The sequence below is a fragment of the Methylocystis sp. genome (genome assembly GCF_051061225.1).
GTDB lineage: Bacteria > Pseudomonadota > Alphaproteobacteria > Rhizobiales > Beijerinckiaceae > Methylocystis.
In genome coordinates, this window is the sequence record NZ_JBPFEB010000028.1 from 1 (window position 1) to 56,040 (window position 56,040).

51 protein-coding genes (1 of these 51 only partly in view) are annotated in these 56,040 nt (G+C 66.1%); 19 read left to right on the forward strand and 32 right to left on the reverse strand.

Annotated elements, in window-relative coordinates:
- The 12 genes from rpoB to ACR652_RS05735 all read right to left on the reverse strand — a co-directional run.
- A partial coding sequence (gene rpoB, locus ACR652_RS05680; RefSeq protein WP_434505550.1) for a DNA-directed RNA polymerase subunit beta occupies window positions 1-3,419 on the reverse strand: 3,419 nt, incomplete at its 3' end.
- A gap of 168 nt (window positions 3,420-3,587) precedes the next feature.
- Window positions 3,588-3,965 (reverse strand): 50S ribosomal protein L7/L12, encoded by a 378-nt coding sequence (gene rplL, locus ACR652_RS05685; RefSeq protein WP_434505551.1) that lies wholly within the window; start codon window positions 3,963-3,965, stop codon window positions 3,588-3,590.
- Between the two features lie 45 nt (window positions 3,966-4,010).
- Window positions 4,011-4,526 carry a 50S ribosomal protein L10 gene (gene rplJ / locus ACR652_RS05690; RefSeq protein ID WP_434505552.1) on the reverse strand — a complete coding sequence of 172 codons (516 nt, stop codon included), beginning with the start codon at window positions 4,524-4,526 and terminating at the stop codon, window positions 4,011-4,013.
- A 567-nt stretch (window positions 4,527-5,093) separates the two neighbouring features.
- Window positions 5,094-5,378, reverse strand: a complete 285-nt coding sequence (locus tag ACR652_RS05695) for a hypothetical protein (RefSeq protein WP_434505553.1) — start codon at window positions 5,376-5,378, stop codon at window positions 5,094-5,096.
- Window positions 5,379-5,548: 170 nt separating this feature from the next.
- The gene (gene pheT, locus ACR652_RS05700; RefSeq protein ID WP_434505554.1) at window positions 5,549-7,960 is read right to left on the reverse strand and encodes a phenylalanine--tRNA ligase subunit beta; all 2,412 of its coding nucleotides are present in this window, start codon (window positions 7,958-7,960) and stop codon (window positions 5,549-5,551) included.
- 7 nt (window positions 7,961-7,967) lie between these two features.
- Window positions 7,968-8,423, reverse strand: a complete 456-nt coding sequence (locus ACR652_RS05705) for a hypothetical protein (protein ID WP_434505555.1) — start codon at window positions 8,421-8,423, stop codon at window positions 7,968-7,970.
- The gene (locus tag ACR652_RS05710; RefSeq protein WP_434505556.1) at window positions 8,420-8,731 is read right to left on the reverse strand and encodes a hypothetical protein; all 312 of its coding nucleotides are present in this window, start codon (window positions 8,729-8,731) and stop codon (window positions 8,420-8,422) included. The genes ACR652_RS05705 and ACR652_RS05710 overlap by 4 nt, the downstream gene beginning before the upstream one ends.
- 40 nt (window positions 8,732-8,771) lie before the next feature.
- Complete coding sequence (gene pheS, locus ACR652_RS05715; protein ID WP_434505557.1) at window positions 8,772-9,851, reverse strand: phenylalanine--tRNA ligase subunit alpha; 1,080 nt, start codon at window positions 9,849-9,851, stop codon at window positions 8,772-8,774.
- Window positions 9,852-9,978: 127 nt separating this feature from the next.
- Complete coding sequence (locus tag ACR652_RS05720) at window positions 9,979-10,956, reverse strand: bifunctional enoyl-CoA hydratase/phosphate acetyltransferase (RefSeq protein WP_434505558.1); 978 nt, start codon at window positions 10,954-10,956, stop codon at window positions 9,979-9,981.
- A gap of 10 nt (window positions 10,957-10,966) precedes the next feature.
- The gene (locus tag ACR652_RS05725) at window positions 10,967-11,500 is read right to left on the reverse strand and encodes a DUF3280 domain-containing protein (RefSeq protein ID WP_434505559.1); all 534 of its coding nucleotides are present in this window, start codon (window positions 11,498-11,500) and stop codon (window positions 10,967-10,969) included.
- Window positions 11,497-12,258, reverse strand: coding sequence for a M48 family metallopeptidase (locus tag ACR652_RS05730; RefSeq protein ID WP_434505560.1), 762 nt, complete (start codon window positions 12,256-12,258; stop codon window positions 11,497-11,499). The genes ACR652_RS05725 and ACR652_RS05730 overlap by 4 nt, the downstream gene beginning before the upstream one ends.
- Before the next feature lie 200 nt (window positions 12,259-12,458).
- On the reverse strand, window positions 12,459-13,106 hold the full coding sequence (locus ACR652_RS05735) for an SCO family protein (RefSeq protein WP_434505561.1): 648 nt from the start codon (window positions 13,104-13,106) through the stop codon (window positions 12,459-12,461).
- A gap of 288 nt (window positions 13,107-13,394) precedes the next feature.
- On the opposite strand from ACR652_RS05735, the gene ACR652_RS05740 reads away from it, so the two are divergent.
- From ACR652_RS05740 to ACR652_RS05755, 4 genes are all read left to right on the forward strand, one after another.
- A complete protein-coding gene (locus tag ACR652_RS05740) occupies window positions 13,395-14,933 on the forward strand; it encodes a helicase HerA-like domain-containing protein (protein ID WP_434505562.1) in 1,539 nt (512 codons plus the stop codon).
- Between the two features lie 319 nt (window positions 14,934-15,252).
- Complete coding sequence (rpoH, locus tag ACR652_RS05745) at window positions 15,253-16,137, forward strand: RNA polymerase sigma factor RpoH (RefSeq protein WP_434505563.1); 885 nt, start codon at window positions 15,253-15,255, stop codon at window positions 16,135-16,137.
- A gap of 74 nt (window positions 16,138-16,211) precedes the next feature.
- Window positions 16,212-16,901, forward strand: coding sequence for an SDR family oxidoreductase (locus ACR652_RS05750; protein WP_434505564.1), 690 nt, complete (start codon window positions 16,212-16,214; stop codon window positions 16,899-16,901).
- 66 nt (window positions 16,902-16,967) lie between these two features.
- Window positions 16,968-17,294, forward strand: coding sequence for a hypothetical protein (locus ACR652_RS05755; RefSeq protein WP_434505565.1), 327 nt, complete (start codon window positions 16,968-16,970; stop codon window positions 17,292-17,294).
- Here ACR652_RS05755 and ACR652_RS05760 read toward each other — a convergent pair.
- From ACR652_RS05760 to ACR652_RS05785, 6 genes are all read right to left on the reverse strand, one after another.
- Window positions 17,288-18,040: an ABC transporter ATP-binding protein gene (locus ACR652_RS05760; protein WP_434505566.1), complete on the reverse strand. Its 753-nt coding sequence runs from the start codon at window positions 18,038-18,040 to the stop codon at window positions 17,288-17,290. The genes ACR652_RS05755 and ACR652_RS05760 overlap by 7 nt on opposite strands.
- The gene (locus ACR652_RS05765; RefSeq protein ID WP_434505567.1) at window positions 17,982-18,737 is read right to left on the reverse strand and encodes an ABC transporter permease; all 756 of its coding nucleotides are present in this window, start codon (window positions 18,735-18,737) and stop codon (window positions 17,982-17,984) included. Before ACR652_RS05765 ends, ACR652_RS05760 begins: the two co-directional genes overlap by 59 nt.
- Complete coding sequence (locus ACR652_RS05770) at window positions 18,734-19,714, reverse strand: ABC transporter substrate-binding protein (RefSeq protein WP_434505568.1); 981 nt, start codon at window positions 19,712-19,714, stop codon at window positions 18,734-18,736. Before ACR652_RS05770 ends, ACR652_RS05765 begins: the two co-directional genes overlap by 4 nt.
- A 142-nt stretch (window positions 19,715-19,856) precedes the next feature.
- On the reverse strand, window positions 19,857-20,321 hold the full coding sequence (locus ACR652_RS05775) for a type III secretion system chaperone (protein WP_434505569.1): 465 nt from the start codon (window positions 20,319-20,321) through the stop codon (window positions 19,857-19,859).
- A gap of 155 nt (window positions 20,322-20,476) precedes the next feature.
- Complete coding sequence (locus tag ACR652_RS05780) at window positions 20,477-22,051, reverse strand: hypothetical protein (protein ID WP_434505570.1); 1,575 nt, start codon at window positions 22,049-22,051, stop codon at window positions 20,477-20,479.
- A 399-nt stretch (window positions 22,052-22,450) separates the two neighbouring features.
- Window positions 22,451-23,674: a glycosyltransferase family 4 protein gene (locus ACR652_RS05785; protein WP_434505571.1), complete on the reverse strand. Its 1,224-nt coding sequence runs from the start codon at window positions 23,672-23,674 to the stop codon at window positions 22,451-22,453.
- Window positions 23,675-23,925: 251 nt separating this feature from the next.
- Between ACR652_RS05785 and parE the strand changes: the two genes are divergently transcribed.
- From parE to ACR652_RS05800, 3 genes are all read left to right on the forward strand, one after another.
- Window positions 23,926-25,941, forward strand: a complete 2,016-nt coding sequence (parE, locus tag ACR652_RS05790; protein WP_434505572.1) for a DNA topoisomerase IV subunit B — start codon at window positions 23,926-23,928, stop codon at window positions 25,939-25,941.
- Window positions 25,942-26,219: 278 nt separating this feature from the next.
- Window positions 26,220-29,216: a hypothetical protein gene (locus ACR652_RS05795; protein WP_434505573.1), complete on the forward strand. Its 2,997-nt coding sequence runs from the start codon at window positions 26,220-26,222 to the stop codon at window positions 29,214-29,216.
- Window positions 29,217-29,330: 114 nt separating this feature from the next.
- Window positions 29,331-30,392, forward strand: a complete 1,062-nt coding sequence (locus ACR652_RS05800; RefSeq protein WP_434505574.1) for a sensor histidine kinase — start codon at window positions 29,331-29,333, stop codon at window positions 30,390-30,392.
- Here ACR652_RS05800 and ACR652_RS05805 read toward each other — a convergent pair.
- From ACR652_RS05805 to ACR652_RS05830, 6 genes are all read right to left on the reverse strand, one after another.
- Window positions 30,389-31,771, reverse strand: coding sequence for a DUF2252 domain-containing protein (locus tag ACR652_RS05805; protein ID WP_434505575.1), 1,383 nt, complete (start codon window positions 31,769-31,771; stop codon window positions 30,389-30,391). The two genes, ACR652_RS05800 and ACR652_RS05805, sit on opposite strands and share 4 nt — an antisense overlap.
- Before the next feature lie 44 nt (window positions 31,772-31,815).
- Window positions 31,816-32,217 (reverse strand): 8-oxo-dGTP diphosphatase MutT, encoded by a 402-nt coding sequence (gene mutT, locus ACR652_RS05810; protein WP_434505576.1) that lies wholly within the window; start codon window positions 32,215-32,217, stop codon window positions 31,816-31,818.
- Window positions 32,218-32,226: 9 nt separating this feature from the next.
- Window positions 32,227-32,739 carry a carboxypeptidase regulatory-like domain-containing protein gene (locus ACR652_RS05815; RefSeq protein WP_434505577.1) on the reverse strand — a complete coding sequence of 171 codons (513 nt, stop codon included), beginning with the start codon at window positions 32,737-32,739 and terminating at the stop codon, window positions 32,227-32,229.
- Between the two features lie 323 nt (window positions 32,740-33,062).
- Entirely contained in the window at window positions 33,063-34,310 is a 1,248-nt protein-coding gene (gene argJ / locus ACR652_RS05820; RefSeq protein ID WP_434505578.1) for a bifunctional glutamate N-acetyltransferase/amino-acid acetyltransferase ArgJ, read from the reverse strand.
- Between the two features lie 108 nt (window positions 34,311-34,418).
- A complete protein-coding gene (locus ACR652_RS05825) occupies window positions 34,419-35,282 on the reverse strand; it encodes a peptidylprolyl isomerase (protein ID WP_434505579.1) in 864 nt (287 codons plus the stop codon).
- A gap of 89 nt (window positions 35,283-35,371) precedes the next feature.
- Complete coding sequence (locus ACR652_RS05830; RefSeq protein WP_434505580.1) at window positions 35,372-38,353, reverse strand: bifunctional [glutamine synthetase] adenylyltransferase/[glutamine synthetase]-adenylyl-L-tyrosine phosphorylase; 2,982 nt, start codon at window positions 38,351-38,353, stop codon at window positions 35,372-35,374.
- A gap of 171 nt (window positions 38,354-38,524) precedes the next feature.
- On the opposite strand from ACR652_RS05830, the gene ACR652_RS05835 reads away from it, so the two are divergent.
- Window positions 38,525-39,373, forward strand: a complete 849-nt coding sequence (locus tag ACR652_RS05835; RefSeq protein ID WP_434505581.1) for an ATP-binding protein — start codon at window positions 38,525-38,527, stop codon at window positions 39,371-39,373.
- Window positions 39,374-39,385: 12 nt separating this feature from the next.
- Window positions 39,386-39,697: a hypothetical protein gene (locus tag ACR652_RS05840; protein ID WP_434505582.1), complete on the forward strand. Its 312-nt coding sequence runs from the start codon at window positions 39,386-39,388 to the stop codon at window positions 39,695-39,697.
- Window positions 39,698-39,883: 186 nt separating this feature from the next.
- On the opposite strand, the gene ACR652_RS05845 is transcribed toward ACR652_RS05840, so the two are convergent.
- Window positions 39,884-40,342: a cupin domain-containing protein gene (locus tag ACR652_RS05845; RefSeq protein WP_434505583.1), complete on the reverse strand. Its 459-nt coding sequence runs from the start codon at window positions 40,340-40,342 to the stop codon at window positions 39,884-39,886.
- Between the two features lie 154 nt (window positions 40,343-40,496).
- On the opposite strand from ACR652_RS05845, the gene ACR652_RS05850 reads away from it, so the two are divergent.
- The 5 genes from ACR652_RS05850 to ACR652_RS05870 all read left to right on the forward strand — a co-directional run bounded on the left by ACR652_RS05850 (window position 40,497) and on the right by ACR652_RS05870 (window position 44,669).
- Window positions 40,497-41,372 (forward strand): chorismate mutase, encoded by an 876-nt coding sequence (locus tag ACR652_RS05850; RefSeq protein WP_434505584.1) that lies wholly within the window; start codon window positions 40,497-40,499, stop codon window positions 41,370-41,372.
- Between the two features lie 5 nt (window positions 41,373-41,377).
- Complete coding sequence (hisC, locus tag ACR652_RS05855) at window positions 41,378-42,490, forward strand: histidinol-phosphate transaminase (protein WP_434505585.1); 1,113 nt, start codon at window positions 41,378-41,380, stop codon at window positions 42,488-42,490.
- Window positions 42,483-43,403: a prephenate/arogenate dehydrogenase family protein gene (locus ACR652_RS05860; RefSeq protein ID WP_434505586.1), complete on the forward strand. Its 921-nt coding sequence runs from the start codon at window positions 42,483-42,485 to the stop codon at window positions 43,401-43,403. Before hisC ends, ACR652_RS05860 begins: the two co-directional genes overlap by 8 nt.
- A gap of 91 nt (window positions 43,404-43,494) precedes the next feature.
- Window positions 43,495-44,106: a response regulator transcription factor gene (locus ACR652_RS05865; protein WP_434505587.1), complete on the forward strand. Its 612-nt coding sequence runs from the start codon at window positions 43,495-43,497 to the stop codon at window positions 44,104-44,106.
- Between the two features lie 161 nt (window positions 44,107-44,267).
- Window positions 44,268-44,669, forward strand: a complete 402-nt coding sequence (locus tag ACR652_RS05870) for a hypothetical protein (RefSeq protein WP_434505588.1) — start codon at window positions 44,268-44,270, stop codon at window positions 44,667-44,669.
- 6 nt (window positions 44,670-44,675) lie between these two features.
- Here the strand turns inward: ACR652_RS05870 and ACR652_RS05875 are convergent, their stop codons facing one another.
- The 4 genes from ACR652_RS05875 to sseA form a co-directional block, all read right to left on the reverse strand.
- Window positions 44,676-44,993, reverse strand: a complete 318-nt coding sequence (locus ACR652_RS05875; RefSeq protein WP_434505589.1) for a polyhydroxyalkanoic acid system family protein — start codon at window positions 44,991-44,993, stop codon at window positions 44,676-44,678.
- A gap of 316 nt (window positions 44,994-45,309) precedes the next feature.
- Window positions 45,310-46,719: a type I glutamate--ammonia ligase gene (gene glnA / locus ACR652_RS05880; RefSeq protein WP_434505590.1), complete on the reverse strand. Its 1,410-nt coding sequence runs from the start codon at window positions 46,717-46,719 to the stop codon at window positions 45,310-45,312.
- A 104-nt stretch (window positions 46,720-46,823) separates the two neighbouring features.
- Window positions 46,824-47,162, reverse strand: coding sequence for a P-II family nitrogen regulator (locus ACR652_RS05885; protein WP_016921979.1), 339 nt, complete (start codon window positions 47,160-47,162; stop codon window positions 46,824-46,826).
- A 186-nt stretch (window positions 47,163-47,348) separates the two neighbouring features.
- Window positions 47,349-48,209 (reverse strand): 3-mercaptopyruvate sulfurtransferase, encoded by an 861-nt coding sequence (gene sseA / locus ACR652_RS05890; RefSeq protein ID WP_434505591.1) that lies wholly within the window; start codon window positions 48,207-48,209, stop codon window positions 47,349-47,351.
- Window positions 48,210-48,367: 158 nt separating this feature from the next.
- Here sseA and ACR652_RS05895 point away from each other — a divergent pair, with 158 nt between their 5' ends.
- Both ACR652_RS05895 and ACR652_RS05900 read left to right on the forward strand, forming a co-directional pair.
- Complete coding sequence (locus ACR652_RS05895) at window positions 48,368-48,784, forward strand: hypothetical protein (RefSeq protein ID WP_434505592.1); 417 nt, start codon at window positions 48,368-48,370, stop codon at window positions 48,782-48,784.
- A 47-nt stretch (window positions 48,785-48,831) separates the two neighbouring features.
- On the forward strand, window positions 48,832-49,647 hold the full coding sequence (locus ACR652_RS05900) for a DUF3108 domain-containing protein (protein ID WP_434505593.1): 816 nt from the start codon (window positions 48,832-48,834) through the stop codon (window positions 49,645-49,647).
- A 75-nt stretch (window positions 49,648-49,722) separates the two neighbouring features.
- Here ACR652_RS05900 and ACR652_RS05905 read toward each other — a convergent pair whose 3' ends face one another.
- The gene (locus tag ACR652_RS05905) at window positions 49,723-50,121 is read right to left on the reverse strand and encodes a DUF1190 domain-containing protein (protein WP_434505594.1); all 399 of its coding nucleotides are present in this window, start codon (window positions 50,119-50,121) and stop codon (window positions 49,723-49,725) included.
- A 791-nt stretch (window positions 50,122-50,912) separates the two neighbouring features.
- Here ACR652_RS05905 and ACR652_RS05910 point away from each other — a divergent pair.
- The gene (locus ACR652_RS05910) at window positions 50,913-51,725 is read left to right on the forward strand and encodes a LuxR C-terminal-related transcriptional regulator (protein ID WP_434505595.1); all 813 of its coding nucleotides are present in this window, start codon (window positions 50,913-50,915) and stop codon (window positions 51,723-51,725) included.
- 84 nt (window positions 51,726-51,809) lie between these two features.
- Here the strand turns inward: ACR652_RS05910 and ACR652_RS05915 are convergent, their stop codons facing one another.
- Together ACR652_RS05915 and ACR652_RS05920 are read right to left on the reverse strand one after the other, a co-directional pair.
- Window positions 51,810-52,604 (reverse strand): YdcF family protein, encoded by a 795-nt coding sequence (locus ACR652_RS05915; RefSeq protein WP_434505596.1) that lies wholly within the window; start codon window positions 52,602-52,604, stop codon window positions 51,810-51,812.
- 128 nt (window positions 52,605-52,732) lie between these two features.
- A complete protein-coding gene (locus ACR652_RS05920; protein WP_434505597.1) occupies window positions 52,733-54,412 on the reverse strand; it encodes an electron transfer flavoprotein-ubiquinone oxidoreductase in 1,680 nt (559 codons plus the stop codon).
- 132 nt (window positions 54,413-54,544) lie between these two features.
- On the opposite strand from ACR652_RS05920, the gene ACR652_RS05925 reads away from it, so the two are divergent.
- Window positions 54,545-55,525, forward strand: a complete 981-nt coding sequence (locus ACR652_RS05925) for an HlyD family secretion protein (RefSeq protein ID WP_434505598.1) — start codon at window positions 54,545-54,547, stop codon at window positions 55,523-55,525.
- Between the two features lie 20 nt (window positions 55,526-55,545).
- Window positions 55,546-56,040: the 5' portion of an ABC transporter ATP-binding protein gene (locus tag ACR652_RS05930; RefSeq protein ID WP_434505599.1), read on the forward strand. The gene runs 453 nt beyond the window's last position; 495 of the gene's 948 nt are visible here — the first part of the coding sequence; the start codon lies at window positions 55,546-55,548; the stop codon falls past the right edge of the window.

Below are 56,040 nucleotides of genomic sequence, written 5' to 3' on the forward strand. Positions count from 1 at the left end.
TGCGTCTCCAGAATTTGTCCGACATTCATACGGCTCGGCACCCCGAGCGGATTGAGCACGATGTCCACCGGCTGGCCATCACCCAAGAACGGCATGTCTTCCTGTGGCACGATACGCGACACCACGCCCTTGTTGCCGTGACGTCCGGCCATCTTGTCGCCGGGCTGGATCTTGCGCTTTACCGCAACGAAGACCTTGACCATCTTCATCACGCCGGGCGGCAGCTCGTCGCCGCGCTGCAGCTTCTCGACCTTGTCGAGGAAGCGGTTCTCGAGACCCTTCTTCGACTCGTCATATTGCTTGCGCACGGCCTCGATGCCCGACATCAGCGTGTCGTCCTCGACGACGAAGGTCCACCACTGCGAGCGGGGATATTCGTCGAGGATCGCCTGGGTCAGCGGCTGATCCTTCTTGAAGCTCTTCGGCCCCGCGATCGCGACCTTGCCGATGAGCATCTCGAAGAGACGGGCGTAGGTGTTGCGGTCGAGGATGGCGAGCTCGTCGTCGCGGTCCTTCGCGAGACGCTCGATCTCCTCTCGCTCGATCGCCTGGGCGCGCTCGTCCTTCTCGACGCCGTGGCGGTTGAAGACGCGCACTTCGACGATGGTGCCCTGAACGCCCGGCGGCACGCGCAGCGACGTGTCGCGAACGTCGGAAGCCTTTTCGCCGAAGATGGCGCGCAGAAGCTTTTCTTCCGGCGTCATCGGGCTCTCGCCCTTCGGCGTGATCTTGCCGACGAGAATGTCGCCCGCCTGCACCTCGGCGCCGATATAGACGATGCCGGCCTCGTCGAGATTCTTCAGCGTCTCCTCCGAGACGTTGGGAATGTCGCGGGTGATTTCCTCGGGGCCGAGCTTGGTGTCGCGCGCCATCACCTCGAATTCGTCGATGTGGATCGACGTGAACACGTCCTCCTTCACGATGCGCTCGTTGAGAAGGATCGAATCTTCGAAGTTGTAGCCGTTCCAGGGCATGAAGGCGACGAGCACGTTGCGGCCGAGCGCCAGATCGCCGAGATCCGTCGAGGGGCCGTCGGCGATGATGTCGCCCTTCTTGACCAGATCGCCGACGCGCACCAGCGGCTTCTGGTTGATGCAGGTCGACTGGTTCGAGCGCTGGAACTTCATCAGCCGGTAGATGTCGACGCCGGGCTTGGCCGGGTCGAGTTCTTCCGTGGCGCGGATGACGATACGGGTCGCGTCGATCTGATCGACAATGCCGGTGCGGCGGGCGGAGATGGCGGCGCCGGAGTCGGCGGCGACGACCGCCTCCATGCCCGTGCCGACGAGCGGCGCGTCGGCCTTCACCAGCGGCACCGCCTGACGCTGCATGTTCGAGCCCATCAGCGCGCGGTTGGCGTCGTCGTTCTCGAGGAACGGGATGAGCGCCGCGGCGACCGAGACGAGCTGCTTGGGCGACACGTCCATCGCGTCGACCTTCTCGCGCGGGACGAGCATCACGTCGCCGGCGTGGCGGCAGAGCACGAGGTCTTCCGTCAGATTGCCTTCGGCGTCGATGGGCGCATTGGCCTGCGCGACGTGATATTTCGACTCTTCCATCGCCGAGAGATAGGCGACCTCATTCGTCACCTTGCCATCGCGGACGCGACGATAGGGCGCTTCGATGAAGCCATATTTGTTCACCCGGGCGAAGGTCGCGAGCGAATTGATCAGGCCGATGTTCGGGCCTTCCGGCGTCTCGATCGGGCAGATGCGGCCGTAATGCGTCGGATGCACGTCGCGCACCTCGAAGCCGGCGCGCTCGCGCGTCAGACCGCCCGGACCCAGCGCCGAGAGACGACGCTTGTGCGTGATCTCGGAGAGCGGGTTGGTCTGGTCCATGAACTGCGAGAGCTGCGAGGAGCCGAAGAACTCGCGCACGGCGGCGGCCGCCGGCTTGGCGTTGATCAGGTCCTGCGGCATGACCGTGTCGATGTCGACCGAGGACATGCGCTCCTTGATGGCGCGCTCCATGCGCAGCAGGCCGAGGCGATACTGATTTTCCATCAGTTCGCCGACCGAGCGCACGCGGCGGTTGCCGAGATGGTCGATGTCGTCGATCTCGCCGCGGCCGTCGCGCAGATCGACGAGCGCCTTCACCACGGCGAGAATGTCCTCGCGACGCAGCGTGCGCACCGTGTCCGGCGCGTCGAGGTCGAGGCGCATGTTCATCTTCACGCGGCCGACGGCCGAGAGGTCGTAGCGCTCCGCGTCGAAGAACAGCGAATGGAACATGGCTTCCGCCGTGTCCATGGTCGGCGGTTCGCCCGGACGCATGACGCGATAGATGTCGAACAGCGCTTCCTCGCGGTTCGAGTTCTTGTCGACCGCGAGCGTGTTGCGAATGTAGGGACCGATGTTGATATGGTCGATGTCGAGGATCGGCAGCTCGTCGAAGCCCTTTTCGAGCAGCGTCGGCAGCGTCTTGGCGGTGATCTCGTCGCCGGCTTCCGCAAAGATCTCGCCCGTCGCCGGGTCGAAGAGATCCTGCGCGAGATACTGGCCGTAAAGGTCTTCCGACGAGACGCGGATCGCCTTCACGCCCTTCTCGGCGAGCTGGCGCGCGGCGCGGACGGCGAGCTTCTTGCCCGCTTCGAGAATGACCTGGCCGCTGTCGGCGTCGATCATGTCGGCGACGGCCTTCACGCCCTTCATGCGGTCGGCGTCGAACGGCATGCGCCAGTTTTCGCCATCCGCCTTGTAGGTGATGGTCTTGTAGAAGGTCGACAGAATCTCTTCGCCGTCGAGGCCGAGCGCGAAGAGCAGCGACGTCACCGGAATCTTGCGGCGGCGGTCGATGCGCGCATAGACGATGTCCTTGGCGTCGAATTCGATATCGAGCCAGGAGCCGCGATAGGGAATGATGCGGGCCGCGAACAGCAGCTTGCCCGAGGAGTGGCTCTTGCCCTTGTCGTGGTCGAAGAACACGCCCGGCGAGCGGTGCATCTGCGAGACGATGACGCGCTCGGTGCCGTTGACGATGAAGGTGCCGTTCGACGTCATGAAGGGCATGTCGCCCATGTAGACGTCCTGCTCCTTGATGTCCTTGACCGACTTGGCCTGCGTGTCGGGATCGACGTCGAACACGATGAGGCGCAGCGTCACCTTCAGCGGCGCGGCGAAGGTCATGCCGCGCTGGCGGCACTCGTCGACGTCATATTTCGGCTGTTCGAATTCGTAGCGGACGAATTCGAGCAGGGCGACCTGCGAGAAGTCGGAAATCGGGAAGACGGATTTGAAGACGGACTGGAGACCTTCGTCGGGGCGGCCGCCCTTTGGCTCGTCGACAAGCAGGAACTGATCGTAAGAGGCCTTCTGCACTTCAATGAGATTGGGCATCGCCGCCGCTTCGCGGATGTGTCCGAAAAACTTGCGGGTGCGCTTGCGACCGGTGAACTTGCGGGCCGACGTCTGAGCCATGTCGCTTTTCGAGCCTCTTCTCCTAAGGGCCGGGCCGGCTCGCTGCGAGCGGCTCTCTCGCCCTGTCGGGCGCCCCTCATGGCGCCCCTTTACAACCGCGCGCGGCCCCGGCCTGAGCCGGGACCGCGAATCTCGTCACGCCGCCGCTCGCAGGGAGCGGCCGCGATCTTACTTGAGCTCGATCTTGGCGCCGACCTTCTCGAGGGTCGCCTTGATCTTCTCGGCCTCTTCCTTCGAAGCGCCTTCCTTCAGCGGCTTCGGAGCGCCTTCGACCAGGTCCTTGGCTTCCTTCAGGCCGAGGCCGGTGATCGCGCGGACCTCCTTGATGACCTCGATCTTCTTGTCGCCAGCCGAAGCCAGGATCACGTTGAACTCGGTCTTCTCTTCAGCAGCCGGAGCGGCGGCGCCAGCGGCCGGAGCGGCGGCGACGGCCACGGCGGCAGCCGCGGAAACGCCCCACTTCTCTTCGAGCATCTTGGCGAGCTCGGCCGCCTCGAGGACGGTGAGAGCCGAGAGGTCGTCGACGATCTTTTCGAGATTAGCCATTTGTAGCGTCCTTTGAATTTGGTTCGTTCTTGGTGTGCGAGCCTCTTAGGCCGCGTCCTTCTTGGCGTAGGCGCCGAACACGCGCGCGAGCTTGGCGGCAGGCGCGGTCGAGAGCTGGGCGATCTTGGTCGCGGGCGCATTGATGAGGCCCACGATCGTCGCACGCAGTTCGTCGAGAGACGGCATGGTCGCAAGCGACTTGACGCCGTCAGAGTTCAGCAGCGTGGGGCCCATGGCGCCGCCCAGAATCACGAACTTGTCGTGATCCTTGGCGAAGGCCACAGCCACCTTCGGCGCCGCCACCGGATCGTCCGAATAGGCGATCAGGGTCGGTCCCTTGAGCAGGGAACCGAAATCGGCGACGCTCGCGCCATCCAGAGCGATCTTGGCGAGGCGGTTTTTGGCGACCTGAACAGTGGCGCCCTCGGCGCGGGCCCGCTTCCGCAGGGCCTGCATCTGGGCGACCGTCAAGCCGGAGTAGTGCGCAACGACGATCGCCCCGGCCTGATTAAAGACCTGGTGCAACGCCGCGACGGCTTCTTTTTTCTCCGCTCTATCCACGGTTGCTCTCTTCATAACTGGCGGGAGTGAGGTCCCGCCGGTTGCGACTAGCCGGCCGCGGATGCGGTCGGCTCCGTAGATCCTGTCCCCAGAGCGCCTCGCCGGATGACGAAAGCCCTGGTTGAAGGGGCGTGAACCAAATTCAAAACACGCCGGCGTTGGGCCGGCGGCCAGAAATTCCGGTTTCCCCGTCTGTGCAGGCCGCTTTCGGACGACAGATTTCTCTGACGGCCTCCAGCCGATTGAGCCGCTCGGGGTTGTGGAAAACCCCTCGGCGGCGCCGGCAGTCTCGGACAGGACATGGCCGGACGGGACACGAGGGCTGAGCCCCGAGTCCGCCGGCCTATCCACCGCCTGTCTCCCAAGCCATTGACAAAGCCTGAGTTCGGGCGGAAGCTCAAAACTGAAATTGGGGTTGGGGATCTAGGTCAACCCCGGAACGGCCTATTTAAAGGGCCTGCGTCCGTTTGCCAAGAGGTAAATTCAGGGTTTATCCTCATTCCTGTGAAGGCGCCGCTGGCGCCCCCACGCCTCGTTCCCCGCGGGCGGGCCGACGAGGCTTCTGCATCAGGGCGTGAACTCCATCCTGATCCGCCCATTGCCGCCCCTGCTGATGCGCGCCCCTCGCGGCTGCGCAGAAGCGGCCTGGCGGGGCGTCGCCCGTTTGCTCCAGCCCGAGCCGCCGCCGCGCTTGTCTCCTTCGCTCGCCGCGCCCGGATAGGTCGCGCCATGCTGGCCGCGCATCGGGCCGAAGGAGGCGAGGCAGAGATTATAGGCGTTGGGGTCCTTGATCGCCTCGCAGTCGTCGATGGAACGGGGGCCGGCGACGGCGGGCGTCATGAGAAACAGCAAAGCGAGCGCGGCGGCTCCGCAACGCAGGTGTTTTAACGCGGCTCGCCCCTCACCCCAACCCTCTCCCCGCCTTCGCGGGGAGAGGGAGATGCGCCGCAATTCCCTCTCCCCGTTTACGGGGAGAGGGTCAGGGTGAGGGGCGGGGCCGCTCAACGCGACTCGGGGCTGGCTCACCGCAGGGTGGCCCCGGTCTTCTTGCCCGCCTCGGCGACGATCTTCTGCGCCACGGCCTCGATCTCCGCGTCGGTGAGCGTCTTCTCGCGTGGCTGCAACGTCACGGCGACGCCGACGGATTTCTTGCCCTCCGGCACGCCGACGCCCTCATAGACGTCGAAGACGCTGACATCGGTGATGAGCGCCTTGTCGGCGCCCGCCACGGCCTTCACCAGATCGCCGGCCGGGGCGGCGCGGTCGAGGATGAAGGCGAAATCGCGCGACAGCGGCTGGAGGTCGGACAGTTCGAGTTTCGGCTTGATCTTCGTGGGCTTCGCCTTGGGGGCGGGCAGCATGTCGAGGATGATTTCGAAGGCGGCGATCGGCCCTTCCACATCCAGCGCCTTCAGCGCGCGCGGATGCAATTCGCCGAAATGGCCGACGACCGCCTTGGGCCCGAATTGCAGCGTCGCCGAGCGGCCGGGGTGGAACCATGACGGCCCGCCGGGAACCACCTGGAGCCCGCCCGTGGCGACGCCAAGCGCACCGAGCAGCGCCATGACGTCGGCCTTGGCGTCGAAAGCGCCGGCGCGCTGGGCAGGCGCCGACCAGTGACGCCCCGCGCCCGACAGGCCGCGGCGGATGCCGGCGGCCGCGAGGCGCTGGCCCTTGTCGCTGGGATCGAGAAAAATCTGCCCCACTTCGAACAGGTCCTGATCGCCAAGCCCGCGCGCGGCGTTGCGATGGGCGGCGGCGACGAGGCCCGGCAGGAGGCTCGGGCGCATGTCGGAGAGGTCGCTGGCGATCGGATTGGCGAGCGCGAGGCCCGCCGCGCCGCCGCCAAAGGCTTCCGCCTGTTCCTTCGAGATGAAGGACCAGGTGACAGCTTCGACCAGTCCTTGCGAGGCCAGCGCGCGGCGGGCGTTGCGGGCGCGCTTCTGCATCGGCGTCAGCACCGCTGGCGCCACGCCCTCGGCGCGCGGCAGCGGCGTGGACGGCACATTGTCGACGCCGAGAATGCGGACGATCTCTTCGACGATGTCCGCCTTGGCCTCGATATCCGGGCGCCAACTCGGCGCGATGACCCTTGCGCCATCCTCGCCGGTCTTTTCAACCGTGAAGCCGAGGCGCTCGAGGATCGCTTCAGCTTCGGCCTGAGACACATCCATGCCGGCGAGCCGCTGCGTCTCGGACCAGGGGAAATCCACGGTCCGGCGCTCGCGCGGCGCGGCGCCGGCGATGACCAGTTCGGAGGGCTCGCCGCCGCAGAGATCGAGCACGAGCTGCGTCGCGAGTTCGAGTCCGGGCAGGGCGAAGTCGGGATCGACGCCGCGCTCGAAGCGGTAGCGCGCGTCGGTGACGATGCCGAGCTTGCGGCCCGTATGGGCGATGTTCTGTGGGTCCCACAGCGCGCTCTCGATCAGCACGTCGGTGGTGTCGTCGTTGCAGCCGGAAACCTCGCCGCCCATGACGCCGGCGATCGACTCGACGCCGTTGTCGTCGCAGATGACGACCATGGCGTCGTCCAGCTCGTGCGTCCTGCCGTCCAGCGCGAGCAGAGTCTCGCCCTGCCGCGCTCGCCGCAGGACGAGATCGCCTTTCACTTTCTTCGCGTCGAAGACATGCAGCGGCCTCGCGCGGTCGAAGGTCATGAAATTGGTGATGTCGACGAGCGCGTTGATCGGGCGCAGGCCGATCTCGCGCAGGCGCTTTTGCAGCCAGACCGGGCTCGGACCGTTCTTCACGCCGCGCACGAGACGCAGGGCGAAGAAGGGCGCGAGATGCTCCTCGCTGGCGGCGAGATCGCGTCTGACGGCGACAGGGCAGGGATACTTGCCCGCGACGGGCAGGATTTCCCTGTCCTTCAGAACGCCGAGCCCGGCGGCCGCGAGATCGCGGGCGACGCCATGCACGCCGGCGGCGTCGGCGCGGTTCGGCGTCAGATTGATTTCGATGACCGGATCATCGAGCCCGGCCCATTGCGCATAGACCTCGCCGACGGGCGCGTCCTCGGGCAGCTCGATGACGCCTTCGCTCTCCGTCGCAAGCTCCAGCTCCTCGAAGGAGCACATCATGCCGAGCGACTCGACGCCGCGAATGACGCCCTTGCCGAGCGTGATCTTCTTGCCGGGGATGTAGGTTCCCGGAGCCGAGAAGACGCTCTTCAGACCCGTGCGCGCATTGGGCGCGCCGCAGACGACCTGCACCAGATCGCCGGCGCCGGTATCGACCTTGCAGACGCGCAGGCGATCCGCGTTGGGGTGCTGCGTCGCCTCGACGATGCGCGCGATCTTGAAGTCTTTCAACTGCGCGGCAGGGTCGTGCACATGTTCGACCTCGAGGCCGATGCGCGTGAGCGTCTCGACGATCTCGGCGAGCGTGGCGGATGTATCGAGATGCTCTTTGAGCCAGGAGAGGGTGAGTTTCATTTTTTGCTCAGCGGGTCTTGGTGATGAGTTGCACCGCAAGGCGCAGCTTCGTGTCTGGCTCCAGAGCGTCCAACGCCGTGATGGCGCCGCGCGCTTCCTGAATGAGATCGATGATTTCTTTTCTGGAATAACCCAAGGGCGCTGGCATGTAGTCGGCCGCGATGCGCTTGTCGTGCAACTCGAGAAAAGCCGGCCCGATTGCCGCGATCGGCTGACCCGCCGCATGGCTTCTTGCTTCTCTCAAAACCTTGCGCGCGACGGCGTGATCAACAGACCGATAGACGGGGGTATAGACATCCCAGGGCTTCGACTTTCCGACCAATTGGTCCGCGCACATTTTCGCAAGCGCGTGAAAGAGAGCGTAGTAGGTGGTCGCAACCGCCCGTCGAAGGGAGGCCTGCCTCGGCCTCCCCGTGTCCCGGTTCGCGAGTTCATCGGCAAGAGCCAGAAGGTCTTCGATCACGCGTGGCCTCTGAAGGGCTTCAGAGCGACTTCTTCCGGGCGATCGTTATCGCCGAGGCGTTTTGTCTGAAGATACGGAAAGCGCTCCTCGCCTTTTTCCAAGAGCGCGTCGCTGAGAGCGAGATGGGCATTCATCAGCGTATCGGGCTCCAGCGACGGCGCGCCTTCCCCCAGCACGGCGTCAACATAGACGGCCGGATCATTGCTGTAGTCGACCCCGCTTCGCACCTCGGCCCGCTGAAATCCGAACCGGCCGAGCCGCGTCCGCAGCACACTGTCCGCCAGTGCCTGAATCTCGCTGTCGTTCATCCTGCGTCTCCATCACCCCGCGGCAAATGGGCTCATGGTCCTAGCTGCTCAACCCGCCGGCCAGCGTGGGGAAATCCAGCGGCCGGAAGCCGTAGTGCTCCAGCCAGCGCGTGTCGGCGTCGAAGAAGGCGCGCAGGTCCGACATGCCGTATTTCAGCATGGCCAGGCGGTCGATGCCGACGCCGAAGGCGAAGCCCTGGTAGACGTCCGGATCGTGGCCGCAATTGCGCAGCACGTTCGGATGCACCATGCCGCAACCCAGAATCTCCATCCAGTCGTCGCCCTCGCCGAAGCGGATTTCGCCGCCCTGGCGCCGGCACTGCACGTCGACCTCCATCGACGGCTCGGTGAAGGGGAAGAAGGATGGCCGCATGCGCAGCTTCACGCCCTTGACCTCGAAGAAGCTCTTGAGAAACTCCTCCAGCACCCATTTGAGATGGCCCATATGCGTCGACTGGTCGATGACGAGCCCCTCGACCTGATGGAACATCGGCGTATGGGTCTGGTCGAAGTCGCAGCGGTAGACGCGGCCGGGGCAGATGACGCGGATCGGCGGCTTTTGCGAGAGCATGGTGCGCACCTGCACCGGGCTCGTATGGGTGCGCAAAAGCTTCTTCTCGCCCGCTTCCGGCGACAGGAAGAAGGTGTCCTGCATCTCGCGGGCCGGGTGGCCCTCCGGGAAGTTCAGCCTGGTGAAATTATAGTCGTCGCTCTCGATGTCCGGCCCTTCGGCCACGGCGAAGCCCATGTCGGCGAAGATGACCGAGAGCTCGTCCATGACCTGCGAGATCGGATGGATGCGGCCGCGCTCCAGCGGGCTGATCGCGGCGGGAAGCGTCACGTCGAGCGTCTCCGCCTTCAGCCGCGCCTCCAGCGCCGCCTCCGCCAGCGCCGCGCGGCGGGCCGCGAGGGCTTCGGTCGCCTTGTCCTTGAGCGCGTTGATCTTCGCGCCCTCGGTCTTGCGCTCCTCCGGCGACATCTTGCCCAGCGTCGAGAGCAGCGCCGAAATCGCGCCTTTCTTGCCCAGCGCGGCGACGCGCACGGCCTCCAGCGCCGGCTCGTCGGCGGCTTCCGCGATCTGGCGCAGCGTATCTTCTTCGAGTTTGGCGATATCGGTCATCGTGCTTGCCTTGCGGGTGAGGACGGGACGGCCCGTCGTCGCGAGCAAAGCCCGAACCTCGCCCCGCTGCCTCCAAAAGCTGAATTCCCGCGCCTTCTGCCATGCGCGGGGGCTTCTGTCGAGGCGGCTACGGCGCCGGCCGGGGACGATGGGTGAAGAGCTGGGCCAGCGCCGAGGAGGCGACGCGCGAGGCGACGTCGTCGGCGCGGCTGGTCAGGACGATGGGAACGCGCGCGCCGAGCACGATCCCGGCCGTGTCGGCCCCGGCGAGAAAGACGAGCTGCTTGGCGAGGATGTTCCCGGCCTCGAGATCGGGCGCCACCAGAATGTCCGGGTCTCCGGCCACCTCGGAGTCGATGTGCTTGGCTTCGGCGGCCTCGCGCGAGATGGCGTTGTCGAAAGCGAGCGGACCGTCGAGGACGGCCCCGGCGATCTGGCCGCGATCCGCCATCTTGCACAGGGCGGCGGCCTCCACCGTCGAGGGAATCTTGGCCTCGACCGTCTCCACCGCCGAGAGGATGGCCACTTTCGGCCTCATGAGGCCGATGGCGTGGGCGAGATCGACGGCGTTGCGGATGATGTCCCGCTTGATGTCCAGCGTCGGCGCGATGTTGATCGCGGCGTCGGTGACGAGCAGAAGCTTGTGATAGGTCGGCGCGTCGATGACGAAGACGTGGCTGATCCGCCGGTCGGTGCGCAGGCCCGTGCCCTCGCGCACCACGGCCGCCATGAGTTCGTCCGTATGGAGCGCGCCCTTCATAATGGCGTGCAGCTTGCCGCGCCGCACCATCTCGACCGCCTGATCCGCCGCCGCATGACTGTGGGGCGCCTCGATCACGTCGACGTCCTCCAGCGAGACGCCGGCCTCCCGCGCGGCGGCCTCCATCTTCGCGCAGGGGCCGATGAGCGTGGGCACGACCAGCCCGGCGTCGCGCGCCGCCAGCGCGCCTTCCAGCGACGGCCGGTCGCAGGGGTGGACAACCCCCATGCGGATGGGCGGCAGGGTCTGCGCCCGCTTGATCAGCTCCGCGAGCAGCGCGCCGTGAGGGCGAGGGAAGACGGAAACCGACGGCGAAGAGACATTGCCGCTTTTGCGCTCGCTCATGAAATCCTGCTCAGTTCACCGGATCGCGCGCGATCCGCTCCGTGAAAAATTTCGTCGCCCGCGCCCACGACGCGTCATTATCGCCGCGGAAATCGAAGCCTTGATGATAGACGAGTTCGCCGGAGGAGACACGCGCGATCGACACGCCCATGCTCAGAATGAGCGTGCTCACCTTGTTGACGACTCCGGTCATGACGAGGTCGGCGCCGACTTTGCGGGCGAGCGCGATCTCGCAGCCGTTGCAGGTGCGGAAATAGGTTTTCCGGAGAATCTCGTCGATCTCGGCCTGGATCGGCGCGCGCTCGGCGATCTCATAGGTTCCCCGCGCCGCGAGGCCGGCGGCGATGGCGTTGCGCGCGTCGAGCAGCCGCCGGGCGTGGTCCGCGCGCTGATCGACGGGCTCGCCCGAAGTGTCGATGATCTCGAAGTCGAGCAGCAGGAGCCGTTTCCCGGTCCTTGCGCCGGTTTCGGCGGCCATGGCGGCGCGTTGGCCGCACGCCAGCAGCAGAGCGGCGGCCAGCAGACGGCGCCGGTCGAGCGTCATTCCTTCGCTCCATATTTGTGCAGATGGGCGCCATTGGCCGAGAGCCACGCTTCGGCGCGGTCGGTGTCCGCGCACAAGCGTCGCGCCAGCGACCAGAACCGCGGCGAATGGTCGAGGTGCGCGAGATGCGCGACCTCATGCGCGGCGAGATAATCCAGCACGAAGGGCGGCGCCATGATCAGCCGCCAGGAAAAATTCAGTGAGCCCGACGACGAGCACGAGCCCCAGCGGCTCACCGGATCACGCAGGCCGACGCCGCGCGGCGGCAGGCCGAGCGTCGCGGTGTGGCGCGCCACGGCGCTCTCCAGATCGCGGCGGGCCTCGCGCTTGAAGTGGTCCTGCACGCGGCGGTGCATGTGTTCGGCCTGGCCGGCGACGCAAAGCGCGACGCCGGTGACGACGTCGTCGCGCGTCTCCGCCCATACGGCGCCGCGTCGCTCCGGCGTGTGGAGCAGGGCGTGGTCGACTCCGCGCAGCGGCACGACCGATCCATGCGCAAAGGGAATCGTCGCGGGCAGGCGATTGAGCCGCGCGGCGATCCACGCGGCATGCCGTTCGGCGAAGGCGCGCGCCTCGCGCAACGACGCGCGCTTCGGCATGGTCAGGACGGCGTCGCGGGCCGCGAAGCGGACGCGCAGCGTGAAACGACGCGCGGTCGTCGCGCGACGCAGGGCGACGACAATCGTCTCGCCGGCGTGCTCGAGAGTAATGAGAGACGAACCATCCTGGGAGGGCCCGTCGGGCAGAAGTCGAAGCATGTGCGTATGCTAGCCAAACGCCGCGTGAGTCGCGAGTTCCAAAAACGTCGCCGCCTTTGAAATTTGCATGGGCCTGTCCCGTCGTCGCAAGGGAAGCCAAGCAAGCTGAGCGCCACGTCGGGGCCGCGGCTGCTTCGCGAGCTGATCTCCCTCCTAACTAGGGTGCGGCGTCGAGGGCGAACAGCGCCCGGACGCGCGCGCTAGAGGTAACGCTGGAGATCCCTGGCCGCCTCTTCCGGCTTGCGGCCGACATTGAAGGCCGTGACGAAATGGCCGTTCTTGTCCATCAGATAGACAGCGGAAGAATGATCGACGGAATAATCTTCTTCCTTGCCGGGCGCGCGTTTCGCGTAGATGCGATAATTGCGCAGGACGGCGTCGATCTGCGCGCGATCGCCCGTCAGGCCGATGATGCGCGGGTCGAAATTGGCGAGATATTCCTTCAGCACGTCGGGCGTGTCCCTTTCGGGGTCAGTCGTCACGAACAGCGCGCCGATATTTGCGGCGGGACCTAGGGCGCGCAGGATTTCCGACATTTCGAACAGTGTCGTGTGGCACACATCCGGACAATGGGTGTAGCCGAAGAAGACGAGATGCGGCTTGCCGAGCAACGCCGTCTCGGTGACCGGCTGGCCGGCTTGCGACGTGAGCTGGAAGGCGCCGCCGATCGCCGAGGCCGGGGGCGCCGGCGCCGTAGTGTTGGTCACGGCGACAAAGGCGCCGAAAATCAGCGCGAAAACGGCGCCGGCGCCAATGAGCAGCGTCTTCGAAACCGCTGGGCCGCTTTCCGCGGTCTTGTCGCCGCGCTTTCCGGCTTTGCCGTTGCCCTTGACCGAACCCTTGGCCATTCTGCGTTCCCTGCTTGTTTTTCGCCGCTTTCAGGCGCGGCTTTGTTGGACGGCGTTTTTCAGGCGACGAGGAGGACGCCTCCTCCGCCGCGCCGATCCGCGTTCCCGGCGTTGGCGCGGGCGCGGCCTCCCGGACCTCCGCCACGACAATTTCCGAGCGCCCACGGTCCGGGAACTTATCCCGGCTCGCGGCATTCGCCAAGCCGTCGGCGCCGGTCCGATGCGGGCTGCGCGAGAATGATGTAGCTTCGACGACGCGCTGATTCACCTTAGGAAAGCCCGAGCGCCATGAGCGACAAGACGAACGAGAGCCCGAACGGCGTCCCTGGAAAGATTCTTGTCGGCGCGACGGATGGAACGCGCGCACGGGGGGCGGGCGCGCGGGCCTATCGCTATCTCACGCTCGCGCTCGGCAATCGGCACGGGCTGATCGCGGGCGCCACGGGCGGCGGCAAGACGGTGTCGTTGCAGGTGCTGGCGGAAGGCTTCTCCAACGCGGGAACCGCCGTCTTTCTCGCGGACGTCAAGGGCGATCTCGCGGGGCTGTCGCAACCGGGCGACGCCAAGCCGGCCTTTGTCCAGCGCGCCGCCGACATTGGCGTCGATTATGCGCCGGACCGCTTTCCGGTTGTCTTCTGGGACGTGTTCGGCGAGCAGGGCCACAGGGTGCGGGCGACGGTGTCGGAAATGGGGCCGCTGCTCGTGTCGCGGCTTCTCAATCTCAACGACACGCAGGAAGGCGTTCTCAATATCGTCTTCAAGGTCGCCGACGAGCAAGGGCTTCTGCTGCTCGATCTCAAGGATCTGCGCGCCGCCCTCGCGCATGTCGCCGAGAACGCCAGCGAATTCAAGACAAAATATGGCAATATCGCCCCCGCGAGCGTTGGCGCGATTCAGCGCCAGCTTCTCGTGCTGGAGACTCAGGGCGGCGACTCATTCTTCGGCGAGCCGGCGCTGGCGATCGACGATTTCATTCGCAAGGATCGCGACGGGCGCGGCGTCGTCAACATTCTTGCGGCTGACAGGCTGATGCGGTCGCCGCGCCTCTACGCGACTTTCCTTCTGTGGATGCTGTCCCAGCTTTTCGAGACGCTTCCCGAAGTCGGCGATCTGGACAGGCCGAAACTCGTCTTCTTCTTCGACGAGGCGCATCTTCTCTTCGAAGACGCGCCGAAGGCGCTTCTCCAGGCGATCGAACAGGTGGTGCGGCTCATTCGCTCGAAGGGCGTCGGCGTTTACTTTGTCACGCAGAACCCGCTCGACGTGCCCGACACGGTTCTCGGCCAGCTCGGCAACCGCATCCAGCATGCGCTGCGCGCCTTCACCCCGCGCGATCAGAAAGCCGTGCGCGCCGCGGCGGAGACGTTTCGCAAGAATCCGTCCTTCGACACCGCCGACGCCATCATGCATCTCGGCGTCGGCGAGGCGCTGGTCTCGATGCTCGGCGACAAGGGCGCGCCGGAGATTGTCGACCGCGTGCTGATCGCGCCGCCCGCCGCGCGGGTCGGGCCGATCACCCCGGAGGAGCGGGCGGACGTCATGCGCGCCAGCTCGTTCGGAGGCAAATATGACACGCCGGTCGACCGGGAGTCGGCCTATGAGACGCTCCAGGGTCGCGCCGTCGGCAAGGATGGCGCGGCGGGCGGCGGCTGGATGGGCACGATTGTCGGCGGCGTTCTGGGAACCCTGTTCGGCTCGAAGAAGGGCAAGCGCCTGTCGCCGGCCGAAATCGCCCTGCGCTCAGCCATGCAGAGCGCGGCGCGTTCGGCCGGGACGCAGATCGCCAAGCAGATCCTGAGGGGCGTGCTCGGGGGGATCAGCAAGTAATCGACCTCCCTCTCCCCGGCAGGCGCGGAGAGGGCTGGGGTGAGGGGCAAGCCGCGTTCACGACTGTCGAAACGGGTTCCTTCACCCGCAACTCAGGCGATTTGCGGCCTGCCCCTCACCCCAGCCCTCTCCTGATGACCGCGCCCTGCTGCACGCGAATGTTACAGAATCTTAATCCCGACTTTAGCGAGTTGTCACACAAGCCCGATTTTCCCGGCTGCCTATTCCGGCCTATACTATCTTTGTTGCGGTCGGCGACTGTGCGACCGCCCATTGCGGGTTTGCCGTCGCCCCGGGAGCCCGCCAGGAGGGACGAGATATGGCGAATTCCTTGCCCATCGTCGCGGAAGGCGGCCTCGCCCGCTACCTCGCCGAAATCCGTCGTTTCCCCATGCTGGAGCCCCAGCAGGAATATATGCTCGCCAAGCGCTGGCGTGAGCACGAAGACCCCAAGGCCGCGCATGAACTCGTCACCTCGCATCTGCGCCTCGTCGCCAAGATCGCGATGGGCTACCGCGGCTACGGCCTGCCGATCGGGGAAATCATCTCGGAGGGCAATGTCGGCCTGATGCAGGCCGTCAAGCGCTTCGAGCCCGACCGTGGCTTCCGGCTCGCCACATATGCGATGTGGTGGATCCGCGCCTCGATTCAAGAATACATCCTGCGCTCATGGTCGCTCGTGAAAATGGGCACCACCGCGAGCCAGAAGAAGCTGTTCTTCAACCTCCGCAAGGCGAAGAGTCGCATCTCGGCGTTCGAGGAAGGCGATATGAGGCCCGAGAACGTCGAGAAGATCGCGACGCGCCTCGGCGTCTCGAAGCAGGACGTGATCGAGATGAATCGCCGCATGGGCGGCGACGCCTCGCTCAACGCGCCGCTGCGCGAGGAGGGCGAGGGGGAATGGCAGGATTGGCTCGTCGACGACAGCGAGGATCAGGAGCGCATTCTGGCCGCGCAGGAGGAGAGCAACAACCGCATGAAGGCGCTGCGCGGGGCTCTCGACGTGCTCAATCCGCGTGAGCGGCGCATCTTCGAGGCGCGTCGCCTCGCCGACGATCCGGTGACGCTCGAGCAGCTTTCCGAGGAGTTCGGCGTCTCCCGCGAGCGCGTGCGCCAGATCGAGGTGCGCGCGTTCGAGAAGGTGCAGGCGGCGGTGAAGACCGGCGTCGCCCGCATGGAGGAAGCGCATCACGCGGCGATGTAAATTCCGTAAGCAGGGGCGGCGCTCCAAAAGGGCCGCCCTATATGCCGACATGGCTGAAACGGGAGTTTTCGCCCATGTCGCATTGGATGATCACCGGCGCGAGCCGGGGAATCGGGCTTGAACTTGCCAGGCAACTGGCGATCGCCGGCGAGCAGGTGACCGCCAGCCGGCGCGCCGGGAGCCGGCATGAGCCCCTGGAGGCGGCGCTGGCGCCGGCCGGGAGCAGGGGCCGCAGCCTCGTCTTCGACACGCGCAACGAGGCGCAGATTCGTATCGCGGCGACGCAGGTCCACGACCCCGTCGACGTGCTGATCGCCAATGCCGGCGCCTATGGCCCGGAGCGTCAGTCCGCGCTGGACATGGACTTTCCCGGCGTTCTCGATCTTCTGGACACAAATGCGCTCGGGCCGCTGCGCGTGGCGCAAGCCTTCTTGCCGCTCATCCGGCGGGGAGCGCGTCCGCGCATCGTGTTCATGTCGAGCGTGCTCGGATCGATGGCGCTGGGCGGGACGTTCAATGTCGGCTACCGCGCCTCCAAGGCCGCCCTCAACAAGATCGCCCAGTGCCTCGCCGACGAGTTGAAGCCGGAGGGGATCAGCGTGGTCTCCATGCATCCCGGCTGGGTGCGCACGGACATGGGCGGGCCGAACGCCACGCTCAGCGTCGAGGAAAGCGCCTATAGCCTGATCCGCGTGATCGAGGGTCTGACGATCTCGGACACGCGCCGCTATCTCGATTATCGCGGCTCTGACATCGACTGGTAGCCATCCTCACCAAAAATTTGGACTCCGGCGCTACGCTCCGCCCGATTGTCATCGGGGAGAAAAAAAATGGCGGGCGTTGATCTGGCGTCGGAGGACATTGTCAGACGTCTGGGCGGCGATGCGGCGCTGGGGGAGATCGGCGGGGCGATCAGCGCGGATGATCCCGGCCATTTCGACCTGCGGTTCAGACATCCCAGCCCGCGCGGCGTCCGCTCCGTCGTCATTACGGTGGAGCCCAACGGCCTCTTCGGCATGACCTGTTACGGACCGCTGCGCGCCGGCGCCTTTCAGGCCGAGCGTCTGGGCAAGGCGACGGGAATCCTGCCGGAAAATCTCGCCACCGTGCTCGGCCAGCTCACAGGCATCGAAACCCTGCATCACCGCCACTATTGAAAGGCGCGTCGGGAGGCCTCCAGCGCCGCGCGCGCGCGCGTCTCCAGCGCATCGGCGGCGGCCCGGGTGAGCCGACCGCGCGGCGCCTCCACATCCAGCGTCGCGATCACATGCGCGGGGCGCGGCGAGAGCAGGAAAATCCTGTCCGCCAGGGCGATGGCCTCGGGAAGGTCATGCGTCACGATCAGCGTGGTGATGCGCTTTTCGTCGATCAGCGCGGCGATCCTCTCCCGCAATTCGCGCGCGAGCGCGGCGTCGAGCGACACGAGCGGCTCGTCCAGCAGCAGCAGATCGGGTTTGACGGCGAGCGCGCGGGCCAGCGCCACGCGCCGGGCGAGGCCGAGCGACAATTCGCCGGGAAAATGATCCGCATGGTCGCGCAGGCCAAGCTCCGCGAGCAGCGCGGCGATCCCGGCCTCGTCGGCTTCCGGCGCGGCGATGCGGAGATTGTCGGCGACGCTGCGCCAGGGCAGGAGACGCGGCTCCTGAAACACCATGCCGAGCCGCCCATGGGCGGGCAGCACGATCTGACCAGTAAAATCGCGATCGAGGCCGGCGATGAGCCGCAGCAGGGTCGTCTTGCCGCAGCCGGACGGGCCGACGACCGCGCCCGCCTGGCCGAGCGGCAGGGTGAGGCGCAAGCCTTCGAGCGCGCGCAGGGCGGGGCCGCCCGCGCGCTGGTGGTCTTTAGAGGCGATCGCGACGCTGAGCGCCGCCGCGCCGCCATCGGGCGACAGATCGTTCAAGGGGCTGCACCAGAAGCGTTTCGACGCCGAGCATCAGCGCCACGAAGGGAAGAGCGTAGGCGAGCAGCAGCTTCATGTCGAAGAGCTGGAACGCCATGTTGATTTCGAAGCCCACGCCGTTCGAGCGGCCGAGCAGTTCGACCACAAGCACGATCTTCCACACGAGCGAAAGACCCGAGCGCGTCGCCGCGGCCAGATAGGGCGCGAGCTGCGGCAGGACGAGATGCTTCAGCCGCGCCGCGCGCGAGAAGCGGAACGCCTGCGCCATTTCGTCGAGCTGCGGATCGAGCGCGCGGGCGCCTTCGCGAATGACGACGATGGCGTTGGGCAGCTTGTTGAGCGCCACGGCGCCGATGGCGGCCGCTTCCGTCAGCCCGGCCCAGACATAGGCCAGCACGATCACGACCAGCGCCGGCAGATTGAGCAGCACGACGAGCCAGGGATCGAGCAGCCGGTCGACGAGCCGGCGCCGGCCCATGAGATAGCCGATCGCCGCGCCGAGGCTCATGGCGATGAGAAAGGATGCGATGACCCGCGCGAGCGTGATGGCGAGATTGGAGCCCAGCGCGCCGGATTGCGCCTCGGCCACGACCGTCTCGAAGACGGCGGCGGGACCCGGCAGGCGCCGCGGATCGGAGACCCAGGCGCCGATCTGCCACAATGCAATCAGCGCCGCGAGCGAGAGCAGCCGGATCAATTCCCGCCAGCCTCGCCGCCCTTGTAGAAGGTTCCGGGCGCGAGGGTCTTGCCGGGGCCGACGAGCTTCTCCCCGCCGGTCTCCGCGAGCACGCGATAGAGCGCGGCGGCGTCGGCCTCCTCCTGCGCGACGCTGCGCCTGGGAATCCCCGCGACATAGCGCTTGCGGTAGATGTCGAGCGTCGCGGCGTCCCGGGGGCCGATGCGCTGCGCGGCGGCGGCCCAGGCCGTGTCATCCGTAGCGATGATCGCCTTCGCTTTCGCCGTCATCGCGAAGAAGCGCGCCAGCGCGTCCCGGTTCTTCGCGGCGAAGCTGTCGTCGAAGACATAGCCGGTGATGACCACCTCGCCCTTGGCGCCGAGCGCCTTTTCCACATCGGTGATGTCGATGGCGCGGGCGAATCCCTTGCCTTCGAGATCGGCCGCGAAATTCCAGAATTCGAGCGCCGCGTCGATTTCGCCCTGAAGCGCCTTTTCGGCGATGAGCGGCGGCGCGCCGTAAAGGATCGTCGCCGACTTCTCCAGATCGACGCCCTCCCTGAGCGCCTGGGCCTTCAGCAACAGCCAGCTCTTGTCGAGCGGCCCGCCCGCGACGCCGAGCTTCTTGCCGGCGAGGTCCTTCACGTTGCGGATGGCGGGGTCTTTCGTCATCACCGCGCCGACGCCGGTGGAGTAGGGATAGAGCGTGAGCCCGGCGCCCCCGGCGCGCTCGCGCGCCACCCACAGCCAGTCCGAGACGATGATATCGGCGCCGCCGCCCTGAATGGCGATCTTGCCGGCTTCGGGCGAGGCGAGTTCGGTGACGTCGAGTTCGAGCCCCGCCGCCTTGTCGAGGCCGAAGGCGCGCACGACCGCCAGCTCCCAGCCGGTGGTGCCGGTCTTTTGCAGCGCGAGCCGCAGCTTTTCGGCCTGCGCGGGGGAGAGTGTCAGGAGTCCGGCGGCGACGCCGGCGGCGAGGCGCGTGAGGGGGCGATTCATGTCATTGTCCCGTGCTTTCCCGCGCCTTCTAGCGCAGGATCAGCCGCGCGTCGAATGGGCTCGGGGAGCGGAGCGGGGCGGCGAAACGTCGACCCGCGCAACAACGACTTGCGCCTGTGGCTCCGTGAGACCGTCTCGCCGGTCAGACTCGAATGAATGCGCTCAAATCCCCGTTCCGAACCGATGTTTCGCCCGGATGATCGTCTGGCTTTGCGGCGACGATCCCGGCCCAGTCCTCGGCGACATTGGCAAAGCTGTCCAGACGGGCCGCGAAGGTCTCCGCCGTCTCTCCCCGCCAGGGAGCCGCCTGAGCCAGAATGACATGGGGCGGGTCATCCCCCGACAGACTGAGCGTCGCGCCGAAAGTGAGCCGCCAGAATAGATTCCCCCGGAGCAGGTCGCCGTAGACGTCCGGACCGGCCGCCGGCGCGCCCAGATCCGCATACAAGTGAAACTCCTCGGCCTCCGCGCGGTATTGCAGGTTGATTTGCGGGGCGTCGCCGAGGCGAATGGCCAGGCTTCCCCTTTCGTTGAAGGCGATCGCCCCGACTCCGAGGCGGTCGCCAAGCTCATTCATGAGGCTCTTCAAGGCTGGATCCAGTTGCATAGGCCGCCCTCCAACAAGCGCACCGGCTGTTTTGCATCACGTGGAAAGATGACAGACCAGCTGGAGAGGTTTTCCCCGTCAATGATGGCGGCGAGCGCCGCCGCCACCTCACGCGGTGCGTTTGGCGTCGACCTCCAGTGACCTTGCTTCCGTGATCACGCCTCGTCTTCGGAACGTAAAACGCGTTCGTAACTTTGGCGACTCGGATCATCACGAACGAAATAGCTGGCGCTGGCCTCGTTCGCTATCCAATCAATCTGTTCGGAACCCCATTGCTCGGGATCGATCACCCGGCCATTCTCGGTGAGATCTTGCAGATGGAGCTTGATCTTGTCGAGCCGGCTTTGGGCAGCTTCGATTTCCTGCGGCGTGAGCATGTCCGACAGAGTGTCCGCGAGAGTTGCGGGCGTAAGATTCGCGAAAGCGGCAATCATATCGGTATCCACCACCTTCGGCAGATAGACTCCAACCAAATCCAGTTCTCCCTTGCTTATGCCGTAGGCGACATCGCTCGGATCCTTCGTCGTTCCCCAGCACCTTCCATTGTCGATGCCAGCGACAATCACGACATCGTTATAGGGGTCTACTGCAATGAAGTAATTCTCGGCGCACCTGCCGCCTACACCGGCCAAGGCGTCGAGCAACTGGAGTTCTGTCAGCTTTTTTCGCACTTCGGGTATTTTGAAAATTTCAGGGGGCGAATCGTCGCCACTCGCGCCCATCGCCCCGCCTGTGACGACGCCGAGCTCCACCCTGCCGGTCGGCAATTTATGGATGCCCAGCTCTGTGGGCGGGATCACGTAGAAACCGAGCTTGCGCGCTATGTCATAGGTGGCAAGACAGCGCATCGCAGTGTTGGGATTGGTAAGATCGATTCCGATCAGTTTTGCGACATCGCTCCGCTCCACCTTGTCGCCAGTGATGTCTGGCAAAACCTTGAAGACGCCAACAAAGGGCCCGTGCGGCGTTTGGTAATGAGCATCGAATAGTTGAGGAGGTCTGCCTTTGTATGCGGTCCTTTCTTCCCTGGGTATCGTCAAGGTCAGAGGGCGGGTCAGGTTGCTGTCCCTCATGCCTCCGATGATCGTGTCGGCTGTGATGGGCAGACGCTTGGCTCGATAAATTTTACCCTCGGCGACGCTCAGACCGGCGTCCGAAAGAAGCTTGGCCTCGACGGGATGGAATCCTTCGTTCGCCAGACGTTTCAGCACAAATTGGCCGCGGGCCTCTTCGAATGTAAGCGATTTCGCCTCGGGCGTGGTCAGGAACTCACGGAAATCGTAAGCTTCCGTGAGCGACAGACCAGCGTATTTCGCATCTGCGATCAGGTCGCGCGCATCCGCCAAGGAGAGCTTCAAGTCCCTCGCGGCCTCGATATCCGTCAAGGAGAGGCCCAATTCGTGAAAATCGAGAACCTGCTGGAGCGACATGCCAGACGGCGTCTCGGCGGGACGTCGCAATCCGACAGCCATTTCCAGATCTCGAAGACGACTGATTTCCGCGCCGAGCTGATCTGCTACATTTCCAAACCGTTTGTCCTTCTTTGCGAGGTCCTGTGCGGTTTTCTGCATAGGAACAAGGTGGCTCAACACAGCACCAAAGGTCTGATGTTTAATGGGGGTGTCGGAATTCTGTTTTAGACCATGATATTTTCTTAAGAACTCCCCGCAGTCCGAATTGCGGGGGGGATAGGAGTACCCTGTGAGCGAAACACCCGTGGCTTTTTTCATCTCGCCGCCCGTCATGAGCTTGGGGGCGTTTGAGAAAGGGGGCGCGAGTCTGGCCTGACGAATGATCGGTATGCGCGGCCGTCCGGGAGGCATTCCGCCATTCTGTGGGGTCTTGATCTCTTGAGTCGGAGCGAGCGAAACGCTCCGGTTCTGATATGTGCCGCTGGTCTCCAAATTATTTCTTGGCCCTTCGCCAGAAACACCGGTTTGTGTGACCTGGCCGGTCCTGGACGTGGATATAAAAGACATAGGCGCTGAACTCCAAAGAGCTTCGCTTTAAAGGCTCTGCGAACATGCGATTAATGTCAAGAATAAGCCAGGTTGTAATATCGCGGTCAGCGGCCGGCTCGCGCGTGTTGTCCGCGCTGCCGTGCGGTGACCAAGTTGCTCTTCGGCCTCTTACAGTGGTCGCGCGAGCATTCCTTCGTAAACCGCGAGCGTCTCCGCGACATGGCGTTCGCGCGAGGCGGGCGCGGCCCAATAGGCGTCATAGGCGCGCCGCGACATGTCGGCGATCACCGCGTTATTCATCAGTTCGCGGATGGCCGACGCGAGCGCATTCGCGTCGCCGCTCCTGAACCAGCGGCCGGTGGCGCCATCCGCCACCGCTTCCCGCGCCGCGCAGGCGTCGGCGACGATGGCCGGCGTGCCCATGGCCTTGGCTTCGAGCGCCGTCAGCCCGAAGGTTTCATGCCACAATGACGGAAACACGAGCGCGCGGGCGGCGCGCATCGCCGCGCGCACCTCTGGCGGCGAGCGCCAGCCCAGAAGCCGCGCCTGCGGAAATCGCGACGCAAGCTCGCCGGCGATGGGGCCGTCGCCGGTGAAGACCGGCGTGACGCCTGCGCGCCGCGCCGCCTCGGCGAAGAGAAAGGCGCCTTTCTCCGGCGAGAGGCGGCCGACGAAGAGGAAGTCGCCGCTTGTCGGATCGCCCTTTGGGCCGAGCGGCTCGGCTTCGACCGGATTCGTCACGCGATGAATCGCCGCGTTCTTCCGCAGGCAATTTTGCAGGACCTTCTCCTGCAGATCGGACAACAGGATGATGTCCGTGAACGTCTCTTCAAGCCGCGCCACATGCTGCGCCACGAACAGCCTCGTGTTGCGCCAAAGCTTGAAGGGATAATTGCGGGAGTCGCAATGGGTCGACCAGCAGGCGGCCGACATCGGGATCAGCGGGCAGACCGCGTCCTTCTGGAAATCGTAAAAGCCGCCATTGGGACAGTGCAGGAAATATTCGTGCATCGTATAGGCGGCCGGCAGGCCGGAGGCCCGGATCGGGCCGGCGATGGCGGGCGACAGCGCCTTGGCCCAGCCATGGACATGGACGATCGTTTTCTCGCGCGGCAGTCGCGCCAGCGTCTCGCCGAGCGCTCTCGCGGCGGCGCCGTTCCAGAGACCCTGCCGGGCGGCGGCGAGGCGGGAGGGGTTGGCGAGCAGGTCGGTCTGGCCAAGACAGACCGTCTCGATCCCCGCCGCCGCCAGCCTCGGATCAACCGGCCCGCAGGCGGCGAAGACGATCACCCGCGCCCCCGCCGCCGCGAGCCCCAGCGCGCTGTCCAGCGCGACCTTGGCCTGTCCCCCGGTGACATGGGCGTGGTCGGCGCAAATGAGGACGGTCAGCATGGCGACAAGTTAGGCGCTCGGGCTTGCAGGTGGGTTAAAGGCGGGCAGCCCCAGGCGTCACTTTTACAATCTGCTGTTTTTGAATGATAAACTGTCGGCGTCTCCTCCCTCTCCCTTGCGGGGAGGTGGCCCCGCGAAGCGGGGTCGGGTGGGGGGCATCGACCATAACGCGGCCGATGAGGACATGAGTCCCCATCCGCGCCCCGCCGAGCGCCCATGCCCTCCGCTTCCGAATCGCGCTAAGATGGAACATGGCCACCAAACCCGATCTCTTCGGCGGCGCGCCGCGCAAGGCGCCCGCGCCCAAAGCCGCCGCCAAATCCGCCCCCGTGGAATATTCCGCCGCCTCCATCGAGGTGCTCGAGGGGCTCGAACCCGTGCGCCGGCGTCCCGGCATGTATATCGGCGGCACCGACGAAGCCGCGATGCACCACCTCTTCGCCGAGGTGCTCGACAACGCCATGGACGAGGCCGTCGCCGGCCACGCGACCTTCATCGAGGTGACGCTGGAGGCGGCGGGCTGGCTCACCGTCACCGACAATGGCCGCGGCATTCCGGTCGGCCCGCACCCGAAGATGAAGGACAAATCGGCGCTCGAAGTCGTGATGACCGTGCTGCACGCGGGCGGCAAGTTCGACTCCGGGGCCTATCAGACCTCGGGCGGCCTGCATGGCGTGGGCGTCTCTGTGGTCAACGCGCTCTCCGAGAAGCTCGAGGTCGAGGTGGCCATCGGCGGCCAGCTCTACCGCCAGGAGTTTTCGCGGGGACTGCCGCTGGGCAAGCTCAAGGAGATGGGCAAGATCTCCAACCGCCGTGGCACGCGCGTGCGCTTCAGGCCCGATCCGCAGATCTTCGGCGAGAACGCGCACTGGAAGCCGGCGCGGCTGTTCCGCATGTCGCGCTCCAAGGCCTATCTCTTCGGCGGCGTCGAAATCCGCTGGCGCTGCGACTCCGCGCTGATCGAGCCCGGCAGCGACACGCCCGCCGAAGCCGTGCTGCGCTTCCCCGGCGGCCTGAAGGATTATCTCGGCCGCGAGACGCAGGGCAAGGAGCTCGTCACCGATCAGCCCTTCGTCGGCAAGGTGACCCGCGAGGGCGGCCATGGCTCGCTGGAATGGGCGGTGTCCTGGCTCGCGGAAGACGACGGCTTCGTTCATTCCTATTGCAACACCATCCCCACGCCCGACGGCGGCACGCATGAGGCGGGCTTTCGCAGCGCGCTGCTGAAGGCGCTCAAGGATCACGCCGAGCGCGTCAATCAGGCCAAGCGCGCCAAGGACGTCACCGCCGACGATCTGATGGGTCAGGCGGCGGCGATGATTTCGGTCTTCATCCGCGAGCCCGAGTTCCAGGGTCAGAACAAGAGCCGCCTGATGACGGTCGAGGCCGCCCGCATCGTCGAAGGCACGGTGCGCGACGCCTTCGATCACTGGCTCGCCGCCGCGCCGACGCAAGCCAACAAATTGCTCGATTTCGCGGTGACGCGCGCCGAGGAGCGTCTGCGCCGGCGCGCCGAGAAGGACATCGCCCGCAAGACGGCGACGCGCAAATTGCGCCTGCCGGGCAAGCTCGTCGACTGCACCAACAATTCGGCGCAAGGGTCCGAACTGTTCATCGTCGAAGGCGATTCCGCTGGCGGCTCGGCGAAGGAAGCGCGCAATCGCACGACGCAGGCGGTGCTGCCCCTGCGCGGCAAGATTCTCAACGTCGCCTCCGCGACGAAAGACAAGCTCCTCGCCAATCAGCAGCTCGCCGATCTCACCCAGGCGCTGGGTTGCGGTCTCGGCGCGCATTATCGAGACGAGGAGCTGCGCTACGAGAAAGTCATCGTGATGACGGACGCCGACGTCGACGGGGCGCATATCGCGTCGCTGCTCATCACCTTCTTCTACCGGCAGATGCCGCGCCTCATCGAGAACGGCCATCTCTATCTCGCGCAGCCGCCGCTTTACAAGCTCACGCAGGGCGCAAGGACGGTTTACGCGCGCGACGACGCGCATCGCGACGAGCTGATCCGCACGGTGCTCACCGGCAAGGGCAAGGTGGAGACGAACCGCTTCAAGGGCCTCGGCGAGATGAGCGCCGCGCAACTCAAGGAGACGACCATGGACCCGACGAAGCGCACGCTTCTGAAGGTCATGCTCGTCAACGAGGAGCGCGAGGAAGTCGCCGATTGCGTCGAGCGGCTGATGGGCAACAAGCCGGAGGCGCGCTTCGCCTTCATTCAGGAGAAGGCGGCCTTTGTGTCGGAGCTGGTCGACGTGTAGGGGAGCGGCCTTCGCCCTCTGTCATATCAGGCCTCGGCGATACGCCGAGGCCTTTTTCGTCTGTGACGGAACCAAACAAATTCTCCGCGGTGATATGAGCATTGATTGTAAACGGCTTGCGAACGCCGCGCGCCCGGCGGCGCCCAACGCAAGGAACGACTGCTTATCGCCTTATCTGCATTAGCGAAGTGACTTCATTCACGTTCTCATCCGCTGATTTGTTGCTTCAGAGACGAAACACTCTTAAGCTTAGCCGCATGCTTTTGGGGAGTCGCCCATTGTCCGTTCTGCGCTTCTCCAAAACATCGGCGCGCGTCGCGCTCTCGATGGCGGCGTCTGTCGTCCTGGCGACGACGACGCGCGCGTGGGCGATCTGCACGCCCGATCCTGCCGTCGCGATCGGATATATTTGCAGCGGGGCCACGGCCGGCTTCAATCTCGCCGTGTCCCTCAACATTGACACGGCGAGCGTCACCTTCCTGCCCGGCGCCTCGATCACCGCCGATGGCGTGGCTTTGAGCGGGAGGCGCATCACCAACATCTATTATCAGGAACTCGGCCCCGTCTCCGTGACCGGCTCGAATTTTGGCGTCTCCGCCACGACGACCGGCGAAGGCGCGATATCCATCGGCACGTCCCGAGGAAGCTTCCTCAAAGGCGGCAACGGTCCCGGCGTCTACGCCGCGATCAACGAGCCCAGCGTCGCCGAACTCCTGCCGAATTTCATCGCGGACATTTCCATCGTCTCGAACGGCGCCGTCGCGGCGGCGACAAACGGCGTCGAGGCGCATCACTATATGTCAGATTCAATTACGTGGTCTCCTGCCGCGGGGTTCCTCGGCGGCGCGGTGCGAATCACCAACAATGGGACCATCGGAGCCGCCGGCGCGCCCGTCGGCGGGCGGGGCGTTTACGCCGAGACGTTTTACATCAACAACGGAGCTGGCAGCGGCTCGATCGGCATCGTCAATAACGGAGCCATCCATGCGACGTCGAGCGGCGTGGAGGCTTACGCGCGCGCGAGCGGCGACGTCACGGTCGCCAATACGCAAACGATCGTCGGGTCCGCGGGCGTCATTGCGCAAAGTCTTCTCACCTATGGCGGCGCGGGCGGCAATGTCACTGTCGACAACAGTGGCTCGATTCTGGCCGGCAACGGCGATGGCGTTGTGGCCATTGCGTCGGGAATCGGGAATGTCGCTGTCAATAACACGTGGTCGATCGCGGCGACCGGCGGCGGCGTTCATGCGTCGGCTCGGGACGGCGCGCTCGCGATCGCCAATTTTGGATGGATTGTCGCCGCCGGCGGCGCCGCCATCGCCATAGACCATTTTCCGGCGGGCGCGCGTCAGTCGCAGATCGTGAACGCAGGTCTGGCGCAGGGCTCCGGGCAGAGCGCCGCTTCTGCGGTGATCTCCATTGATCCGCTCGGCGCTGGCTTCGCGGCGTCGGCCAACATCGTCAATTCGGGCGTGATCCGTTCCACTGACGTCTCGCCGAATGCCTTCGCCATTGCCGCGGGCGCGCGCGGCGATGGGGCAATTTCGCTCGCAAACAGCGGCGCGATCATCGGCCGCATGGCGATGACGGACGCCAGCGACCTTTTCCAGAACGTCGCTGGCGGCCTGTGGCGGACATCGGGGCAAAGCAATTTCTACGGCGGCGCCGACAGCATCGCCAATGCGGGGCGGATCATCGCGGTCGGCGACACGCTGGTCGACATGGGCGCTGGCGCCAACGCCGTGTCGAACAGCGGCGCGATTCAGGTTGTCAATGGCGCCGCGATCGGTCGGGCGGCGTTCTCCGCGACAGGCGGGTCGCTCATTTTCGACAACAGCGGGCTGATCGATCTGCAAAACGACGGCGCGCACAGCGTAGCGAATACGGCGACGATCAACGGCGCGTTCAACGCCTTCGCCGGCAGTTCCTTGATGGTCGACGCGCAGCTCGGCCCGCCAGGCTCGGTCGCCGACCGACTGATCGTGAATGGCCCCGCGACGGGCGCGACGACGCCGGTGCTGGTGCGCGATGCGCTGGGCATGGGCGGCGCGCTGAACAGGCTCGGCGTCACGGTGGTGAAGATCACCGGCGCCGACACGAGCGGCGGTTTCGTGCTGAACCCTGCGTCGCCGGGCTTCACGATGGTGAACGGCGCGCCAGTGATCGACACGGGGCTTTTTTACTTCGTGCTGGCGAGGGGGCCGGGCGTCGGCTGCGACGGGGCGGCGTCCTGCTATTCGCTCTACAGCGACGCGTCGCCCAAGGCGCGCATCCTCCCGGTCGCCACGACGACCATGCAGGCGCTGTGGCAGGAAACGGCTCTGATGTGGGAGGACCGCCAGACCGAATTGCGCGACTCGCATTTTCGCGCCGCGGCGCGGCCGGTCGAGAGCCTCCCGTCGCGCAAGGCGCCGCCGTCCGCGCCAGAGGCGACGACGGGACGGCTGATCTCCGCCTGGGTCAAACCGCTGGGCGCGTGGACGACCCGCTCGAATGTCGTCTCGACGGCCATCGGGCCGCGCCTGTTCTCCTTCGATCTGAGCTATCGCCAGAACAGCTTCGGGCTTCTCGGCGGGGCCGATTATGCGCTCCCGCTCTGGGGCGGCGAGGCGAATATCGGCGTCCTCGGCGGTTTCGTGGAAACGGATGTCAATTTCCACGCCGGCCACTTCTTCCGCGCGCGGGGCGGCAGCGTCGGCGCCACGGCGACGTTCATGAAGAACGGCTTTTTCCTGGACGGTCTGTTCAAGGCGGATCTGCTGAGCCTGCAACTGGGCGTGCCGCTGGGTCGATTTGAGTCGCTCTGGACGACGGCGAACACGCTGGGCGGCGTGTGGAACGTCGGCTATCGCTACGATTGGGAGCGCGTTTTTCTGGAGCCCATTGCGACGTTCACCTATTCCGCGACCCGGATGGGCGATCTGCGCGAGCTTGCCGCGATGGGCGCGCAGGCGCGGTTCGGCGTGGGCGAGGATTTCCGTGGCGGCTTCGGCGGGCGCGTGGGCGCGACGCTTCCGCTCGCCGGCCAATTGCTGGAGGCGTCGGTGACGGGCCGCCTGTGGGATCAGTTCGCGAGCAATCGCGGCCGCGCGGTGGAGCTGATGGGCGGCTCGCTGCGGGATGATGCGCTGGCCCGTGTCTACGGCGAGGTCAAGGGCAATCTGGCGATGCTGGCGGTCGGTCCGGGGCTGGGCGCCTATATCAGCGGCGGCGCGAAATTCAACGACCAGTTCAGGACATGGATCGCGCGCGGCGGCGTCGCCTATCGGTGGTGAGCGCGCCGCTGCCCAGCGCGCGGGCAGGCGTGGGCCTGGCGCGCGCTCGATAGCGCTTCTCAGGGGGCGCGCGGGCGTCTATTCTCCGGGCGCGAGACGATCCGGGGCGAAGCCGTGACAGACGCCGATCTCCTGCGCGACAGGGGAGTTTCAGAGACAAAGCGCGCCTGTGAGGCGATCAGCGATCAGGCGCTTGCGCTCGAGCGCATGCGGCTCGCGCTCGACGCCGGCCGCACGGGCGTCTGGGACTGGAACCTCGTCACGGGCGAAGTCCACCTCGATTCGCGGGTGCGGCAGCTCTGGGGGCTTGCGGAAGACGACCCCGCGAGCTTCGAGGTCTTTCGCGGGGCGCTGCATCCGCAGGACCGGTCGCGCAGCAAGGAGACGGTCGGTCTCGCGCTCGATCCGGGCCATGACGGCCATTACGAGATCGAGTACCGCGTCATCGGCGTGAACGACAAGATCGAACGCTGGGTGTCGATCCGCGGCCGCACATTCTTTGAAGACGGCCGCGCCGTTCGCATTCTCGGCACGGCGCGGGACATCACCGAACGCAAGACGCGCGAGCAGCATGTTCGCGTGCTGCTGCGCGAACTGGTCCACCGCTCCAAGAATCTGCTGGCCGTGGTGCAGGCCATGTCGCGGCAGACCGCTGCGCAGGCCGTGTCCGTGGAGGAATTCCAGCGCAAGTTCAGCGCGCGGTTGCAGGCCCTCTCGATGGCGTACGATCTGCTGGTCTCGCAGGACTGGCGCGGCGCCTCCATGCATGATCTGGTGCGCGCGCAAATGGCCTATTGTCTCGACGTCGACAAGGACAGCGTCGGCGAGCATGCGAAGATCGAGGGGCCGAAGATCATGCTGAAGCCGGAGGCCGCGCAGAACATCGGCCTCGCCTTGCATGAGCTCGCCACCAATGCGTTGAGCTATGGCGCGTTGTCCCGGCCGGAGGGGCGCATCTCGCTGAAATGGGGGCTGGCGGACGGCCGCCTCACCATCGAGTGGCGCGAAAGCGGCGGGCCCGCCCTCGCGACGCCGCCGCGCGAGGGGTTCGGCCACAAGGTGATCAAGCGGCTTGTGGCCATGGCGCTCGAAGGGGAGGCGACGCTCAGCTTTCCGCCGGACGGTCTCATCTGGTCGCTGTCCATTCCGGCGAGCTACGCCATGCTCCGCGACTAGACCGCCGCTGTCTTGTCGGAGGTCGCGGCGCCCTGCGCCAGCCGGAACGTCTCGAAATCAGACTCGATCTGCCGTGCGTAAAGCATCGCGAAAGAGGCGAGCGCGTCGTCGACCGCCTCGCCTTTCCCCAGATAGCCGGCGAGAATCGCCGGTTGCGAGGAGCGCGCATGGGCGCGGGCGAGCGTTCCGCCGCACAGTTCGACGTAGCTCGGGAACGCCTTGTCCTTCAGCAGTTCGGAGATCGAGCCGAGCCGGCGCGTCTTGAGCTGACGCATGTAAAAACGCCTGGCGGCGTCGGAGGAGTCGGCGCTGGCGAGGAAAATGTCGGAAGCCGCCTGCATCACCCGCTGCCCCGCGATCACCCGCTTGCCCTGAGAGCCGTCCCAGCGTCCGAAGCCGAAGCGCTCCAGAACGGACGGTTTGGCTTCCTTGATCTGCATCGCCAGCGGCTGCTCGTCGTCGGACATGAACAGGCCGATGGCGCAGAAGACGCCGACGCTGCCGACGCCGACCGCCTTGAAGACGCAGTCGCACAGGCTGTAGCGGCGAAACAGCGTCGCGACCGGCTCCTGAAGCCCTTGCCGGATCAACTGTTCGAAGAGAGCCGGAATATCCATGTCGGCTTCGCCGTCGCTCATCCGCTCGAAGCGGGAGAGTTTCGGCGGCTTTTCGACGATGCGCCAACCCTTGTCCGTCTTCTCGATCCTGGGGAGGCCGTCGATGCGGTTTTCCGGCCCTTTGCCGGTGTAGATCGCCGTGCTCAGCCTGTCGTGCAGCACGCGATCGCGCAGCGTCCCGACCATGTCGCGCAGGGGAACCCGCACGTTCCACACTTCCAGCGGCGACATGACGGCAAGCTGGAAGATGCGCTCCCGGTAGCATTTGACGGCGCGGCGCGCGAAGTCGCGCGCCTGTGAACGGGAATAGCCCATGTCGTCAGCGGCGACGACGACGCTCGTCGCCAGACGCCGCAGGTCATGCACAATGTCGACGTCGGGAAGCGTCTCGTCGAAGTCGTTGACGTCGAACAGCACGTTTCCTTCGGGTGAGAGGAAGGCGCCGAAATTCATCAGATGGCAATCGCCGCCGGCCTGCGCGCGGACTCCCGGAGCGCGCTGATGGACCAGGTCGAAGGCCATGACATCCGCCGTGCCGCGCAGAAAGGCGAAAGCCGATTCCGACATCAGATCACGACGCAACGGCCGGAGCGACGGGAGCCGATCGGCGAGGGTCGTCTCGATGATCGCGAGCGGGTCGCGCGAGGGCGGCGGATCGTAATCCGCGAGGGCGTCTCGCGGGACGCCGTCTCGCAGCGATTTGCCGAGCTTGTAGAGCTCGCGCCGGCCTCGTTCGATTCGGTGCGCTTCTGCGTTTGCCATGACGCGACGCTAGGCCGCTCACATGGCGAGACGATGTCGGCGCTCTATCCCAGAAGATCGACCAGCGGCGCGATCAGCGGCGAGTCGGCGGGCGGCATGTCGTAGTTGCGCAAATCGCGCGCGCGGACCCATTTCACCGCCTGGCCTTCGGCGGGCGCGACGAAGCCCTCCCATTTGCGGCACACGTACAGCGGCATGAGGAGGTGAAAATCCTCATAGGCGTGACTCGCGAAGGTCAGCGGCGCGAGGCAGGGCGCCTTGACGGCGATGCCCAGCTCCTCGGCCAGCTCCCGGATCAGCGCGTCTTCCGGACGCTCGCCGGGATCGAGCTTGCCGCCGGGAAACTCCCACAGCCCGGCAAGCTGCTTGCCCTCGGGTCGCTGCGCGATGAGCACGCGATTGTCGGCGTCGACGAGCGCGGCGGCGACGACGAGAAGAAGTTTCATGGCGAGCCTTTATTTGCCGGAGACGATGACCCGCACGGGCTCCGTCTCCGCGCCGGTCACGGTGACCGTCTCATATATCAGCCCGCCCTCCGAGAGCCAGGCGCCGTCCGGCTTCCAGACGACTTGCGTCGAAATGAAATACTCCCCCGGCGGCACGCCTTCGAAGGAAAAGCGCCCGGTCACGCTCGCCTTGGTCGTGCGCGTATGAGCGACGTAATCTGGGTCGGGATCGTTTTTCGGGATCGAGAAGGCCGGGGCGAATTTGGCCCCGCGGAAATAATAGTCCAGCCGCGCCCGCGCATAGCTGGTGGCGGGGATCAGGCGGATCGTTTCGCCCGCGGCATAGCGGACATTCATATGGCCGGTCTTGTCGGGGAGAAAGGCCTGCCCGACGATGGTTGTCCGGCCAGGCTTGTCGATGAAAGCGGCCTCTGCGGCGTCGAAGCGGATGTCCGGGGGCGGGGCGGAATTGCAGGCGGACAGGGCAAGGAACAGGGCGGGAAACAGACGCGTGACGAGCATACGCAATAACTCCCACTGAAAGCGGGCGCATTATTGCACAGCTCAAGATTGATTGTCATCGGGGCTGTGCGAAGGGGTGAAACGAACGCTGGGCGTGATCTCTCCCTCCCCCTTGCGGGGAGGGTGGCGCCGCGAAGCGGCGTCGGGTGGGGATCAGCAGCAACAGCGCCGGAGCGGCGAGACCCCCACCCGGCGGTCTTCGACCGCCGGCCTCCCCGCGAGGGGGAGGTATGGGGCTCGCCGGCCAGCTACCCTCTTCCCGCGCAAGCCGAGCGGCGAGGGAGCGAAACGAACGTCGGGCGTGATCTCCGGGGTTCGCGCGGTCAGCTCCGGTAATCGCCGTTGATCGCGACATATTCTTTCGTCAGGTCGCAGGTCCACACGGTCGCGGACCCCGAGCCGACGCCGATGTCGACATTGATGACGATCTCCTGCCGCTGCATGATCCGCGACGCTTCCTGCTCGTCGTAAGCGGGATCGCGCAGGCCCTTGTGCGCGACGCGCACGCCGCCGAACCAGATGGCGAGCTTGTCGCGTTCGGCGCGCTCGCCCGATTTGCCCACCGCCATGACCACGCGGCCCCAATTGGCGTCCTCGCCCGCGATCGCGGTCTTGACCAGCGGTGAATTGGCGATGGAGAGCGCGATGCGCTTTGCGGCTTTGGCGCTTTCCGCGCCCGTCACCGTCACTTCGACGAATTTGCGCGCGCCTTCGCCGTCCTTCACCACCTGATGGGCGAGGTCGAGCAGCACCTCGTCGAGCGCCCGCTTGAAGGCGGCGAGGCGCCGATCGCTGGCCTTCTCGATCTTGGGCGCCCCCCGCTTCTTCGCAGCGCCGGTGGCGAAGAGAAGCAGCGTGTCGGAGGTCGAGGTGTCGCTGTCGACGGTAATCGAATTGAACGACCCCTGCACGGACTTGGAAAGCATGGCCTGAAGGGCCTCGGCCGCGATGGGGGCGTCGGTGAAGACGAAGGAGAGCATGGTCGCCATGTCGGGGGCGATCATGCCGGCGCCCTTGGCCATGCCGCTGATCGTCACCTCCACGTCGCCGATCTTCGCCGTGCGGGTCGCGAGCTTGGGGAAGGTGTCCGTCGTCATGATGGCTTTGGCTGCGTCGAGCCAGGCGTCGGGCCGCGCCTGTTTCGCGAGCTTGTCCAGCACGCCGTCGAATTTCTTCGCGTCGAGGGGTTCGCCGATGACGCCGGTGGAGGCGATGAAAATCTGCCGCTCGCTGGCGCCGGTGGCGGCGGCGGCGATCTTGGCGGACAGCTTGACGGCGTCGGCGCCGGCCTTGCCGGTAAAGGCGTTGGCGTTGCCGGAGTTGACCAGAAGCGCCCTGGCCTTGCCGCCCTTCAGCTTCGCGCGGCACCAGTCGACAGGGGCCGACGGACATTTGGATTTGGTGAAGACGCCCGCGACCGCCGCGCCCTCGTCCAGGATGGCCAGCATTACGTCCGTGCGCCCGGCGTAGCGGACGCCAGCGGCGCCGGCGGCGAAGCGCACGCCGTCGAGCGGGGGGACGTCTGGCGTCGTCTTGGGCGCCAGCGGCGAGAGGGGAGCGTCGTGAGCCATCGAATCACCGGTGCAAGAGGGAGGATTGCGCCGGGTGTGGCGTCGCCGTGCGGCGACGTCAAGATCAATGTCGAGGGGCGCGCCCGCGTCGCCGCGGGCGCGCGCTCGTTACTTCTTGGCGGCGGGCGCGGCCGGAGCCTTGGCGTCCTTGGCGGCGTCGGCCGGCTGGTCGGTGCGCTCGATCTTGGCGCCCTCGCGCAGCTTCATGACGAGGTCGCTCTGGGCCTTCTGCACGACATAGCGCTCGACCTGCTCGCGGATCTGATCCAGCGGCGGGAAGGTCTTCGGGCGCGTCTCGTCGAGCTTGATGACGTGCCAGCCGAACTGGCTCTTCACCGGCTCGGAGAGTTCGCCCGGCTTCATCTTGGCGACCGCGTCGCCGAATTCCGGCACCATGCGGTCCTTGGTGAACCAGCCGAGATCGCCGCCCTTGGAGCCCGGGTCCTTGGAGAGTTCGGCCGCGACCTTGCCGAAGTCCTCGCCGCTCTTGAGACGGGCGAGCGCCTTCTTGGCGTCGTCCTCGTTGGCGACGAGGATGTGGTGGGCGTGATATTCGGTCTCGGGCTTCTGGGCCTTCGCGGCCTCGTCATAGGTCGCCTTGATCGCCGCGTCGGTGGCGGCCTGTTTGGCGACGTCGCCGAGCAGGGTCTCCATCAGCGCCTTGTCGCGCAGATAGGCGAGCTTCTTGGCGAAGTCCGGCGTTTCGGCGAGCTTGTCAGCCTGCGCCTTCTGCACGACGAGCTGCTCGTCGATCAGAAAATCAAGCAGATAGCTGTCGCGGGCCTTGCCCTCGAGCTGACGCGGAATGCCGGGGCCAAGGTCTTCGAGAGCGATCTTGAGATCGTCGTCGGTAATTTCGACGCCATTGACCTTGGCGAGAACCTTCGCCTGCGCGGGCTGAACGGCGGCCGCCAGGAGGGCGACGCCGATCGCGCCCAGCGCGACGCGGGCAAACTTGCGGGCGTTAGACATGACTTGCTCCAAATAATGAGGCGAGAGCCCCGGAAAAGCCGGCCGCCACGGCGGGCGCGCAAGGATCCTGCGTGACGCGTTGGCCGTATCTATGCCGGGGGCGCCTTGTCTGACAACTCCCCGTTTCCGATTTTCGCCCCGGCAACCGGGCCCACGATCGCGGAAAACGCCTCTCGCACCGTTTTTTCGGTCTCGGCCAGCAGCGCCTCCAGATGCGACAGATCGGGGGAGTCGCCGATCCGCAGCAGCAGGTCGGTCAGACCACGCGGCGAGTCGGCCGGGCGGAACACGCCATCGACGGCGAGGCGGAGAATCTGCGTCAGACCCTGATAAAGGCTGGAAGCCGCTTCGAGCGTCTCGGCCGCGCCGGCGTCGAGAAGGCCCGCGTCGCGCAGGTTCCGCAGGGCGAGCGGGGTCGTCGGCGAGAAAATCTCCGGATGCGCCGCCCCGTGCAGCAGCATCAGATATTGCGCGATGAATTCGATGTCGATCAGCCCGCCCGGCGCCTGTTTGACCTCCCAGGGATTATCCGAGCCCTTGGCCTCCTCGAGGCGCCTGCGCATGGAGAGGACGTCGTCCCTCAGCTTGCCCGCGTCGCAGGGCGCGACGAGCGCCTCGCGGATTGTCGTCTCCACGCGGCCCGCGAAACCGGCCGGTCCCGCGATCACGCGGGCGCGGGTGAGCGCCATGTGCTCCCATGTCCAGGCTTCTTCCGCCTGGTAATGAACGAAGGACGCGAGGCTCACGGCGATCGGCCCCTTGTTGCCCGAGGGCCGCAGGCGGAAGTCGGTTTCGTAGAGCAGGCCCTCGGCCGTGGGCGCCGACAGCGCGGTGATGAGGCGTTGCGTCAGCCGCGCGTAATATTGCGGCGTATAGAGCGCGCGCGCGCCGCCAACGGATTCGGCCAGCGGGTCGCCATCGTAGAGCAGCATGAGATCGAGGTCCGAGGCGGCGGTCATTTCGCGGCCGCCGAGCTTGCCCATGGCGACCACCGCCGCCGCGCCGTCCTCGATGCGGCCATGCGCCTTTTCGAATTCCTTGCAGACCTCCGCGAAGAGGCCATGGATGAGCGCTTCCGCGAGACGCGTATAGGCGGCGCCGGCTTCCGCCACCGAGACCGAGCCGGTCAGCACGCGCACGCCGATGAGGAATTTCTGCTCCTGGCCGAAGATGCGGGCGCGATCGAGCGCGTCCTCATAGGAACGCGCCTCCGTAAATTGCAGCGCGAGGCGCTCGCGCAGATCGGCCTCCGTCGGCACAGTCTGAAAAAAGGCCGGCTCCATCAGCGCGTCGAGCACGCGCGGCCGCCTCGAAATCGTGGCCGAGAGCTTCGGCGCCGATCCTGTGATCGCGGCGATGAGATGGAGCAGGCGCGGCTGCGAGGCGAGGAGCGAGAACAGTTGCACGCCTGCCGGCAGCTTCTGAATCAGCTTGTCGAAGGCGAGAAAAGCCTGATCCGCGTTTTCCGTCGCCGCGAGCGCTTCGAGCAGGATGGGGGTCAGCTCGGTGAGACGTTCGCGCGCCACCGTCGAGCGCGTCGCGGCGTAGCGGCCGAAGTGCCAGCCGCGAATGGTCGCGGTCACCATCCTCGGGTCGGCGTAGCCCATTCCGGAAAGCGTCTCGATCGTGCCCGGATCGTCGTCGTCGCCGGTAAAGACCAGATTGCCCTCCGTCGAGGACAATTCGGGCGCGCTCTCGAAGAGCCGCGCATAATGGCCCTGCACGACGTCGAGACGTTTCAGCAGCGCCTCGGCGAAGGCCTCGTAGCCGGCAAACCCCATCATCCGCGCGATGTTCTCGACGCCTTCCCGCGTGTCGGGCAGCGTGTGCTTCTGCTCGTCGGCGACCATCTGGATGCGATGTTCCACGTCGCGCAGGAACAGATAGGCCTCGCGAAGATCGTCGCGCGCCTGCGGCTCCACCCAGCCGCTGTCGACGAGCTGATCGAGCATCGGCAGAGTGGCGCGGCCGCGCAGCCGCTTGTCACGTCCGCCGGTGATGAGCTGCTGCGTTTGCGTGAAGAATTCGATTTCGCGAATGCCGCCGCGGCCCAGTTTGATGTTGTGGCCGATGACGGCGATCTTGCCATGGCCCTTGTGCGCGTGAATTTGCCGCTTGATCGAATGCACGTCCGCGATGGCGGCGAAGTCGAAATATTTGCGCCAGACGAAGGGCGCGAGTTCTTTCAGAAATTCCTCGCCCGCGTAGAGATCGCCAGCGACCGGCCGCGCCTTGATATAGGCGGCGCGCTCCCAGTTCTGACCCATGCTCTCGTAATAGGAGAGGGCGGCTTCCAGCGGAATGGCGATGGGCGTCGCGCCGGGATCGGGCCGCAGCCGCAGATCGGTGCGGAACACATAGCCCTCCGGCGTGCGGTCGCTCATGATCTTCACGATGCGCTTGGTCAGCTTCACGAAGAGATCGACGTCTTCCAGCGGATCGGCGACGTGGGCGCGGGCGCGGTCGAAGAAGACGATGAGATCGATGTCGGAGGAATAATTCAGCTCATAGGCGCCGCCCTTGCCCATGCCGAGGAAGATCCATCCCGAGCCGCGTTCGGGATCGCGCGGGTCGGCGAGCTCCAGCTTGCCGGAAAGATGCGCCTGTCGCAGCGTGAAGCGGATGGCGGCGGAGAGCGTCGCGTCGGCGATGCGGGTGAGGGCCTCCGTGGCCTGAAGCGTTTCCCAGGCCTTGGAGAGGTCCGCGACGGCGATGATCAGCGCCGCCTCCTGCTTGATCAGGCGCAGGCGGCGCATGATCTCGGCTTCGTCGTCGGTCTCCAGCGCGCGCGCCTCCTCGATCAGCGCGTCGACGCGGGTCTTGGGATCGGCCGCGAGCGCGGCGGCGAGGCGGGCGGGGCCGCGCGCGGCGAGATCGGTCAGATAGGGCGAGGAGCCGAAGACGCCGGAGAGAAGATCGCGCGCCTTCGGATGCGTCGCGAGGACGGCCGCGAGCGCGCCGTCGGCGTCCTTTTCGAGCACGCGGTCGAGGCCCTTCTGGGCGCGCTCGGCGTCGAAGGGGGTGATGATGATCTTTGCCCGTCCGATGAGGGCGTCAGCATCCAGCGTCAAAGGCGTTTCCTCAACCAGGCGCCGACCGGCCACGCCCCCTCTCCCCGCAGGCGGGAAGAGGGGGCGTGGCGCGGCGCCGCGCAGCGGGCCGTCTGATGCGGCCTTTGTGACAGGGTATAATCCGGCTATGCCGTAAAATCAGCCTCAATGGTCAGGGAACGCGCAAGGCTCATGTCGACGAACGAAATCGCCGCCCACCTCTCCCGCATCGCCGAGGCGCTGGAGCGCCTCGCGCCGCCGCCGCCCGAAAAGCCGGATTTTTCCAGCGCCGACGCCTTCGTCTGGAGGGCGGCCGGGTCGACCTTTCACCCGGTCGGGAAGATCAACCGCGTGGATCTCGCCCTGCTGGAGGGGATCAGTCTCCAGCGCGACATTCTCTTTTCCAACACCGAGCGCTTCGCTCGGGGGCTTCCCGCCAACAATGCGCTGCTGTGGGGCGCGCGCGGCATGGGAAAATCCTCTCTCGTCAAGGCCGTGCATGGGGCGCTGGCGGGCGCCGGGCGGTTGAAGCTCGTCGAAATCCATCGCGAGGACATCGAGGCGCTGCCCGATCTTCTCGGCGCGCTGGCGGGGGCTCCCTTCCAGTTCATCGTCTTTTGCGACGATCTCTCCTTCGACGGTCCCGAGACAAGCTACAAGGCGCTGAAGACGGCGCTGGAAGGCGGCGTGGAGGGGCGGCCGGCCAATGTGCTCTTCTACGCCACCTCGAACCGGCGGCATCTGATGCCGCGCGACATGGTGGAAAACGAAAGCGCCCACGCCATCCACGGCAAGGAGGCGGTCGAGGAGAAGGTCTCGCTCTCCGACCGTTTCGGCCTGTGGATCGGTTTCCACACTTGCAGCCAGGATGATTATCTCGCCATGGTCTCCGGCTATGTCCGCCATTTCGGCCTCGACGCCCCGCCGGACGAGATCCGGGCGCAGGCGCTGGAATGGGCCATGACGCGCGGCGCGCGCTCGGGCCGGGTCGCCTGGCAATTCGTCACCGACCTCGCCGGGCGGCTGGGCAAGACCCTGTAGGGAGCAGGCGGCATGTGGCGGCTTTGGGTGGCGGCGGGCGCTCTGGCGCTGATGGCATTGTGGTTTTTCCTGCCGTGGGGCGGCGAGGAGACGGCCGTCCGCATCGCGCGCCGGGCGGGGCTGGACCTCGTCGAAGCGTGCAACAAGGCCGCCGAGGCGGCCGGGGCGCCCGAGCGCTTCTCCGCCGCCGACGTGCTGCCGGCCCGGCTGGCGGAAGGGCAGGGGGGCGTCGTCGCGATGGTGTCCGCCCTGGAAGCGCGACGCGACGGGCTCACATGCCGCTGGGACGGCGTCGAGCCGGCGGCGCTGGCGCGGCGCAGATAGAGGCCGCCAGCCCCCTCCCCAACCCTCCCCCGCCATAGGGCGTCTTTGGAGACGCCCGTCCAACAGACGGGCTATGGCGGGAGAGGGGTGGATTCGGGCCTTCATCCAGAAAGCTGTTCGTGAGCGTCCCCTCTCCCGCGAAGCGGGGGAGGGACAGGGAGGGGGCCTCGCCGCCGGCGCGAACCGCTACGGATGCTCATGATGATGCTCGTCTTCGGACGGCGCTGGAATGATCGAGCCCTTGCCATCGGGGATCGACGCCGGCAGCAGTTCGAAATTCAGCAACACGACCGGGCCCGCGCCGACGTTGCTCGATTCGTGGGTCGTCGCGCCGGTCTCGGTGAAGCAATCGCCGGCCTTGTAGATGGTCGCCGTGCCGTTGATCTCATATTTCATTTCACCGGACTGGATGCAGCGCAGGCCCGGGCCGAGATGGTGATGGGCGTGCATGTAGCCGCCGGGGTCCATGGTCACTTCCGTGACGCGCAGGCGGTATTTGCCGTTGAGCTCCGAGAGATGGCCGAGGTCCGAAAGCTCGGCTTTGATATTGCCGTGAAAACCCTTGAGATCGACCCCATCGGCGCGGGCGGCGGGCGCGGCGACGAGACAGAGCAGGGCGAGGCCCGCGACGAATTTGGACTGCATGTCTTCACCTCCAGTTTTGCGGCCAGCTTAAAGAGCCTGTCCGGGGCCGCAAGCGACCTTGTCACCTGGAAGCTCGAGCGGGGGAGCGGACAAGAGGCGACGGGCGCGCGGCGCCCTCTTCACTCTCGCCGTCCGCTGGCCTAAGAGAAACGCCATGCGCGACACGCCCCAGCCGACATCCGCCACCGACATGCTTGCCGAATTGCGCGGCGAGATCGACCGCATCGATCTCGAGATGCATCGGCTGCTGATGGCGCGCGGCGAAATCATCGACAGGCTGATCGAGGTGAAGCGCGCCCAGGGGGGCGGCTGCGCCTTCCGGCCGGATCGCGAGGCGCAGATGATGCGCGCGCTGGTCGAGCGTCATCGCGGGCTTCTGCCGGTGGACGCGGTCGAAGGCGTCTGGCGGGTGATCGTCTCGACCTTCACTTACGTGCAGGCCAATTACGCCGTCCACGCCGACGACTCGGGCGGCGACGCGCAGATGCGCGACAGTGCCCGTTTCCACTTCGGCTTCACCGTTCCCTACATTCCGCACCATAGCGCGGGCGCGGTGATCGACGCCGTGTCGGCCTCCAGGGGCGACCTCGGCATGTTGCGCGCCACCGGCCCGCTGGAAGGCGCCTGGTGGACGCGGCTCGTGGGCGAGAACACGCCCAAGATCATCGCCCGGCTGCCCTTCGTCGAACGGCCCGACCATCCGGCTGGCCTGCCGGTCCTGATCGTCGCCCGCCCGGCGGCGGACGCGGCCTCGCGCGACATTCTGCTTTACGCGATCGCCGTCGCCCGCTGGTTGCATGCGATCCCGGCGGTTGTTTCGGCGCTGGAGGGCGAGATCCTCGCCAGCGCCCCGCATGGCGGCGGCCTGTCGCTGATGGTCGCCGCGCCCGGCCGCGTCGAGGCGGCGCGTTTCGCGGCGGAGCTGGCGGCGGCGGGCGTCGCCGACGCCGTCGTGGAGCCGATCGGCAGCCACGCCATCCGTTATGAACTCAATGAGGCGCGCAGCGGCGTCTTCGCGCCAAGGAGCTGATGATCATGCCGCGTCCCATCCCCCGGCCCAGCGTGCTGGAGATCGACGCCTATGTGCCCGGCAAGGCGGGCGCGCCCGGCGCCGGCCGCGTCTTCAAGCTTTCGGCCAATGAAACGCCGCTCGGCCCCTCGCCGCGCGCCGTCCAGGCCTTGCGCGACATGGCGCATGAGATCGCCCTCTATCCGGAAGGCTCCTCCCTGAAGCTGCGCGAGACCATCGGCGCCGTTCACGGGCTCGATCCGGCCCGCGTCATCATGGGCGCGGGGTCCGACAATATTCTGGAATTGCTGGCGCTCGCCTATATCGGCCCCGGCGACGAGGGCCTCTACACGCAATATGGCTTCCTCGAATACAAGATCGTGACCCTCGCCGCCGGCGGCGTTCCCGTCGTCGCGCCGGAGACGCAGTACACGGCCGACGTCGACGCGATCCTCGCCCGCGTGACCGAGCGGACGAAAGTGGTTTTCCTGGCCAATCCGAACAATCCAACCGGCAGCTATCTGCCGAAGGGCGAGATCGAGCGGCTGGCGAACAGCCTGCCGCCGCAGACGCTCCTCGTGCTCGACGCGGCTTACGCCGAATATGTCACGCGGGAGGATTACGAGTCCGGCCTCGCCCTGGCCAAGACCCGCGACAATGTCGTGATGACGCGCACCTTCTCGAAGATCTACGGTCTCGCCGGCCTGCGCCTCGGCTGGGGTTATGGCCCCCAGCATGTGATCGACGCGCTGAACCGCATTCGCTCGCCGTTCAATGTCTCTACCGCCGCCAGCGCGGCGGGCCTCGCGGCCGTGCAGGATGCGGCGCACCTCGCGGCGGCGATCGCGCATAATGAAAAATGGCTGCCCTGGCTGACGCAGGAAATTGGCGCGTTGGGGCTCGAAGTGCTGCCGAGCGTCGCCAATTTCGTCGCGATCCGCTTCCCCACGCAACCCGGCCGCACGGCGGCCGACGCCGATCGTTACCTGACGTCGCGCGGCCTCGTGCTGCGCGCCATCGGCGCCTATGGCATGGGCGAGTTCCTGCGCCTGACCATCGGCGTGCAGGAGGCCAATGAGGCGGTGGTCGCCGCGCTGGCCGATTTCATGGAGGACAGGAAAGCGGCCGCCAATGGCTGAGCCGGTTTTCGACCGGGTCGCGCTGGTCGGCGCCGGCCTGATCGGCTCCTCCCTCGCCCGCGCGGCGCGGGACTATGCCGCCGCCCGCGCCGTCTCCATCCTCGACGCCTCGCCGCAGGTCATGGCGCGGGTGCGCGACCTCGGCATCGCCGACGAGGCGAGCGGCGATCCCGCTAGCGCGCTGGCGGGGGCCGATCTCGTGATCATCTGCACGCCGGTCGGCGTCTGCGGGCAGGTCGCGGGCGAGCTTGCGCCGCATCTCGCGCGGGGCGCCATCTTGTCCGACGTCGGCTCGGTGAAGGGGGCGGTGGTCTCGCAAGTGGCGCCGCATGTGCCGCACGGCGTCCATTTCATCCCCGCCCATCCGATCGCCGGGACGGAGTTCTCCGGGCCGGACGCGGGATTCGCGACTCTGTTCCAGAACCGCTGGTGCATCCTCACGCCGCCCGGCGACGCCGATCCCGCCGCCGTCGCCCGCCTTGCCGCATTCTGGACCCGCATCGGCGCGCGGGTCGAGGCCATGAGCCCCGAGCACCATGACCGGGTGCTCGCGCTGACGAGCCATCTGCCGCATCTGATCGCTTACAACATCGTCGGCACGGCCGACGACTTCGGCGAGGATACGCGTTCGGAAGTCGTCAAATTCTCGGCGTCCGGCTTTCGCGATTTCACCCGCATCGCCGCCTCCGATCCGACCATGTGGCGCGACATCTTCCTGAGCAACCGCGAGGCGGTGCTGGAGATGCTGGGGCGCTTCAACGAGGATCTGAGCGTGCTTCAGCGCATGATCCGTCGCGGCGACGGGCAGGGGCTCTTCGATTTCTTCACCCGCACCCGCGCCATCCGCCGCTCCATCGTCGAACAGGGGCAGGATACGGCTGCGCCGGACTTCGGTCGCCGCAAATCTGAATAACAATTGTTAAGGCTGCGTCAAAATAACCTTCAACTGAAACGGGAGCATATGGTAGAAGGATAGACATTCATGGCTACCTTCAAGGTGTCCAATGCGGATTGTCTACCTCATCGCCGGGCAGGGCGAGCGGGACGCGATCGCTGCGCCGCTTTCTGTCGTCGATTACAAAATTGAGCATTTTCAGGACGTTCAGTCCTTTCTTGCCAGGCCGGCGCTCGACCCGGCGGCCTGCCTTCTCGTCGATCTTGAATCCGTCGACGACGGCGTAATGGCGCGGCTGCGGGCCCTTCGCGAGCCGCTGCCGATCATCCTGCTGTCGTCTCACGCCAATGTGCCGCTGGCCGTGAAAGCAATGAAGGAGGGCGCCGCGGATGTCCTGCAAAAGCCGGCGCCTCCCGAGCGGCTTCTCGGCGCGGTTTCCGCCGCGCTCGAGGAGAGCCGTGCGCGCGTCGAGCGCGCCCAGCGCCAGAAGGATGTGCTTGCCCGCTTTCGGTCGCTGAGCGCGCGGGAACGGGATGTCGTGGACGCGGTTCTGGACGGCCACGGCAATCGCGAGGTTGCGTCGCAACTCGGCATCAAGCTGCGTACGGTGGAAATCCACCGCTCCCACGCAATGACCAAGCTGGGCGCGCGCACGCTTGCCGATCTCGTCCGCATCCGTCTCGACGTCGACGGCGCCACGGCGCGGCTGAGCGCCGAATAGGATATGGCGAGCCCTTAGGTATATTCCCCGAATTGAGGGACCGGGCACTGTTCATTAGCATTTCCGCCGGATTGGCGCGCGGTTTCACCTGCGCGCCAAAGCGGGGCGCAATGACGGAATTTGGCAGATTTGGAATTTCATTGGTCGCGGACACGCTTGCCTTGACCGCCGCCGTCACCCCACGACACCGAAGCCTTCTGGCCTCTTACCGCATGACCGGGCGCCGCGGACCGGACGCCGCGCGCGACCGCATTCTTGAGGATATGCGTCAGTTCATCGACCTTGGCGCGCTGGACCGGGCCACGGATCTCATGATCGTGCTGGCGCTGTATCTGAGGGAGACGAGCCGGCGCGACCGGCGGCTGGCTCTGGCGACGACCCGCCAGCGCGACGCGATCAGTCTGCAGCGCTGGCGCGGATCGGGCCAGAATGGCCATGCCCCGCAAAAAGGCCGGGGCCTTCCGGCCATGGGCGCTGCGCCGTCCGAGCCCGCAGGCGCTGCGCGCGACCCCCTCCCATCCGTCGCGGATGGCGACAGTGGCGATGGCGATCCGCCGAGCTGACGCAGGTCAGGATTTTCCGATTTTCAGCACGTCGCTCGCATTATGGGCGATGAAGGTCTGCACCTTGCCGGCAATGGCCGCGAGCAGCCAGGGCAATTGCACCTCGATCCGCACCATGTCCGGCAACACGGTCATCGTCGCCGTGGCCTGCTGGCCGACAGCGGTGACGCGGACGGTGGCGACATCCCCCGCCCAGCTCACCTCGGAATGGGCGATCTTGTCCACATAATCATGCCGCAGCTTCTCCAGCCGCTCCGCGAGGCGCTTCTTGGCGGTCTCGACTCCGAGGTCGTGTGGCACGGTGATGGTGATCGTATTGGCCATGGGCGCCTCTTTCGCTCGCCTTGATGTAGGCGCCGCCGGGCGCGAAGGAAAGCTCCCGGCGCCTGGTCCGAACGCCCCGGAACGCGCGGCGGGTGGGGTAGAAGCCCTATCCATGCCGTAGCGGCCTGAACACCACGCGGCGGCCTCTGGCCGCCGATCTCCCCGTAAAGGGGGCAGAAGCGGCTCGCGCCCACGGACGCCGATTGTGGGACGCCGCCTCTCCAAAAAAAATCCGGAGACCGGCTTTTGCCGAGCTCCGGACGCGTGTCGGTCAGGTTGGGCGCAGAGGCGTGAAGCCGTCGCGCCCCCGCTGATCTCAGTAGGAATAGTACAGATCGAACTCGACCGGGTGAGGCGTCATCTCGTAGCGCATCAGCTCGGTGTATTTCAGGTCGATCCAAGACTGGATGAAGTCCGCGGTGAACACGCCGCCGTCGAGCAGATAGGCGTGGTCGGCCTTCAGCGCGTCGAGCGCCTCGCGGAGCGAACCGCAGACCGTCGGGATCGCCTTCAGCTCTTCCGGCGGCAGGTCGTAGAGGTCCTTGTCGGCCGGCGCGCCCGGATCGATCTTGTTCTTGATGCCGTCGAGGCCGGCCATCAGCATGGCGGCGAAGGCCAGATAGGGGTTCGCCGTCGGATCGGGGAAGCGAACCTCGATGCGCTTCGCCTTCGGGCTGTTCACGAAGGGGATGCGGCAGGAGGCCGAGCGGTTGCGCGACGAATAGGCGAGCAGCACCGGCGCCTCATAGCCCGGGACCAGACGCTTGTAGGAGTTGGTCGACGGGTTGGTGAAGGCGTTCAGCGACTTGGCGTGCTTGATGATGCCGCCGATGTACCACAGGCACTCCTGCGAGAGGCCGGCGTATTTGTCGCCCGCGAAGACCGGCTTGCCTTCGTTCCAGATCGACTGGTGAACGTGCATGCCCGAGCCGTTGTCGCCGAAGACCGGCTTCGGCATGAAGGTCGCGGACTTGCCGTAGGAATGCGCGACCTGATGGATCGCATATTTGTAGATCTGGAGATGATCGGCGACGCGAACGAGCGTGTCGAACTTCAGACCGAGTTCGTGCTGCGCGGACGCCACTTCGTGGTGGTGCTTCTCGACCTTGACGCCCATGGCCGCCATGGCGGCAAGCATCTCGGAGCGCATGTCCTGGGCCGAGTCGACCGGCGGGACCGGGAAGTAGCCGCCCTTGGTGCGGACGCGGTGGCCGAGGTTGCCGCCCTCATAGGCGGTGTCGGAGTTGGACGGCAGTTCCGACGAGTCGAGCTGGAAGCCCGTGTTGTAGGGGTCGGCGGAGAAGCGGACGTCGTCGAAGACGAAGAATTCGGCTTCCGGGCCGAAATAGGCGACGTCGCCGACGCCGAGCGTCTTGATGTGCGCCATCGCCTTCTTGGCGATCGAGCGCGGGTCGCGCGGATAGGGCTGGCCGGTGGTGGGCTCCACGACGTCGCAGACGATGACCATTGTCGCGGCGGCGAAGAACGGGTCCATGGTGACCGTCTCGAGGTCCGGAATCAGCAGCATGTCGGACTCGTTGATCGCCTTCCAGCCGGCAATCGAGGAGCCGTCGAAGGCGATGCCTTCCGTCAGCGCGTCTTCATCGACGATCGAGACGTCGAAAGTGACGTGCTGCCACTTGCCGCGCGGATCGGTGAAGCGGAAATCGACGTATTTCACGTCGTTGTCCTTGATCTGCTTAATTACGTCCTTGGCCGTTGTCATGTCCGTTCTTGCCTCTTCCTTGTCGTTGATTACGCGCGTTTGAGACGCCTGTGGGCGGCGGAACAATTTTTCCAGGAAGCTCATTGGATGGGGCCCGCGAATGGCTAAATCGCGTCCGCGCCGGTTTCCCCGGTGCGGATTCGAATTGCGCCTTCGATGTTCGAAACAAAAATCTTGCCATCCCCGATGCGGCCGGTCTGCGCGGCCGTGCGGATGGCCTCCACCGCACGATCGACCGCCTCGTCCGCGAGAACGATTTCGATTTTCACTTTCGGCAGGAAATCCACGACATATTCGGCGCCCCGATACAGCTCGGTGTGCCCTTTCTGGCGGCCGAAGCCCTTCGCCTCGGTGACGGTGATGCCCTGCAGTCCCGCCGCCTGCAAAGCTTCCTTCACCTCATCGAGTTTGAAGGGCTTGATGATCGCCTCGACCTTTTTCATCGCTTATCCCCGCTGCGTCCAAGCCCCGCCGCACCCGCGCTTCGCCGTTAGCCGACGCCGCCGAGCTTCTACCATTTGAGCGAATTCCGCGCCATGGCCAAACGTTTGGCGCCGCATCCCCGTGGTTTGCTTGCATTCACGGAGATTTGTCTAAATTTTAGGCTATATGCGCATAAATTTTAGGCATCATGACGCGTAGGCGACAATCGGCAGATCGGCGCGGCCGCCCCATTGCGTCCAGGAGCCATCATAGACGGCCGCCGGCGCGCGACCCGAGGCGGCGAGGGCGAGGCTGAGGATGCAGGCGGTCATGCCGGAGCCGCAGCTTGCGATGACGGCCTTGTCGGGGTCCAGTCCCGCCGCGGCGAAAGCGGCGTCCAGCCCGGCCTTCCCTTTCATCCGGCCCCCCTCGATGACATTGGGGAAGGGCAGGTTGTAGGCGCCCGGCATATGCCCGGCGCGCAGGCCCACGCGCGGCTCCGGCGCGAGGCCCATGAAGCGTTCGGCGGAGCGGGCGTCGACGACCTGCGCGGCGCCGCTCAGCAATGCCTCATTCACCTGCGCGAGGTCGGCGACCAGCGTGGCGTCGAAGCGGGGCGTGAAGTCCCTTGGCTCCCGGACGACCTCGCCCGTTTGCAGCGGACGCCCCTCGAATTTCCAGGCGGGCAGACCGCCGGCGAGGATGGAGACGCGGTCGACGCCGAACACATGCAGCGTCCACCACAGGCGCGGCGCGGAGAAGAGACCCACGCTGTCATAGACGACCGCATGCATGCCGTCGCCGAAGCCGAGTCGGCGCATCTCGGCGGCGAAAGCCTCGGGCGAGGGGAGCATGTGCGGCAAGCCCGTCGAATGATCGGCCACGCCGTCGATGTCGAAGAACACGGCCCCCTGGATGTGGCCGGCGAGATATTCCGCCCGCGCGTCGCGCCCGGTCGCCGGCATGTGCCAGGAGGCGTCGAGGACGAGCAGGTCGGGCGCGTCCAGATGATCCGCCAGCCATTGGGGTGAAACGAAGAGGGTCGAAGGATCGATCGTGCGCGACATGGTCCAAGCTCTCATGCGCGCCCGCTCGGGAGCGGCGCGCGGGCCGGCAAGCCGGATGCGATTGCCGGATCTGGTTTGTTTGTAAGCGCTGCTTGCATCCCGCGCCGTCGCGGCGAGAATACGCTGATTCGATTCTCACTGTCTCGCGGCCCCGTCACATGCTCGAAATCCCCGGCAAAGCCTGCGGGCCCTGCTTCTTCTGCTGCAAGGTTCTCGAAATCGAGGAGCTGAAAAAGACGGCCGGAAAGCTGTGCCCGCATTGCGTGGGAGCGGGCGGTTGCGGGGTCTATGGGTCACGGCCGCAGGTGTGCCGCGACTATTACTGCCAGTGGAAGGAAGATCGCGGCCTTCCCGCGACGATGCGGCCGGACAAGGTCGGAACGCTGCTCATGGACGACCCCGACAGCGACGAGTACCATGCCGTTTGCGACCCGGAAAAGCCCTTTTCCTGGCGCAATCCGCTCGTATTCAGACATTTGGTGGCGGAGGCGAAAGCCGGCCGGATGGTGGTCGCGAAAGCCGGGCTGCGCTCCTGGCGCATTTATGCGGACGGACACTGGCAGGAGTCGGCGTGAGGCAACCATCCATGGCGCGCGGCCAAGCCCCAGCAACGGCGTTGTACATGAGCAAGACCAGAAAGCTCGGTTCCCTCGCGATCGCCTCGTTGCTCCCCTGCCTTGCCGGCAGGGCGGAGGCGGAGACGCTCAAGGCGCATTACGCGCTGAGCCTCATGGGCATTTCCATTGGCAGCGCCTACGCCTCGGGCGTCGTCGATCGCACTTACCGCATCGACATCTCGATGCGCACGACGGGCCTCGCCAATCTCGTCAACAACACCAAGGGCGCGGCCACCGCGAGCGGCGGCCTCTCGGTCGCCGGGCCGTCGCCGTCCGCCTATGCGAACACGACCTCCAACGAGGAAGAGGTGCGCACCGTCCGCATGTCGCTGGCGAGCAACGCGGTGCGCAATGTGGAGGTCAAGCCGGAGCCATGGGACGCCGAGATGCGCGTTCCGGTGCTGGAGCCCAACAAGAAGCGCGTCGTTGATCCCGTCAGCGCCTTGATCATGAGCGTGCCGCAGGGGCAGGAGTTGACCGGGCCGGCCGCCTGCAACCGCACCATTTCGGTTTTCGACGGGGTGACGCGCTTCGATATCGCCCTCTCCTTTGCCGGCGAGCACACGGCGAACACGCCGGGCTATTCCGGCCCGGTCGCCATCTGCTCGGCGCGCTACACGCCGATCGCCGGCCATCGGCCGGACAGCAAATCAACCCGTTACATGGCGGAAAATCGCGACATGAACGTCTGGCTCGCGCCGCTGCCCGAGGCGCGCGTCGTCGTGCCGATCCATATCGACGTCAAGACCGGCGCCGGCGACCTCGTCATCGAGGCGTCCGACTTCCAGATCGGCGCCAAACGCGCGGACTCCCGCCGCTGATCGCGGGCGGGGCGCGCCGCCTTCCGGTTTCGCTGTGTGGCGTGGCAGGCGTGTCGCGCTCTTGATGGGCCTCGATCAGTCGATGCGCACTTCCCTTGTCTTTTTGCGGTTGCGGCGGTCCGCCTCATATTCGAGGTAGCGGATCTCCCTGGGTTCGCCGTCGGCGCGGAGGCAGAAGGCTGGCCGTGGCGAAAAGCCGCCGGCCGGAGTCTCGAAACAGTCCGTGAAGCGCAGCTCGCACTGGAACAGTGTTTCGGTTTTCGGCGCGGCCCGAGCCGCGACGGCCCGAGCCTTCTCGACAGCCTGTTTGCACAGGTTGGAGTCCAGTCCCCAAGCCTGGCAGTCGGCGACGCTGGCCATGTATTTTCCATCCTCGCCGCAGACCGGCACGGTGCGCCGCGCGTAGAAGAGGGCGCCCGCCGCGCCCGCCACCACGATGAAGATTATAAAGTATTTTAATGGGGTTTTGCCCATGTCCGCTCTCTTTTCCGATGCCGGGGACATTAGGCGCGGCGCCTCCCGCGCGGCAAGCGCAATCTCCGCCAAAGCCAAAGCGTCCGCGACATTCCGCCGCCGCCTGGGACCGTGAGGTCGCTTGACAAGGATCAGCGACTACAATAGTTCGTTTACGCACCGCATTTCGGAACCGCAGATGCAAAACTGTGGTGGCATATGGCTCACCGGGCGCGGACAGGGCCAGACAGATATGCGCCCACCCTTTCGAGGTGTCGCGTAAAAAAACGCGATGGGAACATGTCCGCGATGCGATCCTAAAACGCAAGTCTGCTTATCCGTTCGCTTGGGCGGATCAGATGGAAGCATGTCGGCTAATAGTTAGAACCGACAGAAAGTGTGACAGAAGGAGGAGATTATGGGCGCTATTCTCGAACTGACCAGCTACGCCTCGACCCCGGTCGGCATGATCGCGATCATCGTTATTGGCGCGGCTGCTTATTTCGCTGCTCGTTGGGTCTTCACCGACTAATCGGCGTCATCGCTCGATCTCAAGGCGCGGCGCGTCGGCTCATGCCGATGCGGCGCGCCTAATTTTTTTTCGGCCCTTTTCACGCTTGTTTCCATCGTCCCCCGAAGAGGGCTTGCGCCCGGACGCCCGCCTTGTATTCTAGCCGCGACGCCAACTCGAACGGGTAGGTGTTCGCCGGCGCAAAAGAGAACGAAACCCGCCCGCAAAAAAGGCGTGGCTGGCTCATTGGGTGGTGTTGAGGTTCGCGTGAGGGGATGTCCCCGCGGGCCCGGAGGGAAGAATGGGGCCTACCTCTTCGATCAGGGCTGTGGAGGGCCAGGCGGACCTGGAGCGGACGAGCCGGGCCGACACGGACCCGCCGCGCGCAAGGCCCCGTCCGGACAATGACGACGGCGCCGGCTCTGTCGCCGCCGCCCGCATCGACGTCGCCATCGCCGACAAGAGTCCGCTGATCCTCGCGGGGCTGGACAAGCTCCTCTCCGACGACAAGCGTTTCAATCTGGTGCTGAAGGTGACGGACGGCGAGGAATTCCTGGAAGCCGCCCGCCAGCAGAAATTCGCCATCGCCGTCATCGGCTGGCAATTGCCGACGCTGCATGCGCGGGATGTGCTGCGCGCGCTGTCGCGTCAGGTGTCGGCTCCCAAGATCGTGGTGTACAGCGGCACCAATGATCCGGCCGCCCCTGCCGAGACGCTGCAACTCGGCGGCGCCGGCTTTGTCTCCAAGCGGGCGCCGCCAGAGCGTCTGCTCGACGTTCTCGCGGCGGTCGCCGCAGGAGACATGGTGTTCCCCTTCGTCGATATCCGCAAGATGCGCAGCGATCCGCTCGAGAACCTGACCCTGCGGGAGCGCAGCCTGTTGTCGGCGCTGGGGTCTGGCCACACCAACAGCCAGCTCGCCAAGGATTTCGGCGTCTCGATCAATACGATCAAGTTCCATCTGCGCAACCTGTTCGAGAAGCTCGAAGTGCGCAACCGCGCGCAGGCCATCGCGCTGTTTCTGGAAATGAAGCACGGCGCCTGGCCGGGCAGCGGAGGCGGCCGCAGCATGGAGCCGTCGACGACGACCAGAGGTCGGCGGCGTTCGGAATAGGGCGGCGCGCGCTTCGGGGGTCGCTTTGCCGCCCATCTCTTCTCTCCCTGCGCATGGGGAGAGAAGGATTGGCGGCGCCGGTCGCTACGGCGCCGGAAACAGCGCGTCGGTCTTGCCGGTCAGCCAATAGGCGGCGAGACCGAGCCACTCATGCGCCGCCAATTCCGCGAGTTCGAGATTGCCGAGGGCGTTGGGGCGCATGCTCCAGCCGCGCAGCCCTCCCGTCATGCGATAATCCACCGGATAGGCGACGACCGGAAAACCGGCCTTGCGGAAGATTCCCATGGCGCGGGGCATATGGAAGGCCGAGGTCACCAGCAGCCAGCGTTCGCCGGGAGCGGGCGCCAGGCGCTCCCGGGTGAAAACAGCATTTTCATAAGTATTGCGCGAGCGGTCCTCGTAGAGGGCGCCGGTCTGGTCCATCCCCAGCTCGGTCCAGAAGGTGCGCACATGTTCGGCTTCCGTATGCGCTGAACCGCGCAGGGACGCCGAGCCGCCGGTGAAGACGATACGCGCATGCGGGTAGAGGCGCCGCAGTCGCAGCGGCTCGGTCAGCCGCTCCGCCGCGTCATTGAGCGCCGCCTGCCCATTGCGCGCACTCGCCTCCTCATCGATCGCGCCGCCCAGCACGATGACTCCGTCCGGGGCCGGCGCCTCGGCGGGCAGCTGAGGAAAACGCGTCTCCAGGGGCAGGGCGAGCAGCATGGGGAGGGGCGTAAAGCCGAGCAGCAGCAGGAAAAGAACCGCGCCGCGGACGAGCGCCCAACCGGCTTTGCGCCAGCGCGTGACGGACAGGGCGACGCCGAGCCCGGCGACGAACAGCGCGAGATTGGTGGGCGCGGCGAAGAAGCCGAAAATTTTGGAGAGGACGAAAAACATCGCGGCTCACGGGCGCCATGGCGTCTGGCCGCCGGCGGCGGCAATGGCCGGGGTGGAGGCGAGCGCCCGCCGCATCTCCCAAGAAGAGGGGCGGGCGCTGGCCTCCATCAGCATCGGTCGGAAGGGCCTCACATGTTCGGATAGTTCGGTCCGCCGCCGCCTTCCGGCGGAACCCAGGTGATGTTCTGGGCGGGATCCTTGATGTCGCAGGTTTTGCAGTGGACGCAATTCTGCGCATTGATCACGAAACGCGGGTCTTTCCTGGCTTCCTCGTCGCCATAGACGACTTCATAGACGCCCGCCGGGCAATAGAGTCGGGCGGGCTCGCCATAGATCGGCAGGTTCTGCTCGATCGGGATCGACGGATCTTTCAGCCGCAGATGCACCGGCTGGTCTTCCTCGTGGTTCGTGTTCGACACGAAGACCGAGGACAGCTTGTCGAAAGCCGGCTTCTGCGTGAGCTTCTGATAGACGATCGGCGTCACTTCGGAGAGCGGCTTGAGGCAGGCGTGATCGGGCTTGCCATGCGATTGCGTGCCGAAGAAGGAGAAGCCGAACAGCGAATTGGTCCACATGTCGAGCCCGCCGAGCGCGGCGCCGATGTAGGTGCCGTATTTCGACCAGAGCGGCTTCACATTGCGCACGGGCTTCAGATCGCGGCCGATCTCCGAGTCGCGCCAGGCGGCGTCATAGGCCGTGACCTCGTCATATTCGCGGCCGTCTGCGATCGCGGCGGCGACATGTTCGGCGGCGAGCATGCCGGAGAGCACGGCGTTGTGCGACCCCTTGATGCGCGGAACATTCATGAAGCCCGCCGCACAACCGACGAGCGCGCCGCCGGGGAAGACCAGCTTCGGCACGCTCTGCCAGCCGCCTTCGGTCAGCGCGCGCGCGCCATAGCCGAGACGCTCGCCGCCTTCCAGCGTCGGCGCGATCATCGGATGGCACTTGAACCGCTGGAACTCGTCGAAGGGCGACAGCGTCGGATTCGAATAATTGAGATGCACGACGAAGCCGATCGACACGAGACCGTCCTCGAAGTGATAGAGGAAGGAGCCGCCGCCCGTGTCGGTCTGCAAGGGCCAGCCGAAAGAGTGCTGGACGAGGCCGGGCTTGTGCTTTTCCTTCGGAATGCGCCACAGCTCCTTGAAGCCGATGCCGAACTTCTGAACGTCGCTGTCCCTTGCGAGGTCATATTTCGCGAGGAGCTGCTTGGAGAGCGAGCCGCGCGCGCCTTCGGCGAACAGCGTGTATTTCCCCCGCAGCTCCATGCCGCGCGTAAAACTGTCCTTCGGCTTGCCATCGCGGTCGACGCCCATGTCGCCGGTGGCGACGCCGCGCACCTCGCCCTTGTCGCCGTAGAGAATCTCGGCGCCGGCGAAGCCCGGATAGATTTCCACGCCCAGTCCTTCGGCCTCGGCGGCGAGGAAGCGCACGACATTGGCCAGCGAGCCGATGAAGTTGCCGTGATTGTTCATCAGCTTCGGCATCAGCGCGTTGGGCAGGCGCACGCCGCCTGTTTCGTTCAGCAGATAGAACTGATCGTCGTGAACCTGCGTCTTCAGCGGCGCGTCGTCGCGCGTGCGCCAGTCGGGGATCAGGCGGTCGAGGCCGACAGGGTCGATGACGGCGCCGGAGAGAATATGGGCGCCGGGCTCGGAGCCCTTCTCGATGACGACGACGGAAAGGTCGGGCGCGACCTGTTTGAGGCGAATCGCGGCGGCGAGGCCGGCCGGGCCGGCGCCGACGATCACCACGTCATAGTCCATACCTTCGCGCTCGGGCAATTCCGTAATCTCTTCAGACATTTCTGATCCCTTTTCGGGTCCCTTTTCGTATCGCGGGCGGCGCACTGTAGCCTTTTTGCAGCCGGCGCGCCAAAAAGAGATTGCGCCGGTCGAGTCGAGCGGCGGCTCTCTCATGAGAGGAGGCGGCGAAGGATGGGACGCGTGGCCGCGCTGGCGGCGATCCTTCTCGCGCTCGGGGGCTTTTTCGCCTGGCGGACGTTCCATGAGAATGGCGCCGACGACCAGCCCTTCCTCGGCTATGTGGAGGGAGAGGTCCTCTACATCGGCCCGAATGAGGGCGAGCGGGTCGCCAGCCTCGCGGTGGCGTCGGGGTCGGTCGTCAAGCCCGGCGATCTGCTGTTCACCATGTCGACGACGCTGCTCGACCGCCAGCGGTCGGAGGCGGTGGCGCGCATCGGCCAGCTCGAGGCGCAGCTCGCCAATCTGCGCGCGGCGACGAGCCGTCCCGAACAGGTCGCCGTTTTGCAGGCGGGGCTGGAGCGCGCCGGGGCGGCGCTGAATCTTTCCAGGAACGATTATGAGCGGCAGCTCAAGCTGTATCGCTCGGGCGACGTCGCGAAGGCGACGCTGGACCGCGCCGAAATGGCGCTCAGGCGCGACGAGGCGACCGTGAAGGAGGCGCGCCGTCAGGTGGATGCAGCTCTCATCCCCGGCCGCACGCAGGAAATCAGCGCGGCGGAGGCGGCCATCCAGCAGGCGCGGGCGCAACTCGAGGGGATCGACATCCGCATCGGCCGCCAGAAGGTCCATGCGCCGGCCGCGGGCGTGGTGCAGGACATCTTCTTCCGGCCCGGTGAGGTCGTCAACGCCGGACAGCCGGTCGTGGCGCTGCTGCCGCCCGAAAACCGCAAGGTGCGGTTTTACGTGCCGGAGCCGAGGCTCTCATCGGTGAAGGTCGGCGAGAGGGTGAAGGTCGCCTGCGACGGCTGTCCCGGCGACCTGTCCGGCCGCATCTCCTATGTCTCCAGCCGGCAGGAGTTTACGCCGCCGGTCATTTTCAGCGACGTCGAGCGGACCAAGCTCGTCTTCAAGGTCGAGGCGCGGCTCGAGGGGCGGGCGCGGGAACTGCCGCTCGGCATGCCGGTTTCCGTGACGCCGCCGCAGCCGAAATGACACAGGGAGAGGGGCGCAGCATGTCGGTCGACGCATCGCCCGGTCCGGCGCCCGAGATCGCCATCGAGGTCAAGGATCTCACCAAGTCCTTCGGCGGCAAGATCGTGGTCGACCATTTGTCCCTGAGCGTCAGGCGCGGGCAGATTCTCGGCTTTCTCGGTCCCAACGGCAGCGGCAAGACGACGACGATCCGCATGCTCTGCGGCCTGCTGACGCCCGATTCCGGCGAGGGTCGCTGTCTGGGCTACGACATCCGCACCCAGCAGGAGGAGATCAAGCGCCACGTCGGCTATATGACGCAGGGCTTCTCGCTCTACCGCGATCTCACCATCCGCGAGAATCTCGAATTCGTGGCCCGCATCTACGGGCTCGAGTCGCCGCGCGCGGCGGCGCAGGCGGCGCTGGAGCGGCTCGGGCTGGCGGCGCGCGCCGGCCAGCTCGCGGGCGAACTCTCCGGCGGCTGGAAACAGCGGCTCGCGCTCGGCGCCTGCGTCCTGCCCAATCCCGCGCTGCTG

What these genes read in the sequence shown, in the direction of transcription:
- ACR652_RS05885 (WP_016921979.1), bottom strand. Translation starts at nt 47,162, where the DNA reads ATGAAAAAGGTCGAGGCGATCATCAAGCCCTTCAAACTCGATGAGGTG.
- glnA (WP_434505590.1), bottom strand. Translation starts at nt 46,719, where the DNA reads ATGACAACGGCCAAGGACGTAATTAAGCAGATCAAGGACAACGACGTG.
- rpoH (WP_434505563.1), top strand. Translation starts at nt 15,253, where the DNA reads ATGGCGAATTCCTTGCCCATCGTCGCGGAAGGCGGCCTCGCCCGCTAC.
- ACR652_RS05785 (WP_434505571.1), bottom strand. Translation starts at nt 23,674, where the DNA reads ATGCTGACCGTCCTCATTTGCGCCGACCACGCCCATGTCACCGGGGGA.
- ACR652_RS05840 (WP_434505582.1), top strand. Translation starts at nt 39,386, where the DNA reads ATGTGGCGGCTTTGGGTGGCGGCGGGCGCTCTGGCGCTGATGGCATTG.
- ACR652_RS05750 (WP_434505564.1), top strand. Translation starts at nt 16,212, where the DNA reads ATGTCGCATTGGATGATCACCGGCGCGAGCCGGGGAATCGGGCTTGAA.
- pheS (WP_434505557.1), bottom strand. Translation starts at nt 9,851, where the DNA reads ATGACCGATATCGCCAAACTCGAAGAAGATACGCTGCGCCAGATCGCG.
- ACR652_RS05835 (WP_434505581.1), top strand. Translation starts at nt 38,525, where the DNA reads ATGTCGACGAACGAAATCGCCGCCCACCTCTCCCGCATCGCCGAGGCG.
- ACR652_RS05905 (WP_434505594.1), bottom strand. Translation starts at nt 50,121, where the DNA reads ATGGGCAAAACCCCATTAAAATACTTTATAATCTTCATCGTGGTGGCG.
- argJ (WP_434505578.1), bottom strand. Translation starts at nt 34,310, where the DNA reads ATGGCTCACGACGCTCCCCTCTCGCCGCTGGCGCCCAAGACGACGCCA.
- ACR652_RS05825 (WP_434505579.1), bottom strand. Translation starts at nt 35,282, where the DNA reads ATGTCTAACGCCCGCAAGTTTGCCCGCGTCGCGCTGGGCGCGATCGGC.
- hisC (WP_434505585.1), top strand. Translation starts at nt 41,378, where the DNA reads ATGCCGCGTCCCATCCCCCGGCCCAGCGTGCTGGAGATCGACGCCTAT.
- ACR652_RS05860 (WP_434505586.1), top strand. Translation starts at nt 42,483, where the DNA reads ATGGCTGAGCCGGTTTTCGACCGGGTCGCGCTGGTCGGCGCCGGCCTG.
- ACR652_RS05910 (WP_434505595.1), top strand. Translation starts at nt 50,913, where the DNA reads ATGGGGCCTACCTCTTCGATCAGGGCTGTGGAGGGCCAGGCGGACCTG.
- ACR652_RS05915 (WP_434505596.1), bottom strand. Translation starts at nt 52,604, where the DNA reads ATGTTTTTCGTCCTCTCCAAAATTTTCGGCTTCTTCGCCGCGCCCACC.
- ACR652_RS05900 (WP_434505593.1), top strand. Translation starts at nt 48,832, where the DNA reads ATGAGCAAGACCAGAAAGCTCGGTTCCCTCGCGATCGCCTCGTTGCTC.
- ACR652_RS05850 (WP_434505584.1), top strand. Translation starts at nt 40,497, where the DNA reads ATGCGCGACACGCCCCAGCCGACATCCGCCACCGACATGCTTGCCGAA.
- ACR652_RS05895 (WP_434505592.1), top strand. Translation starts at nt 48,368, where the DNA reads ATGCTCGAAATCCCCGGCAAAGCCTGCGGGCCCTGCTTCTTCTGCTGC.
- ACR652_RS05730 (WP_434505560.1), bottom strand. Translation starts at nt 12,258, where the DNA reads ATGCTTCGACTTCTGCCCGACGGGCCCTCCCAGGATGGTTCGTCTCTC.
- rplL (WP_434505551.1), bottom strand. Translation starts at nt 3,965, where the DNA reads ATGGCTAATCTCGAAAAGATCGTCGACGACCTCTCGGCTCTCACCGTC.
- ACR652_RS05780 (WP_434505570.1), bottom strand. Translation starts at nt 22,051, where the DNA reads ATGAAAAAAGCCACGGGTGTTTCGCTCACAGGGTACTCCTATCCCCCC.
- ACR652_RS05875 (WP_434505589.1), bottom strand. Translation starts at nt 44,993, where the DNA reads ATGGCCAATACGATCACCATCACCGTGCCACACGACCTCGGAGTCGAG.
- ACR652_RS05710 (WP_434505556.1), bottom strand. Translation starts at nt 8,731, where the DNA reads ATGAACGACAGCGAGATTCAGGCACTGGCGGACAGTGTGCTGCGGACG.
- ACR652_RS05865 (WP_434505587.1), top strand. Translation starts at nt 43,495, where the DNA reads ATGCGGATTGTCTACCTCATCGCCGGGCAGGGCGAGCGGGACGCGATC.
- ACR652_RS05845 (WP_434505583.1), bottom strand. Translation starts at nt 40,342, where the DNA reads ATGCAGTCCAAATTCGTCGCGGGCCTCGCCCTGCTCTGTCTCGTCGCC.
- ACR652_RS05920 (WP_434505597.1), bottom strand. Translation starts at nt 54,412, where the DNA reads ATGTCTGAAGAGATTACGGAATTGCCCGAGCGCGAAGGTATGGACTAT.
- sseA (WP_434505591.1), bottom strand. Translation starts at nt 48,209, where the DNA reads ATGTCGCGCACGATCGATCCTTCGACCCTCTTCGTTTCACCCCAATGG.
- ACR652_RS05735 (WP_434505561.1), bottom strand. Translation starts at nt 13,106, where the DNA reads ATGGCCAAGGGTTCGGTCAAGGGCAACGGCAAAGCCGGAAAGCGCGGC.
- pheT (WP_434505554.1), bottom strand. Translation starts at nt 7,960, where the DNA reads ATGAAACTCACCCTCTCCTGGCTCAAAGAGCATCTCGATACATCCGCC.
- ACR652_RS05720 (WP_434505558.1), bottom strand. Translation starts at nt 10,956, where the DNA reads ATGAGCGAGCGCAAAAGCGGCAATGTCTCTTCGCCGTCGGTTTCCGTC.
- mutT (WP_434505576.1), bottom strand. Translation starts at nt 32,217, where the DNA reads ATGAAACTTCTTCTCGTCGTCGCCGCCGCGCTCGTCGACGCCGACAAT.
- ACR652_RS05755 (WP_434505565.1), top strand. Translation starts at nt 16,968, where the DNA reads ATGGCGGGCGTTGATCTGGCGTCGGAGGACATTGTCAGACGTCTGGGC.
- ACR652_RS05740 (WP_434505562.1), top strand. Translation starts at nt 13,395, where the DNA reads ATGAGCGACAAGACGAACGAGAGCCCGAACGGCGTCCCTGGAAAGATT.
- ACR652_RS05770 (WP_434505568.1), bottom strand. Translation starts at nt 19,714, where the DNA reads ATGAATCGCCCCCTCACGCGCCTCGCCGCCGGCGTCGCCGCCGGACTC.
- ACR652_RS05925 (WP_434505598.1), top strand. Translation starts at nt 54,545, where the DNA reads ATGGGACGCGTGGCCGCGCTGGCGGCGATCCTTCTCGCGCTCGGGGGC.
- ACR652_RS05775 (WP_434505569.1), bottom strand. Translation starts at nt 20,321, where the DNA reads ATGCAACTGGATCCAGCCTTGAAGAGCCTCATGAATGAGCTTGGCGAC.
- ACR652_RS05805 (WP_434505575.1), bottom strand. Translation starts at nt 31,771, where the DNA reads ATGGCAAACGCAGAAGCGCACCGAATCGAACGAGGCCGGCGCGAGCTC.
- ACR652_RS05815 (WP_434505577.1), bottom strand. Translation starts at nt 32,739, where the DNA reads ATGCTCGTCACGCGTCTGTTTCCCGCCCTGTTCCTTGCCCTGTCCGCC.
- parE (WP_434505572.1), top strand. Translation starts at nt 23,926, where the DNA reads ATGGCCACCAAACCCGATCTCTTCGGCGGCGCGCCGCGCAAGGCGCCC.
- ACR652_RS05725 (WP_434505559.1), bottom strand. Translation starts at nt 11,500, where the DNA reads ATGACGCTCGACCGGCGCCGTCTGCTGGCCGCCGCTCTGCTGCTGGCG.